General features: G+C 50.7%; 61 protein-coding genes and 1 pseudogene. 30 read left to right on the top strand and 32 right to left on the bottom strand.

The genetic code is table 11. The features are described from left to right. Positions 1-26 precede the first annotated feature (26 nt). Positions 27-755: an ImmA/IrrE family metallo-endopeptidase gene (locus tag GKG34_RS13135; RefSeq protein ID WP_008816141.1), complete on the bottom strand. Its 729-nt coding sequence runs from the start codon at positions 753-755 to the stop codon at positions 27-29. Then, entirely contained in the window at positions 752-1078 is a 327-nt protein-coding gene (locus GKG34_RS13130; RefSeq protein ID WP_148336701.1) for a hypothetical protein, read from the bottom strand. The genes GKG34_RS13135 and GKG34_RS13130 overlap by 4 nt, the downstream gene beginning before the upstream one ends. A gap of 203 nt (positions 1079-1281) precedes the next feature. On the opposite strand from GKG34_RS13130, the gene GKG34_RS13125 reads away from it, so the two are divergent. The 20 genes from GKG34_RS13125 (at position 1282) to GKG34_RS13030 (ending at position 16085) form a co-directional block, all read left to right on the top strand. Next, positions 1282-1710 carry a helix-turn-helix transcriptional regulator gene (locus tag GKG34_RS13125; protein ID WP_005934745.1) on the top strand — a complete coding sequence of 143 codons (429 nt, stop codon included), beginning with the start codon at positions 1282-1284 and terminating at the stop codon, positions 1708-1710. Positions 1711-1850: 140 nt separating this feature from the next. Further along, a complete protein-coding gene (locus tag GKG34_RS13120) occupies positions 1851-2315 on the top strand; it encodes an ImmA/IrrE family metallo-endopeptidase (protein ID WP_223385148.1) in 465 nt (154 codons plus the stop codon). A gap of 24 nt (positions 2316-2339) precedes the next feature. Further along, positions 2340-3164: a hypothetical protein gene (locus GKG34_RS13115; RefSeq protein WP_008816143.1), complete on the top strand. Its 825-nt coding sequence runs from the start codon at positions 2340-2342 to the stop codon at positions 3162-3164. 33 nt (positions 3165-3197) lie between these two features. Then, entirely contained in the window at positions 3198-3503 is a 306-nt protein-coding gene (locus tag GKG34_RS13110) for a carboxylate--amine ligase (RefSeq protein WP_148336293.1), read from the top strand. Beyond that, positions 3503-4189, top strand: coding sequence for a hypothetical protein (locus GKG34_RS13105; RefSeq protein WP_148336294.1), 687 nt, complete (start codon positions 3503-3505; stop codon positions 4187-4189). The genes GKG34_RS13110 and GKG34_RS13105 overlap by 1 nt, the downstream gene beginning before the upstream one ends. A gap of 6 nt (positions 4190-4195) precedes the next feature. Continuing rightward, a complete protein-coding gene (locus GKG34_RS13100) occupies positions 4196-4675 on the top strand; it encodes a flavodoxin (protein ID WP_015564528.1) in 480 nt (159 codons plus the stop codon). A 40-nt stretch (positions 4676-4715) separates the two neighbouring features. Continuing rightward, positions 4716-4946, top strand: a complete 231-nt coding sequence (locus GKG34_RS13095; protein WP_073261397.1) for a hypothetical protein — start codon at positions 4716-4718, stop codon at positions 4944-4946. A 37-nt stretch (positions 4947-4983) separates the two neighbouring features. Next, positions 4984-5193, top strand: coding sequence for a hypothetical protein (locus GKG34_RS13090; RefSeq protein ID WP_080908726.1), 210 nt, complete (start codon positions 4984-4986; stop codon positions 5191-5193). Between the two features lie 20 nt (positions 5194-5213). After that, positions 5214-5735 (top strand): hypothetical protein, encoded by a 522-nt coding sequence (locus GKG34_RS13085; RefSeq protein ID WP_080908727.1) that lies wholly within the window; start codon positions 5214-5216, stop codon positions 5733-5735. 20 nt (positions 5736-5755) lie between these two features. Then, positions 5756-6799 (top strand): O-acetyl-ADP-ribose deacetylase, encoded by a 1044-nt coding sequence (locus tag GKG34_RS13080; RefSeq protein WP_076917484.1) that lies wholly within the window; start codon positions 5756-5758, stop codon positions 6797-6799. Positions 6800-6804: 5 nt separating this feature from the next. Then, on the top strand, positions 6805-8337 hold the full coding sequence (locus GKG34_RS13075) for a sodium ion-translocating decarboxylase subunit beta (RefSeq protein ID WP_148336295.1): 1533 nt from the start codon (positions 6805-6807) through the stop codon (positions 8335-8337). Between the two features lie 22 nt (positions 8338-8359). Next, positions 8360-9868 (top strand): DNA methylase, encoded by a 1509-nt coding sequence (locus tag GKG34_RS13070; RefSeq protein WP_148336296.1) that lies wholly within the window; start codon positions 8360-8362, stop codon positions 9866-9868. Next, on the top strand, positions 9865-10287 hold the full coding sequence (locus GKG34_RS13065) for a hypothetical protein (protein WP_113999254.1): 423 nt from the start codon (positions 9865-9867) through the stop codon (positions 10285-10287). Before GKG34_RS13070 ends, GKG34_RS13065 begins: the two co-directional genes overlap by 4 nt. Further along, complete coding sequence (locus GKG34_RS13060; protein ID WP_173015259.1) at positions 10287-11045, top strand: hypothetical protein; 759 nt, start codon at positions 10287-10289, stop codon at positions 11043-11045. The genes GKG34_RS13065 and GKG34_RS13060 overlap by 1 nt, the downstream gene beginning before the upstream one ends. Then, the gene (locus GKG34_RS13055) at positions 11045-11704 is read left to right on the top strand and encodes an SIMPL domain-containing protein (RefSeq protein ID WP_148336298.1); all 660 of its coding nucleotides are present in this window, start codon (positions 11045-11047) and stop codon (positions 11702-11704) included. The genes GKG34_RS13060 and GKG34_RS13055 overlap by 1 nt, the downstream gene beginning before the upstream one ends. Before the next feature lie 236 nt (positions 11705-11940). After that, a complete protein-coding gene (gene mobC, locus GKG34_RS13050) occupies positions 11941-12270 on the top strand; it encodes a plasmid mobilization relaxosome protein MobC (protein ID WP_005934759.1) in 330 nt (109 codons plus the stop codon). Then, entirely contained in the window at positions 12231-13595 is a 1365-nt protein-coding gene (locus GKG34_RS13045; protein ID WP_035394651.1) for a relaxase/mobilization nuclease domain-containing protein, read from the top strand. The genes mobC and GKG34_RS13045 overlap by 40 nt, the downstream gene beginning before the upstream one ends. A gap of 176 nt (positions 13596-13771) precedes the next feature. After that, the gene (locus tag GKG34_RS13040) at positions 13772-13984 is read left to right on the top strand and encodes a helix-turn-helix transcriptional regulator (RefSeq protein ID WP_198403673.1); all 213 of its coding nucleotides are present in this window, start codon (positions 13772-13774) and stop codon (positions 13982-13984) included. 69 nt (positions 13985-14053) lie between these two features. After that, positions 14054-15556: a class I SAM-dependent DNA methyltransferase gene (locus GKG34_RS13035; RefSeq protein ID WP_148336299.1), complete on the top strand. Its 1503-nt coding sequence runs from the start codon at positions 14054-14056 to the stop codon at positions 15554-15556. After that, positions 15546-16085, top strand: coding sequence for a restriction endonuclease subunit S (locus GKG34_RS13030; protein WP_154256498.1), 540 nt, complete (start codon positions 15546-15548; stop codon positions 16083-16085). Before GKG34_RS13035 ends, GKG34_RS13030 begins: the two co-directional genes overlap by 11 nt. Here GKG34_RS13030 and GKG34_RS13025 read toward each other — a convergent pair. Beyond that, positions 16082-16771 (bottom strand): restriction endonuclease subunit S, encoded by a 690-nt coding sequence (locus GKG34_RS13025; protein WP_154256496.1) that lies wholly within the window; start codon positions 16769-16771, stop codon positions 16082-16084. The genes GKG34_RS13030 and GKG34_RS13025 overlap by 4 nt on opposite strands. 37 nt (positions 16772-16808) lie before the next feature. On the opposite strand from GKG34_RS13025, the gene xerA reads away from it, so the two are divergent. The 9 genes from xerA (at position 16809) to GKG34_RS12980 (ending at position 29044) form a co-directional block, all read left to right on the top strand. Beyond that, positions 16809-17792 carry a site-specific tyrosine recombinase/integron integrase gene (gene xerA, locus GKG34_RS13020; RefSeq protein WP_148336300.1) on the top strand — a complete coding sequence of 328 codons (984 nt, stop codon included), beginning with the start codon at positions 16809-16811 and terminating at the stop codon, positions 17790-17792. A gap of 13 nt (positions 17793-17805) precedes the next feature. Next, positions 17806-18966, top strand: coding sequence for a restriction endonuclease subunit S (locus tag GKG34_RS13015; RefSeq protein WP_154256494.1), 1161 nt, complete (start codon positions 17806-17808; stop codon positions 18964-18966). 37 nt (positions 18967-19003) lie between these two features. Continuing rightward, on the top strand, positions 19004-19519 hold the full coding sequence (locus tag GKG34_RS13010; RefSeq protein WP_148336303.1) for a DUF4365 domain-containing protein: 516 nt from the start codon (positions 19004-19006) through the stop codon (positions 19517-19519). Positions 19520-19549: 30 nt separating this feature from the next. Continuing rightward, entirely contained in the window at positions 19550-19909 is a 360-nt protein-coding gene (locus GKG34_RS13005) for a hypothetical protein (RefSeq protein WP_148336304.1), read from the top strand. Between the two features lie 23 nt (positions 19910-19932). Then, entirely contained in the window at positions 19933-21756 is a 1824-nt protein-coding gene (locus GKG34_RS13000) for a DUF262 domain-containing protein (protein WP_256284603.1), read from the top strand. Between the two features lie 17 nt (positions 21757-21773). Continuing rightward, the gene (locus GKG34_RS12995) at positions 21774-24863 is read left to right on the top strand and encodes a type I restriction endonuclease subunit R (RefSeq protein WP_148336305.1); all 3090 of its coding nucleotides are present in this window, start codon (positions 21774-21776) and stop codon (positions 24861-24863) included. A gap of 25 nt (positions 24864-24888) precedes the next feature. Next, positions 24889-26280: an NYN domain-containing protein gene (locus tag GKG34_RS12990; protein ID WP_154256492.1), complete on the top strand. Its 1392-nt coding sequence runs from the start codon at positions 24889-24891 to the stop codon at positions 26278-26280. Between the two features lie 29 nt (positions 26281-26309). Beyond that, positions 26310-28358: an ATP-dependent DNA helicase gene (locus GKG34_RS12985; protein ID WP_154256490.1), complete on the top strand. Its 2049-nt coding sequence runs from the start codon at positions 26310-26312 to the stop codon at positions 28356-28358. A 74-nt stretch (positions 28359-28432) separates the two neighbouring features. Continuing rightward, the gene (locus GKG34_RS12980) at positions 28433-29044 is read left to right on the top strand and encodes a hypothetical protein (RefSeq protein ID WP_148336306.1); all 612 of its coding nucleotides are present in this window, start codon (positions 28433-28435) and stop codon (positions 29042-29044) included. Between the two features lie 276 nt (positions 29045-29320). On the opposite strand, the gene GKG34_RS12975 is transcribed toward GKG34_RS12980, so the two are convergent. Then, positions 29321-29896 carry an SLOG family protein gene (locus GKG34_RS12975; RefSeq protein ID WP_148336307.1) on the bottom strand — a complete coding sequence of 192 codons (576 nt, stop codon included), beginning with the start codon at positions 29894-29896 and terminating at the stop codon, positions 29321-29323. A 151-nt stretch (positions 29897-30047) separates the two neighbouring features. On the opposite strand from GKG34_RS12975, the gene GKG34_RS12970 reads away from it, so the two are divergent. Continuing rightward, the gene (locus tag GKG34_RS12970; RefSeq protein ID WP_006573527.1) at positions 30048-30377 is read left to right on the top strand and encodes a helix-turn-helix transcriptional regulator; all 330 of its coding nucleotides are present in this window, start codon (positions 30048-30050) and stop codon (positions 30375-30377) included. A gap of 371 nt (positions 30378-30748) precedes the next feature. Here GKG34_RS12970 and GKG34_RS12965 read toward each other — a convergent pair. From GKG34_RS12965 to mobQ, 28 genes and pseudogenes are all read right to left on the bottom strand, one after another. After that, positions 30749-32547 (bottom strand): annotated as a pseudogene (locus GKG34_RS12965) (antirestriction protein ArdA). Further along, positions 32540-32755, bottom strand: coding sequence for a transposon-transfer assisting family protein (locus GKG34_RS12960; protein WP_148336309.1), 216 nt, complete (start codon positions 32753-32755; stop codon positions 32540-32542). Before GKG34_RS12960 ends, GKG34_RS12965 begins: the two are co-directional and overlap by 8 nt. A 1-nt stretch (position 32756) precedes the next feature. After that, complete coding sequence (locus GKG34_RS12955) at positions 32757-33950, bottom strand: DNA mismatch repair protein MutS (RefSeq protein ID WP_148336310.1); 1194 nt, start codon at positions 33948-33950, stop codon at positions 32757-32759. A 12-nt stretch (positions 33951-33962) separates the two neighbouring features. Continuing rightward, on the bottom strand, positions 33963-35852 hold the full coding sequence (locus GKG34_RS12950; RefSeq protein WP_148336311.1) for a DUF3849 domain-containing protein: 1890 nt from the start codon (positions 35850-35852) through the stop codon (positions 33963-33965). A gap of 1 nt (position 35853) precedes the next feature. Further along, complete coding sequence (locus GKG34_RS12945; protein WP_148336312.1) at positions 35854-36627, bottom strand: phosphoadenosine phosphosulfate reductase; 774 nt, start codon at positions 36625-36627, stop codon at positions 35854-35856. Next, positions 36624-38693 (bottom strand): DNA topoisomerase 3, encoded by a 2070-nt coding sequence (locus GKG34_RS12940; protein WP_148336313.1) that lies wholly within the window; start codon positions 38691-38693, stop codon positions 36624-36626. The genes GKG34_RS12945 and GKG34_RS12940 overlap by 4 nt, the downstream gene beginning before the upstream one ends. Further along, positions 38690-39469 (bottom strand): DUF4366 domain-containing protein, encoded by a 780-nt coding sequence (locus GKG34_RS12935; RefSeq protein ID WP_148336314.1) that lies wholly within the window; start codon positions 39467-39469, stop codon positions 38690-38692. The genes GKG34_RS12940 and GKG34_RS12935 overlap by 4 nt, the downstream gene beginning before the upstream one ends. Beyond that, positions 39462-39698 carry a DUF4315 family protein gene (locus tag GKG34_RS12930; protein WP_006573549.1) on the bottom strand — a complete coding sequence of 79 codons (237 nt, stop codon included), beginning with the start codon at positions 39696-39698 and terminating at the stop codon, positions 39462-39464. The genes GKG34_RS12935 and GKG34_RS12930 overlap by 8 nt, the downstream gene beginning before the upstream one ends. Positions 39699-39714: 16 nt before the next feature. Further along, on the bottom strand, positions 39715-41922 hold the full coding sequence (locus tag GKG34_RS12925) for a C40 family peptidase (protein ID WP_148336315.1): 2208 nt from the start codon (positions 41920-41922) through the stop codon (positions 39715-39717). Beyond that, the gene (locus tag GKG34_RS12920) at positions 41922-42752 is read right to left on the bottom strand and encodes a site-specific DNA-methyltransferase (protein ID WP_243139270.1); all 831 of its coding nucleotides are present in this window, start codon (positions 42750-42752) and stop codon (positions 41922-41924) included. The genes GKG34_RS12925 and GKG34_RS12920 overlap by 1 nt, the downstream gene beginning before the upstream one ends. Positions 42753-42904: 152 nt before the next feature. After that, entirely contained in the window at positions 42905-43498 is a 594-nt protein-coding gene (locus GKG34_RS12915; RefSeq protein WP_148336317.1) for a nitrogen fixation protein, read from the bottom strand. A 17-nt stretch (positions 43499-43515) separates the two neighbouring features. Then, a complete protein-coding gene (locus tag GKG34_RS12910; RefSeq protein WP_148336707.1) occupies positions 43516-45915 on the bottom strand; it encodes a VirB4-like conjugal transfer ATPase, CD1110 family in 2400 nt (799 codons plus the stop codon). A gap of 1 nt (position 45916) precedes the next feature. After that, positions 45917-46297: a PrgI family protein gene (locus GKG34_RS12905; protein WP_148336318.1), complete on the bottom strand. Its 381-nt coding sequence runs from the start codon at positions 46295-46297 to the stop codon at positions 45917-45919. Further along, positions 46266-46754 (bottom strand): XF1762 family protein, encoded by a 489-nt coding sequence (locus tag GKG34_RS12900; protein ID WP_148336319.1) that lies wholly within the window; start codon positions 46752-46754, stop codon positions 46266-46268. The genes GKG34_RS12905 and GKG34_RS12900 overlap by 32 nt, the downstream gene beginning before the upstream one ends. Continuing rightward, entirely contained in the window at positions 46742-47311 is a 570-nt protein-coding gene (locus tag GKG34_RS12895; RefSeq protein WP_007593032.1) for an MT-A70 family methyltransferase, read from the bottom strand. Before GKG34_RS12895 ends, GKG34_RS12900 begins: the two co-directional genes overlap by 13 nt. Before the next feature lie 13 nt (positions 47312-47324). Then, the gene (locus tag GKG34_RS12890) at positions 47325-48194 is read right to left on the bottom strand and encodes a VirB6/TrbL-like conjugal transfer protein, CD1112 family (protein ID WP_005934793.1); all 870 of its coding nucleotides are present in this window, start codon (positions 48192-48194) and stop codon (positions 47325-47327) included. Between the two features lie 39 nt (positions 48195-48233). Beyond that, positions 48234-48449, bottom strand: a complete 216-nt coding sequence (locus GKG34_RS12885) for a Maff2 family mobile element protein (RefSeq protein ID WP_005934794.1) — start codon at positions 48447-48449, stop codon at positions 48234-48236. Positions 48450-48541: 92 nt separating this feature from the next. Beyond that, entirely contained in the window at positions 48542-48757 is a 216-nt protein-coding gene (locus GKG34_RS12880) for a Maff2 family mobile element protein (protein WP_005934794.1), read from the bottom strand. 134 nt (positions 48758-48891) lie between these two features. After that, entirely contained in the window at positions 48892-50661 is a 1770-nt protein-coding gene (locus tag GKG34_RS12875) for a type IV secretory system conjugative DNA transfer family protein (RefSeq protein WP_347563463.1), read from the bottom strand. Beyond that, entirely contained in the window at positions 50658-51149 is a 492-nt protein-coding gene (locus GKG34_RS12870; protein WP_148336323.1) for a PcfB family protein, read from the bottom strand. Before GKG34_RS12870 ends, GKG34_RS12875 begins: the two co-directional genes overlap by 4 nt. A 140-nt stretch (positions 51150-51289) precedes the next feature. Further along, positions 51290-52138 (bottom strand): DUF6017 domain-containing protein, encoded by an 849-nt coding sequence (locus tag GKG34_RS12865; RefSeq protein WP_097839515.1) that lies wholly within the window; start codon positions 52136-52138, stop codon positions 51290-51292. 4 nt (positions 52139-52142) lie between these two features. Continuing rightward, complete coding sequence (locus GKG34_RS12860) at positions 52143-52904, bottom strand: phage antirepressor (protein WP_148336324.1); 762 nt, start codon at positions 52902-52904, stop codon at positions 52143-52145. Then, entirely contained in the window at positions 52897-53145 is a 249-nt protein-coding gene (locus tag GKG34_RS12855; protein WP_080906734.1) for a hypothetical protein, read from the bottom strand. The genes GKG34_RS12860 and GKG34_RS12855 overlap by 8 nt, the downstream gene beginning before the upstream one ends. 126 nt (positions 53146-53271) lie before the next feature. After that, complete coding sequence (locus GKG34_RS12850) at positions 53272-53580, bottom strand: DUF6050 family protein (protein WP_008816184.1); 309 nt, start codon at positions 53578-53580, stop codon at positions 53272-53274. 93 nt (positions 53581-53673) lie between these two features. Next, complete coding sequence (locus tag GKG34_RS12845; RefSeq protein ID WP_243139269.1) at positions 53674-53982, bottom strand: recombinase family protein; 309 nt, start codon at positions 53980-53982, stop codon at positions 53674-53676. A 93-nt stretch (positions 53983-54075) separates the two neighbouring features. Next, on the bottom strand, positions 54076-54258 hold the full coding sequence (locus GKG34_RS12840; RefSeq protein ID WP_005945116.1) for a hypothetical protein: 183 nt from the start codon (positions 54256-54258) through the stop codon (positions 54076-54078). A 223-nt stretch (positions 54259-54481) separates the two neighbouring features. Then, positions 54482-54823 (bottom strand): replication initiator protein A, encoded by a 342-nt coding sequence (locus GKG34_RS12835; RefSeq protein WP_082210870.1) that lies wholly within the window; start codon positions 54821-54823, stop codon positions 54482-54484. A 999-nt stretch (positions 54824-55822) separates the two neighbouring features. Continuing rightward, on the bottom strand, positions 55823-57406 hold the full coding sequence (mobQ, locus tag GKG34_RS12830) for a MobQ family relaxase (RefSeq protein ID WP_144038710.1): 1584 nt from the start codon (positions 57404-57406) through the stop codon (positions 55823-55825). Between the last annotated feature and the right edge of the window lie 265 nt (positions 57407-57671).

Here is a 57671-nt window from a genome sequence, read left to right as displayed (position 1 = left end):
CTGAACCCTAATGGATGCTCTCTTCATTACCACACCTCCAATGGGTCAACATACTCACTGAATGGACGATCTACCATGTAGCCGAGCTGACGAAGGCGGATAGACGCCGTTGTCTTGGAGACACCGAACAACCGGCAGAAAAGGCGCAGCGTTAAGTGATCACCATACGAATACCTCCCCTCGTAATTGATCAGCGGCGTTTCTGCAAACCGACGCATTGCCAGGTCAACCTCTTTTTGAGGAAGCAGGATCGCCGCGCCCAAGACATTTGCTTGCCACTCGTTCCAGTCCTCGCGGGTTTTCAGCTCTCGCGGCGTATAGGCTGTCCGTGCGGAATATTTCATTTCGCAGGACGCCTTTACCTCTTCCGATTCCAGTTGGAAGAGAATCTGATGGGCGCACTCGTGGGCAAGGGTAAATCTGCGCTTGGCGCAGAGCCGCTGCACATTTCCGGATCGAATGAAGCTCTCGTCCAAGATGACCTGATTACGCTTCAAAGCCAGTGTGCGCGTAATACCAAGTTCCGTGATCTTGTACTCAGTGTCGGCATAGGCAGTGACACCGCAGATGCTTCCGTCCGGCGAGAGACGGGCGAATGATACGCGAAGACCGAGATAGTTCTTTGCAAACTGATCAATGGGTGTTGGCAAAGCTGATCGGTCGGGCTTGTCCGCCTCATCCCCGAAAAAGAACCGGTTGAAGTCCTTCGTTGTTGAGGCTGCAATTTCTTCAAGTTGGCGCTGGGATAAAATCATGAGCAGTTGTCCTCCTTTGCTTCGACGAACCACTTGTCTCCTTCGTGGAAAAGAAATGACTCCTTTCCGCGAATCTGAACTGTGTAACGGATGCCTCCGCCCCAAACCTTTTTGGATGTGGCGCGGCATTTGTATAGAATCTGGTCGATTTGAAAGATTACACCGTTGTCCCACCAGATAAGGCGAGGAAGGATTGTCCCCTCCTTGTCCACATCCAGCGTAACCGGGACGTATGCTTTTCTGTACTGTGTAGCCATTTCCGTTTTTCTCACTCCTGTTCCCTCATACCGGTGTATGCCGGTATGGATGATCTTCGGCAGCATAAATGCCTGTCCATTTGAACTGCTCAAAAGATGTAACTTTTTCGTGTACAACTACTCATGCCCCTTGACAGGATGAGCAATTCAGGATATACTATGAGTAGTTGGATTGCTCAGTCATTATTATACGCACTTCAAGTGCCTTTGTCAATAGACTTGCGCAATTTGATGTCGCAAACTTTTTGTGAACAGGAGTGATTACCAAAATGACGTTTGGAGAGAAATTCAAGGCTGAACGGGAGAAGCGGAAGCTGACCCAGCAGGAAGTAGCCGATGCACTGGGGATCAACAGGCGTATGATTACCCGGTACGAGAACGGCATTTCCTTCCCCCGTACCAAGGACGCTTACAGAAAAATCGCGGAATACTTCAAGGTGGATGTGAACTATCTGCTGACCGAGGACGAAGAGTTTGTGGTTCAGGCATCCGAGCAGTACGGCTCCCGTGGCATGAAACAGGCAAAGGACCTGATTGAAGGGATGTCCGGCTTGTTTGCGGGCGGTACGCTGTCCGAGCAGGACAAGGATGCGGTGATGAAGGCGTTGCAGGATATATATTGGGAATCCAAAGCCCGGAATGTTGAGAAATACACGCCGAAGAAATACAAGAAGACCGGTACGGACGCAGAGGAATAACTGTCTGCGTCTCGGTTTCTTGACGGATTTACTTTGACTGTTTTCAACATGAAAGGGGTGAAGGTCCCGTGATAATTCGCTCCGAGGAAATATACAAAAAGGCGAACAGCATTGTCAAAAGCTGTGGAACAAGAGATACCTTGAAGATTGCCCGTGAGCTGGGCATTCATCTCCATTTTCTTGACAATCTGAACGATCTGCTCGGAATGTACACCTACCGCCATAAAGAGCGGCATATTCTTCTGAACTCCAACATGGAGTATCTGATCATGCAAATGGTTTGCGGTCACGAGATCGGGCATGATACCTTTCACCGTGATCTTGCCAAAGGAAACGAACCGCTCCCGGAGTTCGTGCTGTTCGATATGCGCACAAAACACGAATATGAGGCGAATGCGTTTGCCTCACACCTGATCATTGACGATGATGAGCTGATTGACCTGATGAAGCAGGACTACGATGTGGTGCAGCTCTCGGCTGCAATGGGAACAAACATCAACCTGATGCTGATCAAGCTCAACGAACTGAACCGCATGGGCTGGCAGCTCAACTTGCCTTATGTACCGCACTCTGACTTCCTGAAAAATGTCAGACCGGAGGGGTGAATGAGGATGAAGGATAGTAATTAGATGAACAACGACGACTATAAAGAAGCCCTTTTCTATGCCGCTTCCATCTTTAACGAACGCTTGGGGGCAGAGTTCAGTGAGGACAACCTTGTACTGCGCTGCTTTCAGACGGAAAACCAGCAGGAAGTCTTTGAGCAGTTCTGCAAGCAGTATTTCCCTGACCGGCTGGAAGACCGATATACAGAGGACGGCTATTTTGACTTTCACGCCTCTGCATTCGTCGGCACAGGAGATGGCGCGGACGGAATCCTTCTGCGCACAGACATAGCGCGTCATCCGGCAGAGTTGAAGCACATTCTTCTGCATGAGCTGGCGCATATCTTCTGCACCCGCAACGAGATTGACGGAGATAATTTCTTTGAGCGATACTGCATGGACGATACCATCAGCCGCAAAGAGGACGGAACCATTAACGCCGGTTATGCGGTCTGGCGGGAACTGATTGCGGAGCTGATTGCATTTGAGCTGGATGACAACTGCGATGTAGTTCCGCTTCGACGCAAGAAAGACCTACTCAGCTATTACGAAGGAGAACTCCTGACCGGCAACGGAAAAATGGGCGTCAGCATGATTCTCTGTGAGGCAATGACCAGTGCTGAGGGCGAAGCGTCTATGACATGGGACGCTGCCAAAAGCAAGTTTACGCGGTTCAAGCCCTTTGATGATCCGCTGTACAGGGACTTGCTGGAACTGGTTTTTACACACGTTAGAGAATACTTTATCGTGATCGACCGCGACTTTATCTATGAAATTGGAGTTTTGTATCTGAGCATTGCCGCACAAGCGATGATTGCGTCCCTAAAGAACAGATTTCAGGAAGAATAGGCAGACCGAAAGAGAGAAAGGACGGGCAACGATATGAAATATAAGCTGTTTCGCTCCCCCGGTAATCTGGACAAGGCAGTCCGGAAGCACGAACTGGTTGCCGTGGAGACCGGCAAGAACATTGATGATGTGGCAGAAGCGCTTATCCGTGATGTTCGGGATGATCTTGCGGAAATGCCGGAGTATGCGCACTGTGAAACCGCTGCGTATGCACCGGAACCAATTCAGGAGCATCGCCGCGTAGGACGTTATCAGTATGAGATGATGGGTGTTGTTTACCCGCAGTATGCGGAGAAGAACATCCTGATTGATTATGGCGTGATTGAAGAGGCGGAGTAATGTCAAAGAGATATGCCAGACAACTACATAGTGCAGATGGTTTGATTGCCGCCGTCGAACAATACGGCTTTCTGCCCTTCTTTCGGAACGAGATTCACGGCTTCTCCATCGAGGAACTTTGCCCACCTGAGTTATGGTTTGCGGATGATGTAGATGGTCCGTGGGAATGGAAAGGACCGGCTGCGCGGAGCGGCAAATGTCTTTACGGCAAACTTTTCAACAAGAAGGCTGGATTTGTGAGTCGGGAGTGGATTCCGGACTTTGCGAACTTCCGGCGTGACGGCTATGACTTTGACGCCCGTTGGGATGACGGCTTGGCGTCCTACAAGGACAAGGAGCTTTATGAAGCCATAGCCGGTGAAGGCAGGATGCTTTCCAAACGGCTGAAAGAGGCTCTGAACTACCGCAAGGGCGGCAACACCGGTTTTGAGACGTGCATCACGCGGCTGCAAATGCAGAGCTATGTCTGCATCGCAGATTTCGTCTATATGCAGGACAGATACGGAAAACCTTATGGATGGGGTGTCGCGGAGTATGCAACCCCGGAAGAACTTTTCGGGTACGACCTTATCACATCTGCCTATCAGCGAGACCCGCAGGAATCCAAAGAGCGCATGATGCAGCATCTTTCCTCTATCCTGCCGGATGCGTCCGCACAGCAGATTACGAAGATATTGAAAGGATAAAACACCATGAGCAAGAAACTTGTAGCGTATTTTTCTGCGTCCGGCGTGACCGCGAAGGTTGCCGAGACGCTGGCAGAGGCAATCGGCGCGGACATCTTTGAGATTGAGCCGAAGGTGCCTTACACAGAAGCTGATCTGAACTGGATGAACAAGAAAGCCCGCAGCACGATTGAGATGAGCGATCCTGCCTCCCGTCCTGAGATTGCCGTCAAGCGGGACAACATGAAGGACTATGATACCATCTTTGTGGGCTTCCCGATCTGGTGGTACGTCGCGCCGACGATTATCAATACGTTTCTTGAGAGCTATGATCTGACCGGCAAAACGATCATCCCGTTTGCAACCTCCGGCGGAAGCGACATTGGCAAGACGAACGAGCGCCTTGCGCCGAGCTGCAAAGGCGCAAAGCTGATGGACGGCAAGGTTTTCAAGGGCAATGTCGGGCATCAGGAGCTTGCGGCGTGGGTTGATGGACTTGGACTTTGAGAAGACTATAAATCGGGATTTGGCAAAGGAGTGTGATTGTATGAAAAAGAAATTCTTTGTGGTAATTGCAATTATAGTTGTTTTAGTAATCCTATTAACCCCTGTTCGTATGAACTTAAAAGACGGCGGAAGTGTTAGGTATAAAGCATTAGTGTATGAGGTTACAAAAATACACCGACTTGCACCAGAAGTAGATGGTGTAAAACCATATATTGATGGGTTCGAAATTAAAATACTCGGAATGACAGTTTATAGAGAAACAAACGAATAGACAAATTCCAGTTTAACGAACAGGAGATGATGATCGCGTGAAAATCCTATATGAACTATCTTGGCTATGGGAAACGCTGGGCATTGCACTTGTAGCGGCGGCTGTCTGCATGGCTTGCGCCGCTCTGATCTGCAAAGCAGCGAAGAAGAAACTCGGCAAAAAGGTGTTGGCAGTCATAGGGGCTGCTGCATTTGTGGGCGCGATTCTGGCGGTCATTCTGATTGCCCGGACGCCGATGCCGCTTTGACAGAATAGGAGAAACTGACAATGATTGTTCTTACAGAGCAGATAGAGATTCCGGCTTCCTATGACAAACTAAAGGCATGGACTGCTAACTTTGAGGAAGAGTTTGTGAAATGGAGTCCCTACCACATCGAATGCAATCTCTATAACGGAAACTATAACGCAGGAAGCAAGATCCGCTTCCGCGAGATCGTCATGGGGCTGGACTACGATGTGACCGGCACAATTACGGAATGCGAACAGGATGAAAACCACTTCCGCATTGTATTCCGGAGCGACAAGAAAACGGCGTTCATCACCTTTGAAGGGAAAAGAACCAAAACAGGATGCCATTTCTCTCACACCGAGGCTTTCGGCATGACCACGCCGGTAATTGGGGCGATCATGAACTTCCTGATCTTCAAGGTGTTTTTCAGGAAAAAGGCAAACTGGCAGCTTATCCGGGATGATATGATTCTGGATAACAGGTATTTATATGACATTCTGACCGAGGGAAAATACCCGGAAAGAATCCCGCTGGACAAGCTGCTGACCGGCGCGAAGTAACCGAATGGGAGGGCTTGATCATGCCGCTTCAAATCGTCAGAAATGACATCACGAAAATGAAGGTGGACGCCATCGTCAACGCTGCCAACGAGTCGCTGCTGGGTGGCGGCGGTGTGGACGGCTGCATTCATCGTGCTGCAGGACCGGAGCTGCTGACGGAATGTGAAACGCTCCACGGCTGCAAAACCGGGAGCGCAAAAATCACGAAGGGCTACAAGCTGCCCTGCAAATATATCATTCATGCTGTCGGTCCGCGCTGGTATGACGGACGGCATGGTGAGCGCGAACTACTGACATCCTGTTATCGGACATCGCTCATGCTGGCGAAGGAATACGGCTGCGAATCGGCTGCGTTCCCTCTGATTTCCTCCGGCATTTTCGGCTATCCGAAGGATCAGGCTCTCAAAGTGGCGATTGACACCATTAGCAGTTTCCTTCTCGAAAATGAAATGACGGTGTACATCGTCATTTTTGACCGCAAAGCCTATCAGATCAGCGGCAAGCTGTTTGCCGATATTGCAGCGTACATAGATGACCGCTATGTGGATGAGCATACTGATAATCGTTCCGAGCGTCTGCGCAGGATGAACGCCTTCCGGATGGAAGAACCCATGCCTTGCGAGGCATCCGTTTGTGAAGAGGCAATCGAACAGCTCATGCCTCCCGTCTCTGCGGCGGCTGCCCCCAAAAAGGCGGCAACCCTTGATGACGCGCTGGGACAGATCGACGAGAGTTTTTCCGAGATGCTTCTGCGAAAGATTGATGAGCGCGGCATGACGGACGCGCAGTGCTATAAGAAGGCGAATATTGACCGGAAGCTCTTCTCGAAGATCCGCTCGGACAAGTCTTATAAGCCTTCCAAGCCCACGGTCATTGCGTTTGCCATTGCCCTTGAGCTGCCGCTTGTTGAAATGAAGGATATGCTCATGAAGGCTGGCTTTGCGCTCTCCCACTCCAACAAGTTTGACATCATCGTGGAGTATTTCGTGGAGCATGGGAACTATAATGTCTTTGAGATCAACGAGGCTCTGTTTGCCTTCGACCAAAGTTTAATAGGAGCATAAGGTCTATGGATAAAGTGTTTCAGAAATTTTTGCGAAGTGGTATTGACCTTTCGCCCGTAGGGGTGGAGCGTCGTGAAGATAACAACCCATACTTTTGCACGCCAAAAGGTGCATCTATTTTTGGCTGGGCGGGTGTGGACGGCATCCACTTCTGCTTTGTTCGAGACTTTGGCGGTATGGTATTTTCCGTCAGTCCCATGAACTCGGCTCCGGATTTTGTTCATCCGCTGGCAAACGATTTTGAAGACTTTCTGAGGTTGCTCCTTGCTTGCAGTGATTCGGCAGCGCTGGAACAGGCGTGGATGTGGGATAAAGCCCAGTTTGAAGCCTTTTTGCAGGACAACCCTCCAACGCAGGATCAGCAAAGAACGCTATCAGAGCTTGCTGAGAAAATGAAATTGACGCCTATGGAACAGCCGTGGGTATACATCAAAAAGCTGCAAGCATCTTTTGATTATAGTAAGATCAAGTACACCGAGGACTATTATGATGTTGATATGAACCCAGAAGCAGAACCGACCATGCCTGAGTGGAAGGTCTACTTTGATGGAAACTTCTGGGGACATTCGGGAAAAGACCATGCCGGAACGGAAATCCGGTTGAATAAGCAATTTGACTGGGCGAGGCATCATTGGGTTATTCCTGCGGCGTATTCTTGCAGCAAGGGACTCGTCATGGACTTTTGTATGCGTACCCCGGAAGAAGACATTCGCAAGTTCATAACTAAATGGGATTTACACCCCGAAAACGACTCCTGCGAATACTTCACGCAGGAGCAGCAAATGCAGATAGATTTAGACAATCCACTTTGCCTTAACTTTATTCCTCGTTTGGAACTGAACGGGAAAACAATGCTGACCTCCCACGGCTGTTCCGTGGTCTTTAATCCATGTTTGCCAGACGGGGTGATCAATGAAGCGGAAGCAAAGTGGGCATTGGAACACTATGATTTGGATACATCCTATGGATGGATGATTTTTCGGGCAGCTTTTCCGTGGACAAGCAAACGCCGTCCTGAAATAAAAGCCCTCTCCCTTACAATGGAGCAGCAGTCGTGTCGTGTCCCGGGACCACATTTCAAGGCACACGCTCCCGGTGATTCGTTTTCTTTCCTCCATCCGGTCAGTGGAAAAAAATACACATTGACTGTACAGGAATTAGAGCAGCAGACAATTTCCGAAAAGCGTTACGGTTCTGACCGCTGGTTTTATCCTACGCATTTTACTGCTATGAGCTATACACTTTCTCCTGAACCTGACAGCGATGTTACGATCTGTGATTGCGCTGAGGGGGACAAGCCTTTGGAAATTGCGCCATGCTCTGACCGCTATGCACCAGAGGCACGAAACGATATTGCTTGTATCGGCATTATCGGCGGAGCGGACGGTCCAATCGCAATCGTGTGTGGAGACAGCTCAAAAGAAAAACTTCATGCAGTTTGTTCCTCTCTACACTTTGAGCCGGTGGAGGGTGATATTGAATGGCGTATCGTATTCAACATTAAAAGCTCCAATGAAATGTCATTAGGGCTGATCTAAGAAGAAAGCGGAGGCAAAGAAGGTGAAACAACACACTTACATCGCAATCGACCTGAAATCCTTCTACGCCTCCGTGGAGTGCCGGGAGCGCGGCTTAGATCCTCTGGACACTAACCTTGTTGTTGCGGATGAAAGCCGTACCGATAAGACCATCTGCCTTGCCGTCACGCCCTCCCTCAAGAGCTACGGTATCTCCGGACGCGGGCGGCTATTTGAAGTCAAACAGCGCGTGAAGGAAGCGAATGCCGGACGGCAGCACGACGCGCCGGGACACAGATTGGACGGCACATCACACTTCTACTCTGAGCTGCAAGCAAACCCGTATCTGGCGATTGACTTCATCATCGCGCCGCCTCGGATGGCGTACTACATGGAGTATAGCACCCGCATCTATCAGGTTTATCTCAAATATATTGCCCCGGAGGACATCGTGGTCTACTCCATCGACGAGGTGTTCATGGACGTGACGGACTACCTGAATACCTACAAGCTCTCGGCACATGATCTCGCCATGAAGATTATCCTCGACGTGCTTGAGACAACCGGCATCACGGCAACCGCTGGGATCGGGACGAACCTCTTTCTCTGCAAAGTGGCAATGGACATTGTAGCGAAGCACATCCCAGCCGACAAGAACGGCGTCCGAATAGCCGAACTGGATGAAATGAAGTTCCGGCGTGAGCTTTGGGCGCACCAGCCTCTCACGGATTTCTGGCGCGTGGGTCGAGGTATTGCGAAGAAACTTGAGCAGAATGGGATGTTCACAATGGGCGATGTTGCCCTTTGCTCGGAGCGGAATGAGGACTTGCTTTATAGGCTGTTCGGCAAGAACGCGGAATTGCTCATCGACCATGCGTGGGGCTGGGAGCCTACGACCATTGAGACAATCAAGGCATACCGTCCCAGCTCCAACAGCATCAGCTCCGGTCAGGTATTGCACTGTCCCTACGAGCCGCAGAAGGCGAAGCTGGTTGTCCGGGAAATGACGGACTTGCTTGTGCTGGACTTGGTGGACAAGGGACTTGTCACCGACCAGATGGTTCTCACCGTCGGCTATGACATTGAGAACCTTACCGATCCGGCACGACGGGCAAAGTATCACGGTGCAGTGGAGAAAGACCCCTACGGGCGGGAGATTCCCAAACAGGCGCACGGCTCTATCAACCTCGACGGTCACACATCATCTACCCGCAAAATAATGTGCGCTGTGTCAGAACTCTTCGACCGGATCGTGGACAAGAATCTGCTTGTCCGCCGTATGTATGTTGTAGCAAATCATGTCCTGCCGGAAGCGGACGCGCCGAAGAAAAATGACGGTGCTGTCCAGCTCGATCTCTTTACCGACTATGCCGCCGAAGAGAAAAAACAGAAAGCTGAGAATGCCGTCTTGGAGCGTGAGCGGAAAATACAAGCCGCCACGCTTGCAATCAAAAAGAAGTATGGAAAGAACGCCATCCTCAAGGCAATGAATCTTGAAGAAGGTGCAACCGCGAAAGACCGCAATGCGCAGATTGGAGGGCATAAGGCGTGAACAGAAAATACAACGAGATCATGGGGCTTCCTCACCACGTCTCCAAAACGCGATCACAAATGCCGATGTCAGATCGTGCAGCGCAGTTTGCGCCCTTTGCCGCCCTCACCGGCTATGATTCTGCAATCAAGGAAACCGGACGTCTGACCGACGAAAGGATTGAGCTTGATGAGGGAGCCTTGACCGCTTTGAACATGAGGTATCAGCTTCTCATGGATGCCCTTGATGAAGAGCCGGAGGTTGAAATAACCTACTTCAAACCTGATGAGCGCAAAGCTGGCGGTGAGTATGTAACTGCAACCGGCGCAGTCATAAAGGTTGATGACTTTGAGCGCCTGATTACCATGCAGGACGGCACGAAGATTCCGATGGATGACATCCTAAGCATTGACGGAGAGCTGTTCTTGTCCTTAGAATAATGTCGCTTGCCATGCGACCAAATGAAGTGAATACCGAAGTACAATATGACTGTAAGGTGAGACACCAAGCAGTCATTTTTTTATATACGGAGGTACAAAACATGAGAAAGAACATGACGGAGATCGTATTCATCCTTGATCGCAGCGGCTCTATGAGCGGACTGGAAACAGACACCATCGGAGGATTCAACTCCATGATTGAAAAGCAGAAAAAAGAGAATGGCGAGGCATTGATCTCTACCGTTCTCTTTGACAACGTGAGCGAGGTTATCCATGACCGTGTGCCGGTTCAGAAGGTGGAGCCGATGACCGACAGGGACTATTCCGTTCGCGGATGTACTGCCCTTCTGGATGCTATCGGCGGAGCAATTCATCACATTGGGAATGTCCACAAGTACGCAAGAAATGAGGATGTCCCTGAACATACGCTGTTCGTCATCACAACGGACGGCATGGAGAATGCAAGCCGCCGTTATGACAGCGAGACAGTTAAGAAAATGATCGAGCGGCAGAAGGAAAAGTACGGCTGGGAGTTTCTATTCCTCGGCGCAAATATTGACGCAGTTGAAACGGCAAAGCACTTCGGTATTGGAGCAGACCGAGCGGTCAATTATCACTCTGACCATAAGGGAACGCAGCTCAACTATGAGGTTCTGAGCGAAGCGGTTTCTGCTGTCCGTTGCAGCGTACCTCTGGGTACGAATTGGAAAAAGCGTATCGACGAGGACTTCAATTCCAGAAAGGACGGGAGAAAGTAATGAGAACAATCACCGTAAAAGGGACGGGCAGTGTCTCGGCAAGACCGGATTACATCATCCTATCCCTGAACATTGAAGTCTTATCTGAAACCTATGACCGCGCAATGTCGGAAGCTGCCGAGAGAATCGAAAGACTGCAAGGTGCCGCAGTCCGCGTTGGGTATCGCAAGGAAGACCTGAAGACCACGAGCTTTGATGTTCAGACAAGGTACGAGAATGTCAAGGATCGGCAAGGAAATTACAAGCGAGAGTTTGCCGGATATGCTTGCAGCTATCGCTTGAAACTTGCCTTTGACTTTGACAGCAAGCAGCTTGCAAAGGTCATTTCTGCGGTTGCGGATTGCGGTGCAAAGCCGGAACTCAGTATTGCATTCACTGTAAGAAACCCATCAGCGGTCAGCGAAAAGCTGCTGATCAGCGCGACGGAGAATGCCAGAGCGAAGGCGGAGATTCTTTGCAAAGCATCAGGCGGTACGCTTGGGCAGCTACTCAATATCGACTACAACTGGGGCGAACTCAATGTGTATTCCAGAACAAGCTATGAGGTCGAAGACTGTATTCAGCCTCTTATGGCGATGAGCAAGTGCGCCGCACCTGAGATTGAGCCGGTTGATATTGATGTGACAGACACAGTGGCTTTCACATGGGAAATCCAATGATTTTTTGACTTTTTTGAAATCCGGTACTCAACAAACGCCCTTTTTGTGTCCGTTGTAAAGTGAAGGGACATTTCACGGAGGAATCTTCGGGGAATACGATTTTGGGAGATTAGCAAGCAAATCCGGTGAGTACCCACCGGAGAAAAATCAGTTAAGGAGGCCCTGCCCTTAACATCAGATTTTTGCTTGTTGGGATAGTCCCAAACCCTTCTAATCTTTACGACGGAGGGCGCAGCATGGTACGAAGAACACGAGACATTCAGAAGAAGATTTGGCTGACACCACAGGAAGAACGGACGATTGCAAAGAAGATGGAGATGATCGGCACGGAGAACTTCGGTGCGTATGCAAGGAAGATGCTGATCGACGGCTACATCATCGTTGTGGACTACACGGAGCAGAAAAAGCTCGCCGCCGAAATCAACAAGATCGGTGTGAACATCAATACCGTCTGCCGCAGGATCAACTCGACGGGACGATTCTATCAGGACGATATTGACGAGCTGAAAGAAAAGATGGACGCGGTATGGCAGTTACTAAAATCAAAGCAATCCGAGGAACTTTGAGCAAGGCAATCGCGTACATTCTGAATCCCGAAAAGACAGACGAGAAGCTGCTGGTCTCGTCCTACGGCTGTGCCAGCGAGACCGCAGCGCGGGAATTTGAATGGACGCGGAAAATAGCTGAGCAAAAAGGGATGAATCCGGTCAGGATCATAGCCCGTCATGTGATCCAGTCCTTTGAAATCGGAGAGGTCACACCGGAGCTTGCCCACGAGATCGGCAAGCAGTTTGCAGATGAAATCCTCGGAGGAAAATATGAGTATGTGCTGACCACTCACATTGACAAAGACCATGTTCATAACCACCTGATTTTCAATGCGGTTGACTTCGTGGACTACCACGCATATAAGAGCTACAAGCGGATTTACTATGATATGCGCGAGGTCAGCGACCGGCTCTGTAAGGAAAACGGTCTCTCTGTTATCCCTCCCTCTCAGAACAAGGGCATGGGCTACAAGGAGTACACCGAAGCCAAACGCGGCACGAGCTGGAAGCAAAAGCTCAAGCAGACCATTGACCGACTCGTCATCACAGCGAAGGATTACGATGATTTTCTGCGGCTCATGCAGGAAGCTGGTTATGAAATCAAGACCGGCAAATATATCTCCTTTCGCGCTGAAGGTCAGGAGCGGTTTACTCGTTCTAAGACCATCGGAGAGAACTACACCGAGGAACGCATCAAGGAGCGGATTGCCGGACGGACGCCGCGCAGAAACCGGAGGCAGACCGTGCCGAAGGGCATCTCTCTCATCGGAGATATTCAGGAGCGGATCAGACTTATCGACAGCAAGGGCTATGAGTATAAAGCCAAGCTCACGATCCTCAAGGAAGCGGCGCGGACACTCAATTATCTCACGGAAAACAACTTGCTCCAATACGCCGATCTTGAAAAGAAGGTCGAGGACGTTCACAGCTCCTATGACCGCACCGGCAAGGAACTGAAAGGCGTCGAAGCGCGACTGCGGGAAGTCCAACCGCTTATCAAAAACATCTCCAACTACCAGCGGCTCAAGCCCGTATATGACGCATTCCAGAAGGCAAAAGATAAGCCGGGTTTCAAAGCAAAGCACGAAGCCGAGCTTGTGATCTTTGAGGCAGCGAGAAGCACATTACTTGCCATGCAGGGCGATGAAAAACTGCCGAGCTTGAAGACACTGCAAGCGCAACAGCAGCGACTTCTTGATGAGCAACAGCGGCTCTATGATGAACGTGCGAAGCTCAAAAAAGAAGTAAAGCAAATAGAGACGATCAAGTCTAATGTTGATACGTTTCTCGCTCCTTCTGCTGACCATGACCGTGATCATCTGCGCAGCACACAGCGCGAATAGTCCTTTCAAAAGCAGGGCATCTCCTGTTGACCGGAGATGCCCTGCATCCTTGAGAGAAGGTTCGAGAAATTGAAACTTTTTCTTTAATTTCTGCATCAACGGATTGCTTTTGAGAATGAAATCCAGTATAATATTATATGCGATGTTGAATGCAAGCAAGCGAAAGGATGGTTGCCGTGCGCATAAGCTATAAGAAACTATGGATGCTTCTTCTGGAACGCGACATAAAGAAGGCTTCTCTACGACATGAAGTAGGGCTGTCTGCCGGAACATGGACAAAACTGAATAAGGGGGAAGAAGTGTCCCTCTCTATTTTGCTGCGCGTTTGTGATTACTTGAACTGTGACATCGGAGATATATGTGAGGCTGTGCGAACGGACAAGAACTGAGTCCGGTTTTTCGTACAGCTCTTTTTGTAGAATAGTAAGTGTGAAACTATAACTTTGGAGGTTGCTGAAATGGCTGAGAATAACACAAGCAATATCGGCTTTGAAAAACAAATTTGGGACGCGGCTTGCGTCCTGCGCGGAAACATCGACGCATCCGAATACAAGTCCGTCGTTCTCGGATTGATTTTCTTGAAATACATTTCTGATCGCTTCGAGGCAAAGTACAAGGAACTGGTTGAAGAAGGCGATGGATTTGAAGAAGACCAGGACGAATACACTGCCGAAAACATCTTCTTTGTTCCTGAGAATGCACGATGGAGTGCGATTGCTGCTGCCGCTCACACGCCGGAAATTGGCACGGTGATTGATGATGCAATGCGCAGTATAGAGAAAGAAAACAAGCGTCTCAAAGATATTCTTCCTAAGAACTTCGCCCGTCCGGAACTGGACAAGCGGCGGCTTGGTGAAGTGGTTGATCTCTTCACCAACATTCAGATGATCGAGCATGGGAGCAGCAAGGATATTCTCGGTCGTACATACGAATATTGCCTCTCTAAGTTTGCTGAACAGGAAGGCAAACTTGCCGGTGAGTTCTATACTCCCTCTTGTGTCGTGCGTACCCTTGTTGAAGTATTGCAGCCGTTTAATGGACGTGTTTATGACCCGTGCTGCGGCTCTGGCGGTATGTTCGTTCAGTCCGCAAAGTTCATCGAAAATCACGGCGGCAACATCAACAAGATTTCCGTCTTTGGACAGGACTCCAACCCGACCACATGGAAGATGGCGCAGATGAATCTTGCCATTCGCGGTATTGAAGCCGACCTCGGCAAGTTTAATGCGGACACGTTCTTTAACGATTGCCACCCTCAGCTCAAGGCAGACTTCATTATGGCAAATCCGCCCTTCAATCTCTCCGGCTGGGGTGCGGATAAACTCGTTGATGATGTCCGTTGGCAGTATGGTACGCCTCCTGCTGGCAACGCCAACTTTGCATGGTTGCAGCACATGATCTGGCATCTCGCTCCGAATGGACGTATCGGCATGGTGCTTGCAAATGGTTCGCTTTCCTCACAGTCCGGCGGTGAAGGTGAAATCCGCAAGAACATTATCAATGCTGACCTTGTGGACTGTATCGTTGCAATGCCGACGCAGCTATTCTACACGACGCAGATCCCGGTATCGCTCTGGTTCCTTGCAAAGAACAAGAAGCAAAAAGGCAAAACGCTGTTCATCGACGCACGGAAACTCGGCACTATGGTTACGCGGAAGCTGCGCGAACTGACGGATGAAGACATCAAGAAAATTGCCGACACTTATAATGCCTTCGTTGATGGAACACTCGAAGATGAAAAGGGCTTCTGTGCTGTTGTCACTACACAGGACATTGCAAAGCAGGATTACATTCTCACTCCGGGACGCTATGTTGGTATTGAGGAACAGGAAGATGACGGCGAGCCGTTTGAAGAGAAAATGGGGCGTTTGACTTCTGAACTTTCTGAGCTTTTCGCAAAGTCCCATGAACTTGAGGCGCAGATCAAAGAACGACTGGGGGCGATTGGGTATGACATCTGAGTGGAGGACAATTCGCGCTGCCGACTTTATTGACTTTAATCCTCGCTTGAGCCTCAAAAAGGGTGACATTGCAACGAAGGTTGCAATGGACAAATTAAAGCCGTTCACGAAAAAGATTCCAGAGACGGAAAAAGCCGAGTTTAACGGCGGAGCTAAGTTTTGCAACGGGGACACCGTTATGGCAAGGATCACTCCATGCCTTGAAAACGGAAAAACCGCTTATGTTGATATGCTTGATGATGGCGAAATTGGCTTTGGCTCAACGGAGTTTATTGTGATGAGAGCAAAAACGGGAATCAGCGATCCGCAATTTGTTTATTACACAGCAATAAACCCGGTTTTCCGTAATGTAGCTATAAAGTCTATGGTTGGATCTTCTGGAAGGCAGCGAGTTCAACAAAGCGTTCTCGAAGAGCTTGAATTGTCAGTGCCAGACTTGGACGAGCAGAGACGCATCGGAGATTTCCTTGCAAGGATTGACGAAAAGATTGCGCTTAACGATAGGATAAACGATAATTTAGCGGCTTAGAGCTGGACAGCAGAGACGTCAATCTCGCCGGACATCAACTTTGGAAGAAGGGTATCTCTTAGTATGGACAGCCGTTTATTTTCCGCTCTATTAGAATAAATCTGCTCAAGAAGTGGTGAAGCAATGGTATTAAACCCGGCTAACTCTTCTTCCGATGGTAGAACAACAGGGTATGTCATAATCTGCTGCTTATCTCCACGGGGCATTTTCGTTCCTTTCGATCCAGCAACCATAAATGCGAAGAACTTGTCGGCATATAGGGTGCTGAATAGGTACGCCGAGTAACACGGCTGACTTGGCGTAAAGCAAAGAACATCGGTTGAGCAGCCACATTTGTCCTCACAGTAGACAATCTTCTTAAAGTAAGGACGAATGTTGGAAATCAACGTATCACCTTTATGGCAAGCGGTTGTCTGTGATGTAGTTGGTAGGCTTGTTGCCTCGGTTGAACCAGCTTTTCCCGACAGCATATTTTCCGTTGAGAAGTAGGTTCTGACGTTCAACTCAGAGACAGCTACTTTGTCTCTTGAATATGAGCAAATATCCGAGAGGACTCCCTGATTTACTGCCAAAATGTCATTGCCGAACCGCTCTTGATATATCGTTTGCAGGAGATCAGCTAAATTATCGTTTACCGTCTGAATAACTCTCACCAGTGGCGAGAGTTTTACAAAAGGGACTGCCACTGAATGTCGTTCTCTTACCTCGAAAGGAGACACGACAATGACAGAACAACTCATCACGGAGATACAGCGAAAAATGCTGCCGTATCTTAACAACGAACAGCTCATGCACCTTCGGGATGCAATGGCTGAGACATTGGAAGGGGCAACGATCACCTATGATAGTGGCTCAATTCCAGCAGAAGAAACAGATGCAGTCGAAGCATTTATCACAGCAAAACGGATCGAAGGCTGCTCAGAGAAAACCCTGAGCTACTACCGAAAGACGATTGAATCTCTGATTGCCGGAGTCGGAAAGGCAGTGCAACAGGTCGCCACAGATGATTTGCGCCGCTATCTAACCAACTATCAGGTTCAGCGAAGGTCGAGTAAAGTGACCATAGACAACATCCGCCGGATCCTGTCCAGTTTCTTCTCTTGGCTTGAGGATGAGGACTTCATCGTGAAAAGTCCGGTGCGACGGATTCATAAGGTGAAAACCGCAAAGGTTGTTAAGGACACCTACACCGATGAAGCGTTGGAGCTGATGCGCGACAACTGTACAACGGCGCGTGATTTGGCTATGGTTGATCTTCTGGCTTCGTCCGGAATGCGTGTTGGAGAACTGGTCACGCTAAACCGCGAAGACATCAACTTCAACGAACGCGAATGCGTGGTTATCGGCAAGGGCAATAAAGAACGATTGGTCTACTTCGACGCAAGGACGAAGATCCACCTTCAAAACTATCTTGAGGGCAGATCGGATGAAAACCCGGCTTTGTTTGTTTCCCTGAAAGCTCCCTTTGACCGATTGATGATCGGCGGAGTGGAGACACGCCTTCGGGAGCTGGGAAAGCGTCTGAATATCCCGAAGGTTCACCCTCACAAGTTCAGGCGCACACTGGCCACTACTGCCATAGACAAAGGAATGCCCATAGAGCAAGTCCAGCAGCTCTTAGGGCATCAGAAAATCGACACCACCATGCACTATGCGATGGTGAAGCAACAGAACGTGAAGCTGGCACACAGAAAATACATCGGATAGGATGGTGGGCATTATGTTATTTGCCAAACTAAATGACCTCTCCATAGGAGGAAAAGGATCGTATGGAATAGCTGCCTCCGCTGTCGAGCGAAAGGCAGACCTTCCTACTTACCTTAGAATTACAGATATTTTTGACGATGGAACATTAAACCTAAGTGAGCTAAAGAGCGTCGATGCTCCTAATTCAGACAAGTACATCCTTAAACCCAATGACATTGTTTTTGCACGAACCGGAGGAAGTACAGGTCGCAACTACTTTTACGACGGAAGTGACGGGGTGTTTGTATATGCTGGATTCTTGATTAAGTTCAGTATAGATCCGGAGAAAGTGAACCCTAAGTATGTGAAGTATTATTGCAGGTCGAAACAATACAATGACTGGGTTCAATCCTTCAACACTGGAAGTACACGAGGAAATATAAATGCACAGATATTTGGAAACATGGAAATCCCTCTGCCAGAAAGGAAACAGCAGGATTACCTTGTTTCGATACTCGAACCGATAGACGAGAAGATCAGGAATAACAAACAGGTAAACGATAATTTACTTGCTCAAGCACAAACGCTTTACAAACAGTTCTTCCCGTATGGCGTACAAGATGATCTTCCAGATGGCTGGCGCATAGGTACAGTTGGTGAGATCATCGAAATCCATGACTCGAAGCGTATCCCTCTCTCTGGTGCAGATAGAACGAAGATGGAGAAGAAGATTTATCCTTATTATGGTGCAGCCTCTCTCATGGATTTTGTGGATAACTACATCTTCGACGGTAAATATCTTCTTCTTGGAGAAGATGGTACTGTTGTTGACGATGCTGGCTACCCTATTCTGCAATATGTGTGGGGACAATTCTGGGTAAATAACCATGCCCACATTCTCACTGGAAGGCTTGGTTATGATGTTGAGAGCCTATATATGCTCTTTAAGCAGACTCCGGTAAAATCTATTGTTACCGGTGCTGTTCAGCCAAAGATCAGCCAAGCGAACTTGCGCTCTGTTCAAGTGGTTATTCCTCCTGAACATAATCTCAGAGAGTATAACGATCTGGTTGAGCCATTGTTCTCTTTATTTCGTGCCAACGAGGAAGAGTGTAAAACCTTTACAGCACTGCGAGACATGCTTCTACCAAAGCTCATGTCCGGCGAGATTGACGTCTCTGCTGTCCAGCTCTAAGCCGCTAAATTATCGTTTATCGGAGGTGAAATAGCTTTTGAGTAAATTACCTAAGGACTGTACTGCACGGATTATTGGAGCAGAAGCACGAAAGCTGGTTCATTTTCGATTTCCGTCAGAAAACTGGGAGTACCATGAAATGACTGGGCGGGATAATGGATTGGATTGCACAGTCGAATTAGTTGAGAACGAAGAGTGGACGAACAAGAAAATAGAAGGGCAAATTAAGGGAACTCGGTCGCCACGACAACTAAAAAATGGAGACGCATTTGCGCTTGAGATGGAAATTAAGACAATACGATATGGTTTGGGCAGCTCGTGTGCATTTGTCATATTCTATGTAGACGTAGAAGAGGAAACCGTTTACTATTTGCCCTTGCAGGACTATTTTATCAGCAAGCCCGAACTATTTGACAAATTGGACAACAACAAAAGCCAGATAACTGTCCATGTGCCATGCGACAACATTGTCTGCGAAAATGATTTTGATTTGCAGCAGATCGCAAAGAGCATCTACATAGATGGTCCGTCAAGAAAACTGAGAAAAGTATAGGATTCTGACATAGGAGGTTTAAGTTAAACCATGTTAAATAGAGTTCAGGAGAGCTTGAAAAGAAGCAAAGATGAGCGCCAGAAAAAGCGGCTTGAAAAGGAACGGCTTCGTCTTGAGAAAGCCGCAGCAGAAGCAGCTCGTGAGGAAGAGCGGCTTCAACAGGAGGCTCAAAAGATACAGACTGAAAAAGAACGCCTTCTCTCCCTTGATGACAAGGGGCTGATGGTAGAATTGATTCTGGCAGTGCGAGGTTTGTACTCACAAATAGAGTACATTCAAGGTCAGCAGGATTCTTTGTCCGAGCGGGTTGACAATATTGAGTCGGACATCTCTTCCATCCGCAGTGATATTTCAGATCTGGAAAGCAGACTGGGCTCGTCCGATCAGTAAAACTCAATGAAGGAGGCGCAGACGTGATTATTTCACCGCAATCTCTTGATACAAACCTAAGTCAGCTTTTAGCGGAGGTTAAGTTCGGCTCAATGCAGTTGCCGGAGTTTCAGCGCGACTGGACTTGGGATGATAACCGGATTAGAGGCATCATCGCCAGCTTATCACAGGGTTATCCTATGGGTGCCATCATGCGGCTGCAATACGGCAACCCGGATATTCAATTCAAGTACCGGACAATTACAGGCGTCAAGGGTGTCTCTGTAAAGCCGGAGCATTTGATTCTTGATGGTCAGCAGCGGCTTACTTCTATTTATCAGGCAACGTCCTCTAAAGAGCCGGTCTCGACCAAAACAGAAAAAGGCAAGGCTATTAAACGTTATTATTATCTCTCAATGGAGAAGTGCCTCGACGATGATGAGGATCGTTTTGATGCAGTCCTGTCCATCCCCGAAGATCGCAAAATTAAAGAGAATTTTGACCGTGATGTGAAGCTCGATCTCTCAACCAGAGAATATGAATACGAGAATAAGTTGTTTCCGGTCAATATTGTGTTCGATAGCAACGCCGTTATGGACTGGTTCATGGGCTACATGACGCACTATGGAATGAAGCCGGAGGCAATGGACGAGTTCAAGCGTTTTCAGGCGGATGTGCTGAATACAATTTCCGGGTATAAGCTGCCTGTGATTACGCTGGACAAGTCCACGCCGCGAGAGGCAGTGTGCAAGGTGTTTGAGAACGTCAATACCGGTGGTGTTCCTCTCACGGTGTTTGAGCTTGTTACCGCAACTTATGCCACAAGAGACTTTGACCTGAGAAAAGACTGGGTGCAGTGTCGAAATACAATTTGCGGTTTCGGTGACACGCTGAGAACAGACCTGTTCGATGGGATTGATGAGACTACCTTCCTGACAACGGTTTGTCTCTATACAAGCTATTTGAACAAGCAGTCTGGAAAGACAAACACAATCTCCTGCAAAAAGAAAGATGTTCTGGGACTTCCTTATGAATCGTACATAGCGAACCGGGATGCAGTGCTGTCTGGGTTCAAAATCGCAAAGGAGTTTCTTCTTCGGGATCAGTGCGTTTTCCGTCAAAGAGATTTGCCCTATACAACGCAGTTGATTCCACTTGCGGCAATCTGCGCTGTTCTCGGAAAATCCAAATGCAATGAGCCAAACACAATCAAAACTCTTTCTCGGTGGTATTGGTGCGGGATTTTGGGTGAGATGTATGGCGGTGCGAACGAAACCCGCTATGCCTATGACATTGAGGACATGGTTGAAGCGGTCAATGGACGTCCGAATGCAATGCACACGATTAACAGCGCAGTCTTTTCTTCTACGCGGCTGCTAACCCTTCAAACTCGCTTGAGCGCGGCATATAAAGGTATAATGGCTCTTCTTTACAAGGAGAAGTGTCGTGACTTTATGAACAACACGACGATTGACATTGTAAACAGTATGCTTGAGTCTCCGGATATTCACCATATATTCCCCGAAGCATATTGCGAGAAAATGGGCATCAAGCGCGAACGGTATAATTCCATCATTAACAAGACCCCGATTCTTCCAGCCACCAACCGCTCGATTGGCGGAAATGCGCCGAGTGAGTATCTGGGGGCAATTCTAAAAAAGGTTGATGGACTGACTGAGAATGAGTTGCAAGCACGGGTGGAATCGCACTTTATCAACTATGCGGAATTGAAGGCAGATAACTTCAATGGCTACTTCATTGACAGAGCAAAGAGTCTTCTCAATCTGATTGAAAAGGCAATGAATAAGCCTGTCACTGACAGAGATGCAGAAAATACGCTGGATCAGTTTGGGGCGAGTCTGGCGTAAAAGGGAGTGACAAAACTATGGCAGGATATTTTACAGAATCAAATTACGAGAACGCTGTCTTGCAGCTTCTCAATGAAGAACTGGGCTATAACTATATCTATGGACCGGACGTGGAGCGCGATTATCACTCGCCGCTTTATGAGGATGTTCTGCTACCTTCCTTGCAGCGGATCAACAAGAGCCTGCCTATGGACGCTCTGACGGAGGCAATCTACAAACTCAAGAACTTTGAAACCGGAACGCTCTTGCAGAAGAACATGGTCTTTATGGACTACCTCCAAAACGGGGTTCCGGTAAAATACTATGACAAGGGTGAAGAACGCTCTACCCTTGTTTACCTTGTAGACTTCAAAAATCCCGCCAGTAACGAGTTCACAGTTGCGAATCAGTGGACTTTCATTGAGAACTCCGAAAAAAGACCGGATGTGATCCTCTTTATCAATGGTCTCCCGCTCGTCATTGTGGAGTTGAAGTCTCCGTCCCGCGAAGAAACCGACGCTTCCGCAGCATACCGTCAGCTCCGGAACTATATGTATGAGATCCCCTCTATGTTCATTTATAATGCGGTATGTGTCATGAGCGACTTGACCACTTCAAAGGCTGGTACAATCACGTCCGGCGAAGACCGCTTTATGGAGTGGAAAACAACAGACGGCAGCTATGAGAATACGCAACACGCATCATTTGACACATTCTTTGTAGGACTGTTTGAGAAGACCCGCTTCCTTGACATCGTGAAAAACTTCATCTGCTTTAATGTGGATGGACAGAATACATTCAAGATACTCGCCGGGTATCATCAGTATTTCGCAGTCAAAAAGGCGATTGAGTCTACAAAACACGCAACCGTGACGGACGGTAAGGGTGGCGTCTTCTGGCATACACAGGGCAGCGGAAAATCGTTGTCTATGGTCTTCTATGCTCATTATCTGCAAGAAGCGTTAGAAAGCCCCACTATCGTTGTCATTACCGACCGTAACGATCTGGACGACCAGCTTTACGGACAATTCGCCCGCTGCAAGGACTTCCTCCGGCAAACGCCGCAGCACGCTGAGAGCCGCAAGAATCTGAAAGAACTGCTTGCAAACAGACAGGCAAACGGCATAATCTTCACGACCATGCAGAAGTTTGAAGAAAGCAACGAAGCTCTTTCGGAGCGTCGGAACATTATCGTGATGGCTGATGAAGCGCATCGTGGGCAATATGGTCTCAATGAGAAGGTTGTGGTCAAGCAGAAGGACAACGGCGAAGTCGAGGCGAAAACCGTTATCGGCACTGCCCGCATTATAAGAGACACGCTTCCTAATGCGACCTACATCGGATTCACCGGAACACCGATCTCCACAAAAGACCGCAGTACACGAGAGGTCTTCGGTGATTACATCGACATCTATGATATGACACAGGCAGTTGAAGATGGCGCGACCAGACCCGTCTACTACGAGAGCCGTGTGATTCACCTGAAACTCGACGAGAACACCCTCCATCTGATCGATAATGAGTATGACATTATGGCTGACAACGCCGATCCGTATGTCATTGAAAAGAGCAAAAAGGAACTCGGTCAGATGGAAGCAATCCTCGGTGCCGACCAGACGATCAATTCCTTGGTAAATGACATTCTTGATCATTACGAGAATTACCGTGAGAATATCCTGACCGGCAAGGCGATGATCGTTGCTTATTCGCGTCCCATAGCAATGAAGATTTATAAGCGCATTCTTGAGCTACGCCCAGCGTGGACGGAAAAGATTGCAGTGGTCATGACGCAAGGCAATAACGATCCCGAAGAATGGCGTGAGATTATCGGCAACAAAGCTCATAAGGACGATATGGCGCGGAAATTCAAAGACAACAACTCTCCGCTGAAAATCGCCATCGTCGTGGATATGTGGCTGACCGGTTTTGATGTTCCCTCCCTTGCTACGATGTATGTCTATAAGCCGATGGCTGGACACAACCTGATGCAAGCTATCGCCCGCGTCAATCGTGTCTTCAAAGATAAAGAAGGCGGTTTGGTTGTCGATTACGTCGGTATTGCGGCTGCACTGAAACAGGCAATGAACGACTATACTGCCAGAGACAAGAAGAACTATGGTGATACAGATGTAAGCAAGGCTGCATATCCGAAGTTCCTTGAAAAGCTCTCTATTTGCAGAGATTTGTTCCACGGATTCAGTTATGAGAAATTCATGACCGGAAGCGACCTCGACAGGGCGAAGCTCATCAGCGGCGGAGTGAACTTCATACTCGGCAAGAGTGTTGCAGAGTACGAGCTTCCCGACCATGAGAAGACACAGAATGTGTTTATCAAAGAAGCCCTGCTTCTCAAGCAGGCACTTTCGCTGTGCAGCAGCTTGGTAGACGAGCAAACTCGCATGGAGGCAGCTTTCTTCGAGTCCGTAAGAACAATGACCGTGCGCTTGGTTTCAGGCGGTACCGGAAAGAAGTTTACGCTTCCGGAAGTAAATGAGCGCATTAACGAGCTTTTGAAGCACAGCATCAAGAGCGAAGGTGTTATCAACCTCTTCTCCGATGTCCAGACTGAGTTTTCGTTGTTCGATCCGAAGTTTCTTGAAGAAGTGGCAAACATGAAGGAGAAGAATCTTGCAGTCGAACTCCTGAAAAAACTGATTTCCGAACAGGTCTCTGTTTACCGTCGAACAAATATTGTCAAGTCTGAAAAGTTCTCCGAAATCATTCAGAGCGCAATGAACCGCTATTTGAACGGAATGCTGACCAACGAGGAAGTCATTCAAGAATTACTCAAGCTGGCGAAAGACATTGCCGCTGCTGCCGCCGAGGGTGAAAAACTCGGATTGACAGCGGACGAGCTTGCTTTCTATGATGCCCTCACAAAACCGCAAGCAATCAAGGACTTTTACGAGCATGACGAGCTTATTGCTATCACGAAAGAACTGACAGATTTGCTTCGCAAAAACCAGACAATAGACTGGCAAAAGAAAGAGAGCGCAAGAGCTGGAATGCGCCGCCTGGTCAAAAGGTTGCTGAAAAAACACAAATATCCGCCAGAGGGTATGGATGATGCTGTCCAGACTGTCATGAGCCAGTGTGAGATGTGGACGGACAATGTAATGACCGCTTAACTCCCCTACGAGAAAGGAGTAGATCATGGGCAATTCAGTCATGTTGAATGGCATCGAATATGCCGGAGAACAGATTGCCTACAAAGACAGCACCTATGAGCTTGTGTCAAAGGTCGCTTACCTGATCGGCGTCCCGCTTCGTATTTTCCAAAATGAACACGAGCCGCCGAAGATAGAGATATACAACCGGCTTGAGCAGGATAAAAATGCCCGCATCATCCGAAATCTATGTATCATCCGCACCGCCATTGAGCGCAATTACCGGAAAATAAATGACATCATGCGGATGGAATACCGTGGGCTTCTTTCGATGCCTGAGATCCTTCCGATGTCCAGTATGCAGCAGCTTTCAAATGACGGAATCAGCTTTATCAAAAAGTCGAGTACAAAGCTATGCCACCACATTATCGAGATCAACCGGCTGATTTCAGACCGCATTAACAACTGCAAAAGCCTCTTTCCAATCTGGATTAACTGGACGTACATAAAAGAGCTGTTCATTATGCCAAACGGCTTGACAGAGGACGGAACGAAAGATGCTGCGGACATCTATTACGCAAGTCTCTCCTACTACCCCTATCAAATGTACATTAACTGGGTACCGATGGACGAGGGCAATGTCCTCTATAATGATAAGAAGTTTGCTACCCTGCTTTATCAATGGCATTGCGACGCCTTCACGGAATACAGTAAAGTCTCCGATGCAGGGGCTTTTGTAAAAAACAATATCTACGACTTCATAGATGACAGTGAGAAGACCGTATTGGTAGTGGACTGCGAAAACTCTGACCCGTACAAACTGTGCGCCACGCTCAAAAACCTTGATTATGAGGTCATGCAGAAAATTACGGCGATCATTCTCTTTGATGACGTACATACCGCTACGGCATGGCGGATTCTTGAAAACTACACCCGCATCCCCGTTGAGCATATCATGATTGAGCGGATCAAGCAGAACAAATCACTGGTAGACATCAAGCTCACCGCAAGAGCCTGTCAGGAACACTACCAGAAGCAAGTGGATTCCTTCGTCATCGTCTCAAGCGATTCCGACTACTGGGGGCTTATCTCTTCCTTGCCGGACGCCAGATTCCTTGTCATGATTGAGCGGGAAAAATGCGGACCGGATATGAAGTCGGCACTTGCAGAATCCGGGATATTCTACTGCTATCTGGATGACTTCTACTCCGGCAACAGCGAGGACATCAAGAAAAACGCACTATTCAAGGAGATGTACCGCTGGATTGACAACTCCGTTCACCTGAACGTCAACGATATGTTTGACGCTGCTCTGCGAAACACGAGGATCGAAATGTCTCCCGCAGAGCGGCGGCAGTTCTATGAGAAGCACATCAGACACATGACGCTGACCATCGACGAGAACGGAAACGTCAGCATTGAACTGAAACGCGGATAGCATGGGTTTCTATTCCGGGAGGAATGTGGATGGACAACAGATTCTATTTTGGATTCAATACATCGGAGGAACGGAAAAAGCGCAGAAAAGCAGAGCTGTACTCCATGAGTGAGCAAGTCAGCACCTTCTTTTGGGATGAAGCCCCGCAGCATGGTTTGGAAATGCGTGAGGGGCAGCAGGATATGTCCTTTGAGATTGTGGACGCCCTCATAAACGATCAGCATTTTGCGATTGAAGCTGGCGTGGGCATTGGAAAGTCCTTTGGCTATCTTGTGCCGGTGCTGCTGTACAGCAAACGCATGAACAAGCCGGTTATCATCGCAACCTCGACCATTGCGCTTCAAGAACAGCTCTGGCGCGATGTCCACGCGGTAATGCCCCTTCTTGGGCTGAACAGAGATGTCATCCTCGCAAAAGGACAGACCCATTATCTCTGCAACAAACGCGCAGATGAGTATATGTGTGACCCGAAGGCTGACCCACCGGACGCGCTCAAAGAAGGAATCCAGCAGGGGTATGAGGAACGCAAGGATTTCCCGGAGGTTTTGCCGCAAGGCGTCTGGGACAAGGTAAATGTGCAGCGGTTCAGCATGAAGAATTGCGGCTCCTGTGAAAAGAAGTGCAAGTATTACAAGGTCCGCGCAGCATTAAAGTTTACGGATGGAGTGGTACTGTGCAATCAGGATTTTCTAACCCAGCATCTCATGAAGCTCCGGCGCGGTCAGGAAGGGCTGATTAACGCCGCCGCTGATCTGCTTGTCGTGGACGAAGCGCACAACTTGGATGATAAAGTGCGTAGTGCCACAACGGAGCGTTTCGGACAGGGTATGCTCTTTGGAATGATTAAGAGCGCATTCTATGAGCTGCGATCCTTTGACCAGAGCAGTGTGTCAGGTGAAAAGCGAGAGGCAGAGAGCGCAATCATCGCCTTCTATAACTGCCTGAAAGCACAAGTCCAAAAGCAGATCAACGAGGCAGAGCAGGATATGCGCTACGCTGACCGCTTTTTCTTCGACAACAATGGCAGTGCGATTGAACTGCTTACCGAGATGAACGCCGCCATACACAACCTTTCGTCCAGCATTCAGATTTATTCCAGCATGGATTTCAGAAACAACCGTTCCTTTGCTGCCTCTGATGATCTGGATGCCGTCAGCGAGTCCCTTTCAGAGCTTCTTGACCGGATAGATGATATGTTGATCTGGATTGAGCAGCACGGCAGCAACACGGAACTCGTCTATTGCCCTAAAAACACAAAAGAAATTGTGAGCCGCCTATACTTCAATGGTGATGAAAGAACCATCTTGACCTCTGCCACGCTGACGAACGCCACGAGCGGGTCTCTGGAAGAACAGTATTCTTACTTTATCAGCAATACCGGCTTTCCCGCTGGTGACCGCGGCTGCTTATCCGAGCCAAAGCCTTCCCCATATCCATACGATGAACACGCCATGATCTACTATTGCGACGATCTCCCGCACCCGACCAGAGAACATGAAGCCTTCATTGAAAAGGGCGTGGAGCGACTGCTTGAGATACTGAGCATTTCCAACGGAAAGGCACTCGTGCTGTTTACGGCGAAGACCGACATGGAAGAGGTCTACTCCATTCTCAGCGAGAAAAATCTTCCGTACAAAATCCTGATGCAGCAGCCGGGATCGTCGCAGGACAAGGTGCTGAGTGAGTTTAAGGAAGATACGAACTCCGTGCTTCTGGGGACGGGTGCATATTGGGAAGGTATCAGCATTGAAGGAAAAAGCCTTTCCAATGTCATCATTTTCCGGCTTCCGTTCCCTGTCCCCGATCCAATTATCGAGTATAAGTGTTCCGTCGCAAAGGACGCTCTGATGGATGTCCGCGTTCCCGAAATGATTATCAAGCTCAAGCAAGGTATCGGGCGATTGATCCGCAATTTCACAGACACCGGCATTGTCTGCATTATCGACCGAAGACTTCGGGACGAGCCGCCGGAACGCTATCATGACATTACATGGGACTCCCTGCCTATCAAAAATCGGACAAGCAGTTTGGACGAACTGAGGAGGTTTTACGAAGGTCTGCCCTCAGCCAAGGAATGATGATAGAAACGGCATTCTCTTCGGAAACATAGAACAGCCCCCAAAAAACGACAATCAGAAAACGGAGGTGTATCATGTTGTACAATGAAAATCTGCACGAAGAAGAACGACATCTGATCCAGCAGATTGCCGAGCAAACAGAGAGAGGAAAAATCGACTGGGAACTGACAGAGTATAATCCGCTGTCATTTCTGAATGAGGACAAGATAGACAAAAACCCAGCAGTAATCTGTCAGTCTTTCTCCTTTGAGGCGATCATCGGTGGATCCCGTTACGAGCTTGATGTCATGGAGAATATTGATGTGCCGTCCGGTATGGGAGACTACACCATAACCTTGACACGGGATGAAACCGAAAATTATCTTAAAATTGAGGATGCACTTTCCTTTGACTGTGACCGCTATGAATGCACACCGGAGGAAGTCGCAGAGCGATTTGCGGACAGCCCCATTGTCCGTCTCTGCAACGCCATCATTCCCGCCACGCTTGGGCAGGAGGATTTAGAAGAGGTCTTCACATGGGCAAGGTTTTTCAACGAGACTGGCATTTCTGCAAAGCTAATGAATCATCCGCTGACCAAGCTCTGTGAAAAGCTGTTCGACGAACACCGTCTGATGGACTTCCATCGCTGCGTCTTGGATGTGGACTATCGAAAGTTGCTCCTAAATGAACTGGCTCATAACTAAGACACGAAAAAACGCCCCCGACACTGTGCCAGACGCACAGTGCCGGGGGCGTTCCCGTTTCCAGCGATTTATTTTTCCCTCGGCAATGGACTGTCCATAAGATGACACTTTCCGTTTTACGAAGCCGCGAAAATTCGATGTGTTCCGTGGAGATGTTCACTGGGCAGCATACGCCGTACACGTTTCCAATAATCACTGAGCAGTGCAATGTGTATTCGCTATCGGGAAATACTTCACAGTTTTCACAACGCTTGATTCAGAAGGAAATTTTTTGCCTTATTCCCGCGTGACATCAAGGGAAACCGGATTGATGACGATGATGGTCTTGCCCTTTTTGTGGGCATATCTCACGGTATTCCCAGTACCGCTGGGGCATCCATTCCATACTGCGAGAATATAATCGGCGTGATCTACCATGTACCGATTTCTCTTGTCCATGCAGTCCGGCGTGTACTCCCGTTGCAGCATGGTCTCCTTGTCACACTTTGCAGCAATATTGTAATACCTTTCCCGTGAAGCCACAGACCATTTGATCGCTTGTGTCTCACAGGGGATTGCGCTTTCCAGAGTAATGTGAGGGTATTTTGATTTCAAATCGAGTACAATTTCCGCAGCGTACATATCGACGCCAAGAGCCATGCCGGTAATAAAATGCGTGACGCCCTCGTTCTCGATGAGTGCTACAATCTGATCCCGCATAACAGATTTCAAAGAAGTACAACGCTTATCGGATTCATCAAAGCCGAACGGAAGACTCTGCGGTCTATGACCGGTAAACGCACAAGTCTTGCCTTGAACGGATTGCTTTTCAGCTTTTTGAGCAGACTTTCTAAACTCAATAATGCGCGACATGACACCCCTTCTTTCACTCTTTTGGTAGGTAACTCCATTCTATCACCCTCATCACGGACAGTCAACGCATTGTCGTTAGTAAAATTAACGACGTCGTGCCGTGGATAATGACACCGCCGTTAGGTACACTAAATGCAAAGGTGGTGAGGCTATGCGAGAGAAGAAGGACATCAATATTGAAATCGGCGGCAATATTCAAGTGGCAAGAGAACAGGCGGGCTATACGCAGGACACGCTCTCAGAAATGCTTGGCATGACGCCGAATCACCTGAGCGCTATTGAGCGTGGTGCTTCCGGTATTTCTCTTGAAGCCTTGCAGCGTCTTTGCCGTTTGCTGGGCGTCAGTGCGGACCGAATTATCTTTGGGACCGATGAGCCAGAAGCGGAAGCCCTTGCGCTTGCCAGACGTATTTCGGATATAAAGCCGGAATACCGGCAACAGGTTCAAGAGCTGCTGTCCGCTATTTTGAATATGTCATAATATGTCATAAAAAAAGAGCCTCTGCCGACACCCAAAACGGGCATCGACAGAGGCTTTTGATTCGTTTTCCGGGCATTCAAACAAGTGCCGAAATCGACACTTATTCTCGCTCTATTGCTGGAACTGTGCGGGGAATATAATCACACTGGGCGGTCATTCCTCGTCGCTCTGAGGCTTGCAATCACAGGCTTTTTCGACCCCTAACTGTCAACACCGCGATGCCTTGCGGGAGAAGTGCGGACAGGCGATGAGATCCGCACGGAAGCTCTGCTTGCAGCTATGGACGCAGCGGACGCAGAAGCGGTTATACTTCCGGCGTCCGCTATCTCCGATGAAGAACGACCACTCCTGCCGCCACTTCTGACTTCTGCTCACAGCTCAATCTCTCCTTTGTGCTTTTTGGGGGGGGGGGGCAGCATTCCATCTGCTTTTCAGCCTTTGCAGACTTGAGCCTGTCCATGATGGAGGACTTTTCGCCCCTTTCGGGGGCTTTGACCTCTGCGGTCTTGTCCTCCTTCGGACCGTTGTTGATGATCCCGTCAATCATGCCGTAGTCATCCTCCATCGACATCTCCGCTGCCTTGAGGTAATTTTCCTTCTCAAGAGCTGCCATCCAGCTTTCTTTGCTGATACCGAGCATTCCGCCCTTTGCCGCATGATCGGCAATCTCCTTGGCATCCACGCACAAGCCCTCTGTGTTATCGGAATAAAGACGGTAAACCTCGCAGCCCTTCTCCAAAGCCTTCTCAGCCGCCTCCTGACCGGCGGGAAGAACGCCAGCCCATGCGTAGCCGTAGTCCTTCATATCCTGAACGGAGAGCGTGGGATCGGGCATTTCCGGCACTTCCTTGACCTCAAGGTCAAGAAGTCGGAGCGTGTCATCGTCAAAGCCGTTGTAGACATCATCAAGGACGAGCTTGCCGCGCTCATCGACGATGATGCAAGCCGCTTCATCGCCGTAGGTGTCATGCTCCATCAGATAAAAGCTGTGACCGCCGACTTCGTGCTGGTCAATGGTGTGCCATGTCCCGATGTGACCGGCAACCGTCAGACCGGAGGTATCGGCGTTCATCTCGAAGTCCTTCTGCTCGATGCTCTCCTGCTTCTGCTGTTCCTTCGAGATCATGGGGATCGCCACAATCTTATCGCCCAGCTTGACAAACTGCTCCGGCACTTTGAAGTGGTCGGAGAACTTCTGCATCTGCTCTACGGTCAGAGAACCGAAGCTGTCATCCGTCAAGCCGACTACCATGAATGTTCCGGCAACAACGTCGTAGATGTCACCGTCCTCATCACGCAGAGCGCGGTTCAGGGGCAACCCTTCCAGCTTGCCTTCCTCATTACAGACTAAAGCAACAGGGTCTTCGTAGGGATAAATCGCCTCGATGCAGCCGCCGACCTCATGCTGCAAGGACTCCAGACCGGAGTCAATCTCCTTCACATAAGGCTCCTTTCCCGGCTCAACGACGAGAACGGCGATGGTGCTGTCACGCTCGGCGGCTTCCCCTGAGCCGGTAATCCGGTATTCATCGGGAATATCATCAAGCTCCCCGTTAAACTGCCTGTCCCAGCGTTCGCTTGCGACACGGACATAGCCCTCATCGGTGAATCGCCCCTGCTCATCCATCGCAATGTCGCGCCCATAGCGTTCATAGTCGATGTAATTTGCCAGAGGACCGAGATCCTTTTCAGAGTAGATACCGGCTTCGTGTGCGTAATAATAGCCGAGATCGGATTCGTCGTTGATACCGGGCATGATGTCGTAGCAGTCCAGATTGAACGTCAGGTTGATGAGATCGTCAATATCGCTGACCTCATCGCAGCCAGCCTCCATAACGGCAACGAGCTTTTCCTGATCGCTCAGGGAAAGCTCGTCAATCAAAGCGGCAAGGTAGTTGAGCTTATCAAGGTTCTCGTACTCGCCAAGCATCTTCTGGACGCCATAGATCGGGCATTCATAGTCGGTGATAAACCACTCTTCGTAGGGCTGACCGAACTCGTCCTGCTTGCCGATCCCAATACGCTCAAAGACCTTCTGCATCTCTTCCTCGGTGGTGGGCAGCTTCACCCACTCACCGACCAGCATACCCTCGTTGTACTTGCCAAGGTTTGTGACGAAGGCTTCAAAATTACCGTCTAATACGGGCATAGGCATCCTCCTTTCAGTCATCCACCATGCCGTCCGGCATGATATACAGTTCCTCAAACTCCGCGTCGGTCATGGCTTCGAGCTTCCGGACGGTCTTATACATCAGCTCTGCGATCTCGCTGTCCATGTCGTTCAGGGTGACGCTCTTCATATCGTCGATCAGCCGCTTCCGGCTGGACGTATTGAAGCAGCACATGAGGTTGAGTTCTTCTACGGTAAATTTTTTCATATCAGAGTACCATATCCTTTCCTTTCGATTTCTGCGGTTTCGGCGTGTGGGTCGGCTGTGCTTTCTGTGCGGATTTCAGCTTGTCGCGGATGGATTCACGGGCAGCGTGCTTCTTCGGGATGGTGTCGTATATGGCAGTCCCGGCATCCTCCACATAGGAGCGAACATACTGGATGCTTTCAGAAAAGCGGATGGGGCGGTTCTTGTCCTCGATGTTCGTCAGCCGGACTTCATCAGCGGCAAAATCAACCGCGTCAATTCTGCACTTGATGCCGTCCACATTCAGCGTCGCGCCGACAGGAATGTAATCTGCGGCTTTGAGTTCCTTAAAGGTCTCGCCGTCCTTGCTGAGAAAGACATCCGCGCCGGACTGCCAGAGCTTCTTTGAAGCTGCTACCCACGCAGCTTCACGGAAGCCCGTCACCGGCATAGAAGGCTTGCCGCGTACCTTCTTCTCAAGGAGCTTCGTGCCGAGCAAGGGCGCGGCTTTTTCCGCGTCCTTGCCGTACAGCTCAAAATAGCCGTTCTGGGCAAAGCAAACCAGCGCGTCCGGATGTGCCTTTTTGACCGCTTCGTACTTCCGAAGTTCTGCAACGGACAGAGGCGAAAGCGCCTCTGTCCTTTCTGCATCCGGCAGTCTGTCACGGCGGCTTTTCTGCTTGGACAGCACTTCCACCAGAGCATCCGCGTCCTTCGGGAGTGTCTGGTGGGCTTTGACGCCGCCATGCTCACCGACCAGAGCCATTGCTGCATCGAAGCTGCTGCGGCATGGGGCGTCCAGCACATAGCCATCTGCAAAGGTCAGCCGGTCATGATCCGGCGCAACCGAGTTCTGCGCCACATTTGCCGCCTGTTCCCGGTAGTTGATCTCAAAGACATCTCCGAAGACCTTGCCGCGCTTAACGGCTTTCGGGACAATGACACGAGCAATGCACTCGTCGTAGGTCTGTTCCGCGTAAAAACGGAAGGTGTTGTGATCTCGCGTTCCCTGAATGAAGACCTGATTTTCATTGAGGCAGTGCGTCCCATGCGGACGGCAGAACCACATCAGCGTCTTGTCTTCGGGATTCTGGCTTTCGGCGGCGCGGCGGATGATGCGCTTGTCGATGTCGAAGTCTTCCTTGTAGCTGTCTACATGACTGTCCACGAGCTTCTGCAGCTCCGCAACGATGTCAACATCTGTGTATTTCTTCATGCGTCTCCTTTCTCACAACTCCATGTCGTGCGTTTTGGATTTGACCGGAGACTTCTTCTCCGGCTGCTGTTTTGCGGCAGTCCTGAGCTGATCGCGGATGGAGGGCTTTTCCTGCTTCTGCTCCTGCTTGACGTATTCCAGCGTCGGCAGCAGCTCACGGTAACAGCCCTGTGTTTTCCGCGTCGCATGACGGCGATGGATTTTGAACAGCGGCTCACCGTTCTGCGTGACCGTGTTGCCCTCAATCCTGACGCTGTTCCGTGCCAGCAGATTGAAGGAGTGGTTAGAGGTGCGATAGGACGCCCGCATTCCGTCGTTGTTATAGGCAATCTGCCCCTTGAGCGTGTCCATGACGGCGGCTTTGATCTCCTTCTCTTCGGCAGTCAGGCGGTGCGCTTTCGGTGCTTTTGCCGCTTCCTCCGGCAAGGGGGCAAAGGGAGACTTGACCTCCACAGTTTTTACCTCAATAGAGGTAATCTCACCGTTCTCCCATGCAACGACCTCCGGGTCTCTTTTCTCTGCCTTCTCGGAAGTAGCTTCTTTCTGGGGTTCAGTCTGCTGATGGAACGCATCGACGAAAAGTGCCGTCAGTCCGGGATTGGGTTTATCCACAAGGAAGCGGGAGGCATTCTCTGGGCAGACATCAATGCTCTTTGCCCATTCCTTGAGGGGCTGCGGAATACGCCCGTCAAAGTCTTTCTGCTGAATGGTGTTTGCAAGGACATATCGGACACGCTCCGGAGAGAACTGCTCAAGGACGCTCTTCACGGCAGCATCCGCATCCAGCCGGTTATCTCCGTAGTTGGAGCTGATCGCCGCTTCAATCGCTTTGCGGCATTCCACGTTTGCGGCGAGAGAAGCACGATATGCGTCCATCTCATCGGCTTCATAGGCGTAATTCGCCGTCTCGCGGTAAATGGGGACTTCCGGCTTTTCCTCCGGAACAGCTTCCTTTACGGGAGCTTCGACTTCCATCTCTGCGGACTGTGCTTTCTCTGCCAGCAGCACCTTGAGCTTGGCGTCAATGCCCTCGATCATCTCAGCCGCCGTCTTGCGGATGGTGTCCAGAGAGCTTTTCAGTTCCTTGGTTTCCTTGCCGGATGACCAACCGGCGATGTAACCGAAGGAGTAGTCCGAGGTTTCAATGCCGTACCGTTGGCAGACGGTGTAGGCAACGCTTTCCGCTTCAACCTCCTTGGTGTGCCGATCCTTCTTATCTTCTGGCGCGGCTTTCTCATCCGGCTTGACGGCGTGGAGCTTTGCGTGGGCGATCTCGTGAATGGCGGTTTTGACCGTCTGGATTTCGCTCATGCCTTCCTGAATGGCAATGCGGCTTTCAACCGGCGAGAAGAATCCCTTTGCACCGCCCGGAATGTCCTCAAAGGAAATAGGGACGGGAGATTCCTGCCTGAGTGCGTCGAAGAACGCCTCGTAGTTTTCGACGGTGCCTTTCAGCTCATCGACGATAATGTCCGGAAGCTCCTTGCCGTCCGTCTGGGAAACATCAAAGACACTTACCACCTTGAAGGCAGGACGCAGGACCTCAACCGTTTCCGTGACAGCCTTCCCATCTGCGCCGATCACCGGCTTCTGGGTTACGGGGTCAACCTTTTCACGCTCTTCCTGCGTCTTGTACGGCGCGGGAGCAAGAATCTTGATGCCCTTTTCGCCCTTCATGACCTGACGGTCAAAGTTGCGCTGCCACGAGGTATAACCGGCAACATAGGTTGCCTCCGGCTTCTGCATCGCAATGAGCAGCGTGTTGTTGAAGGAATAGTTGTAGAACTTGGACATCGTGCGGAGATATTCCTTGAACCGCTCGGATTCAAAAAGCTCCTTGATGCCCTGTTCCAGCTTGTCCGTGATTTCGCGGACTTGCTGTGCATTTCTGTTTTCAGCCATATCAAACCTCCATTTCGTATTTGCTTCGGGGAGAAGAAAACCCCGTTTGGGATTTGCTCAGTAAACGAGCCTTTACCTCAGACGGGGTTTCTCTGCGCGTCATCCGACGATGGAAGATGTTATCCTCGTTCTCCCATTCAATCAGCCGGTCAAACATATCCGGGTGCTTTGTGATCATGTGCAGCAGCTCCGAGTCACTGGCGTTGGGACAGAACCAGCAGCCGTTTCTTCGGCAGTGAGCGTAGATTGGGGAAAGCAGCCCGTGTTCCTGACAGAGCTTGTAGGCGTCCGCCTCGGTCATACCGTATTTGGCAAGCAGACTGACCTTCTTCACGCCGTCCAGACGCGCAAGACGTTTGGGTTCATCCTCCGCGATGCCGACATAACTCACAGTGTCCGGAGAAAGCGCGGCATTGTACTTGCGGACAGGCGGGATTTTGCAGTCACGATTGACCGCGCACATCCCAGCCCACGCGAACCCGCGAACCTCGCCCTTATGAGGCCCGCGGGTGATGACATGATGAAATACGTCATCGTAGGTCTTGTCCGCATGGAGAATGGTGAACTTGATGCCCAACTCTTTTTCGCAGAAGGGCTTGAGCCGGTCATAAATGAAGTCCCGGTGTTCCGGGACTTCGCCGCTTGTGTCCTTATCAAACATGACCTCGCTGAAAACCGCCTCGTCCAGCGGCTCATTGTGCTGTGCAGCCAGCAGGAGCGTCGCTACGCTGTCTTTGCCTCCGCTGCAAGAGGCAACATACTTCGGGCGGCTCATCGGTCAAATTCCATCTTGAAGCTGACGTATTTGCCGCCGCTGTCATCCAGACGGATCACTGCGTCGTAGAGCTGGGGCTTCTTCGGCGTGTAAAGCCCGGTCACTCGGCACCAGCCCTTGTCCAGCAGCTCCTTTGCAATCTTCTTGGTCAGCTTCTTTTTCTTGCTGGAAAAGAACTTGTTGTCTTCCCACAGGCAGAAGGAGCATTCCTTGTTCGAGCAGTAGAAGTTGCCCTTGCCGACATAGACCGGAGAGCCGCAACGGGGGCATTTGCCGATTTCCTCTTTCCCCGTGCCGAAACGCTGGGCTTCGGCATCGGAGAGAAACGGGTAGGCTTTCACGAGATCCCCGGTCATCCGGACAATGCCGCTGAGAAATGCGCCTGCATCCGCATTGCCGCGCTCAATCTCCATGAGCGTGTTTTCCCATTCCGCAGTCATTGCGGGAGACGTGATCTGTTCTGGCAGAACACAGACGAGGTTGCAGCCGTCCTTTGTGGGAATGAGGGATTTGCCTTTGCGCTCTGCAAAGCCGGATTTCACCAGCTTTTCAATGATACCGGCGCGGGTCGCGGGTGTTCCGAGACCTTTCTTCTCGGTGTCATCGTCAAACTGATCGTTTCCGGCAGTCTCCATTGCAGACAGGAGCGTGTCTTCCGTGTACTGCTTCGGAGGCGTTGTGAAGTGTTCCGTAACGCTGGCGGACACATTATCCAGAACATCGCCCTCATGGACTTCGGGCAGGGACTTCATGGGATCGTCCTTTTCCTTCGTCTTGAGGGAAGCCTTGAACAGCTCTTCAATGGCTTTCCATCCGTTTTGAACGACGGTCTTCCCCTTGGTTTTGAACTCGTAGCCCTCGCAGGAGAGCGAGATCTGCGTTTCTGCGTAGGTGTGCTTCTCGCCGGTCGCACACAGAAGGCGCATCCCGACAAGATTGAGAATTTTCTGCTCCGACTGAGGGAGTGCGGAAACATCCTGCTTTTCAAGCTGGACGGTCGGGAGAATGGCATGGTGATCTGTGACCTTGCTGTTGTCGGTTACGCGGGCAATGTCCGGAGTAACCGAAACACCGGAGAAAAGCGGAAGCTGGCGGCAGACAATAGAAATGACCTGACGGGCGGTGTCCTCCATATCGTCCGTGATGAACTGGCTGTCCGTGCGCGGATAGGTCAGGAGCTTCTTTTCGTAGAGTGTTTGTACGAGATCGAGCGTCTGCTGGGCGGTGAAGCCGTAGTATCGGTTTGCCTCGCGCTGCAAGGTGGTCAGATCATAGAGCTTCGGAGGGTTGACGGTTTTCGTCTCCCGCTTGAGAGAAGAAACGACGGCTTGCTTTTTCTCGCAAGCCGCCGCAATCTTCTTTGCTTCCTCTTCGGTTTTGACCTTTTCCAGATCGGCGGTCAGATCGCCCTTGCCGACGTGGACGTTGAAATACTTCTCCTTATGGAACGTGGAGATTTTCCCGTCACGCTCCACCAGCATTGCAAGGGTCGGCGTCTGGACGCGCCCGACCACCAGCTTCTTGTGATAGAGCGTGGTGAACAGGCGGGTGCCGTTGATACCGACAATCCAGTCTGCCTTCGAGCGGCTGAGTGCCGCTTCATAGAGACGGTCAAATTCCTTGCCGTCCCGGAGATGATTGAAGCCTTCGCGGATGGCGGAGTCCTCCAACGAGCTGATCCACAGACGCTTGAAAGGCTTGGTGCATCCGGCTTTGTTGTAGACCAGTCGGAAAATCAGCTCACCCTCGCGCCCTGCATCGGTTGCGCAGACCAGCTCGGTAACGCGCTTGTCCTTCATAAGAGAGGACAGCACCTTGAACTGCTGGGCTTTGTCCTTTGTGACCTCGAACATCCAGCTTTCCGGAACAATGGGCAGATCGTCATACCGCCACTTGGCATACCGCTCATCGTAGGAGCTGGCGTCTGCCAGCTCCACCAAATGACCGAAGCACCACGAAACGATGTAATTGCCGCCCTCCATATAGCCGTCCTTGCGGGACGTCGCGCCCAATACCTTTGCGATGGACTGGGCAACGCTGGGCTTTTCAGCAATGACTAAGATCAATCTTCATCACCTTCCGTTTCGGCATCCTCCGCAATCTGCGGCTCTTCATCCTCGTTGATGTACGGCTCTTCCTCGTAGCCTTCATCATCAAAGAAGTCCATATCTTCATCCTTGGGCTTTCTGCCCTTGACGAACTTGATGTAGTAATAAGCTGCACCCGCAGCACCGGCAAGGGCAAAGATGACGAGGATCACGCCAACGTTGGATTTCTTTTCGGGTTTAGGGGCGGGGACATCGGTTTCCGCATCCTTGTCCGGCTCAGGTGTAGCGGGGGCTGTGCCGGTGCATTCGCTCATGTTGGTCTTGCAGACCGGGCAGTCGGTATTGACTTGACCGGCAACGCATTTTTCCTTGCAGTTACAGGTGGTCAGAGCCGCCGCAGTATCTTCATCCAGCAGCGCAAGCAGATCGCTCTCATCGACCATGTTCAGGAAGTACGTCTGGTACTGTTCCTCGTCCTCGTTGATGGGCGCATCGTAGTCAATGACGATATAGAAGGTGTTGCCGTTCTTCGTCTGGATGGTGATGAACTGCTTGTTGGTTGCCTTGTCATAGAGCAAGTCGCGGGTGTAGGCGTTGCCCTCATCGTCAATCGGCTCACCCTTCGGCTTTTCAGGGGCGGGAGTGACTGCGGGCTGCTGTTCCGGCTGGGTTGCCTCGGTGACGGGAAGGTTCTGCTCGGTATCGTCGGCGTAGGCAAACGCAGTCACCGAGAAGCAGGACAGAACCATAACGCAGACCGCAAGGACGGTCAGAAAACGAAACTTCTTACGCATTGTCGATTACCTCCGTATTTTCAGCGGGCTTGGTGCCGCCCTTCATGGAAGACAGGAACGCCATGATCTGATCCTTGTCCATCACCATAGAGCGCACGGTATTGATGATTTCAAGGTTTTCCAGCTCTGTCTTCTTGTCGTACAGCTCCTTGAGCTGTCCTTCGATTTCGGACTTCTTCTTTTCAGCCTTCTCAATGTCGGAGAGGACTTTCTGATACTTGGGATTCATGCAAAACTCCTTTCTTTTAATAGGCGGGTCTTCCGAAGGCGTAGAAATGCTGCTGCCAGTAGGAAGAATTGATGGATGTGTACTGAATGGGATCACCGCAGTGGATCATGACGCCACCACCGACGTAGATGCCGACGTGGGACACGCCGGGGGTGTCATACGTCCCGACAAAGAAGATAAGATCACCGGGCTGGGCGTTCGCTTTTGAAACCGGCGTGCAGACGTTGTAAAGCCCCTGTGCGCCCAGCCGTCCGGTATTCACAAGACCGCTGTTCGTGAGAACATAGCTGACAAAGCCGGAGCAGTCAAAGGATGTGTCGGGATTGGAGCCGCCCCACACATACGGATATCCGAGATACTTTTCCGCCTCGGTAATCAGCGTTGCAAACTTCTCGTCGTTCAGGTATTCCGGGTTGACATCGTAGTCGGCGGGAGGATTTGTGATGTACTTGTCCACATAGGGGGAGTTACCGAACAGATCCTCGCGGTTGCCCAGCACCGACATATACGTCGCGTACATGGAAAGCTGTTCCTGAGACATGATGTAGACCGGGACATGGGAGAGATTGAAGTTTTCGAGCTTCACGTTGCAGATGTAGTAGTCATACGGAACGCGATAGGTTTCCGTGTGCGTGTTGCCGTCTGCATCCGTCCATATGTCGGTCTCTGTGCGGTATCTCGTTTCGACGATGACCTCTTCGGTGAGGATGTACTGCTTTTCAAACAGCATTTGGAGCGTACCCTGCACCTCGTCCAGTGTGAACTCGCCCTCATGGAGAGCCGAGAGAATGGAGATCAGCACATAGGGGTCATGCTCAATATCATCCAGATCGAAGTGATACTCGTCGTAGTCATGGGTGCTTTCGTATGTGTCGAGATAGCGTTGCAGCTCTTGCTCCATTTGGCAATACTGCGTCTCCGCGGCCAGCATCGCGTCATCCTCGCTGAGATAAGAGGACGCAATAACCGACGAGCCGGTAGAGGTGAGCATCGAACACGAGCTGATACCGGCACCGAGCAAAACGAGAAGGGCAATTCCGACGCCGATCCAGATAAAGACCTTCTTGTTCTTCTCAAAGAACTCCTTAATCTTGTCGGATGCCTTCTCACCGAGCTTCTTGCCGGTATTCTTTGTGGCAGTCCCGGCAGTCTGAGAACCGGCATTTCGTGCAGCGGCATATTCCTTCTTGATGTTCTGCTTCTGGTAGTGCTTGTTCATGTTCTGCTTCTTCATCTCAGGATGCCCCTGCTGATTTCTCTCATATTGGAGCTTGGCGTCAGCTACATCCGCCTTGTGTTCCAGCTTGGAAACCTTCTCATAGGGCTTGTTGACGCTTTTTTCTCTGTGATGACTGAAATGCCTTGCGGCGGTCTCTGCGACAATCTCTGTTTTGTGCGCCCCCTCGACCGCCGAGTTTTCCTGCTCGACCTCATGGATTTTGCCGTGAATGCCGGAGGCGAGAGTGTCACCGACCTTGCGGACGGTTTTGTCTGCCTCGAATTGCAGCTTGCCCTTGCCCTTCGGCTTTTTCAGCTCATCTTCAAAATGAAGGCGGGTTTTGCCCTTGCCGGTTTCCTCATCAAAGACACGCTCTTTCTTGAGAACCTTGTGCGTGGGTAGCTTCTCGCGGGCAGCGTCCAGACGCTCATGCGCCTTTTCGGACTTCCTTTCGAGCTTCTGCATCCGCTTCGTGGTCGAGACGGCATCGTCCGAGACCGGCTTTGCAGAGGCAGTCTCCGCCGCTTGAGTGAGAATGGCATCTGCATCCACTGCTTCAACCGCAGAGGTCTTGCGCAGCTTGTGCGTGACAACCGTTTCGGCAATCACCGTGCCGCTATGAGAAGAAACACCGTGCTGCTCTAAGGTTGGAGGCTTGAACGGCGTTTCTGGCGAAGGCAGCGGTTCAGGTGCATTCTGGGGTGGATTTTCTGCCCTTTTCTCTTCTGTGACGGACGTTTCCGAGAGCGGCTGTGTGTCGTTATCCTCGGCGTGTTCCGCCTGAAACTGACGCTGCTGACGGCGCATCTGCACCTTTTTCTGTTCCTCCGCAGAAAGAGCTTCGGAAGGCGCGGCTGTCTCAGCGGGCTTCACCAGCTCTGCTTCTTCCAGCCGTTTTGACACACGCTGCTCGGTGCCAGCCGTCAGGTTTTCCTCAACCGCGCCTTCTCGCGTCATCCGCACGACTACCTTGTCGCGGGCTTTAAGCTCCGGTTCCTTGGACATCAGGTTTCACCTCCAATCCGCTTGTAGGCAAGCTCGGTGTACGCCGGATTCAGCTCGATGCCGACGAAATGACGCCCCATCTGCGAGGCAACCATGCCGGTTGTGCCGCTTCCCATGAACGGGTCAAGCACAATGCCGCCTTCTGGACAACCGGCGAGAAGACAGGTTTCAACCAGCTTTGGAGGGTAGGCGGCATAGTGACCGCCCTTGAAGGGGACGGTGTTGATCTTCCAGACATCGCGCTTGTTGCGGAGCGGATTGATGTCTGCGTCCTTGATCTCGCCATGCTCACGAGGGCGGTTGATGGACTGCGGCTGAGGCTGACCGGGAACGGGTTTGCCGTATTTGTTGCCGCCCTTCATGCCGCGCTTGAGACGTTCTGCCGTTGCGGGGGCAATCGGCTCGGAGATCGCCTTGTAGTCGAAGAAATACTTCTTGGACTTTGAGAACAGGAAAATATGCTCATAGCAGCGGGCGCAGCGGTCTTTGACGCTCTCCGGCATGGGGTTGTCCTTCATCCAGATGATGTCGTTGCGCAGATACCAGCCGGTATCGCGGAGGGCAAAAGCCAGCATCCACGGAATGCCGATCATGTCTTTCGGCTTGCAGCCCTCAACCTTGTTGTTGAGAGCCACAGCCTGACCGCTTCTGCCGTTGGGGTTCTTCGGGTCAACGAAATCGCCCTGATTGCCTTTCCCGGCGTAGGTGTCCGAGATGTTCAGCCAGAGCGTTCCATCCGGACGCAAAACGCGCCTGACTTCGGTAAACACTTCCGTCAGGCGCGAAATATATTCCTTCGGCGTTGTCTCTCTGCCGATCTGAGCCTCCATACCGTAATCACGGAGCGCGTAATACGGAGGGGACGTCACACAGCAATGAACGCTGTCATCGGGCAGGGCTTTCAGGATTTCAAGGCAATCGCCGGTATGAATGATGTCAAGCTCTATAAAAACCAGCTCCTTTCTTCGGATTTGAGCGCATATCAGTCGGAGTAATACTCGCCCGGCTCGTAGTCCTCGTCTTCCATGAAGTCCTCGTCGAGATCGTCAATCTCGTCCGCCCATCGGTCGAAGATTTCCTCGGCTTCCTTCGCCGCCTCACGATAGAGGCTCAGGCGGTTCGTCTCAAAGGCAGCGAAGGCGGGGATGAACTTGCCGAACTCACGGATTGCCTTCACATCCTGCGTGCGCATATCTGCGACGCACTGGATAATTTCGGACATGGTGAGCAGATCGTCGATCATCAGCTCATACTTGTCCTTGGGGATAGTTACGGCTTCATCATCCGCCGCGTCTACGAAAGGGGTATTCTCATCGCTGTTGCTGCTTTCGGGAACATCAACCTTGAAGTAGAAACCAATCATATCCACAGATACCTTGGTCATAATCTGACGTGCCTCCTTGACCTTTTCGTCGATGTCCTCCCTCACATGGAGGTAGGCGCGGTGATGCTTCTTGAGATCGCTTTCCAGTCGGATCAGATCGGTCAGCTCCCACAGAGCCTTAAACAGCGCGGAGGTGTTCTCTCCGTATTCGATAGCGTCCGCATAGGGAATGGTAATCATCTTGTTGTTCATATTCAAAAATCCTCCTATCAGTTCTGTACGGTTTCTTCTAAGCGGGTGGTCATGATGCGGTAAAGCTGGGTGTCCTTCGGGAAATCGTCCTTGAAGGGAACGATGGTCGAGCCATAGAAGATCAGCCCCTCACCGGCGTTGGAGTTGGTGATGTAGTTCTGCTGGCTGGGCGAGATGTTCAGCGCCTTCGAGAGAATCTGCCGGTCGCCGGATGCCTGATTCAGAAGGTAGACAAAATCCGAGTTTTCAAAAATGTTCTCCACCTCGCGGGAGGCAAGAAGATCCTTGACGTTCTGCGTGATTCCGGTCGGGATGCCGCCCCATTTTCTGAAACGCTTCCAGATTTCCACGCTGTACGCGGCGGTCTGTTCCTCTTTCAGCAAAAGGTGGAACTCGTCCATGTAGTAGCGCGTTGCCTTGTGCTGGGCGCGGTTGATGGTAACTCTGTTCCACACCTGATCCTGCACGATCAGCATACCGAGCTTTTTGAGCTGCTTGCCGAGTTCGCGGATGTCATAGCAGACAAAGCGGTTGTTGACATCCACATTCGTTCTGTGATTGAAGACGTTCAGAGAGCCGTGAACATAGATTTCAAGGGCAGTTGCGATGCGCTGTGCCTCCGGCTCCTTCTGATTTCTCAGAATGTTGTAGAGGTCTTCGAGGATCGGCATTTTCTCCGGCTTGGGGTCTGCAAGAAACTCCTGATAGACCATGCGGACGCTGCGGTCAATGATGGTCTTCTCAACCGGCTGCAAGCCGTCCTTGCCGCCGACAATCAGCTCGCACATGGAGAGAATGAAGTCGGATTTCAGCGTCAGCGGGTTTTCCTCTTCGGAGTAGTTCGTGTTGATGTCCAGCGGATTGATATAATCCGTGCTGACCGGCGAGATGCGGATGACCTGACCGCCGAGCTTCTGTACAAGGGGGAAATACTCGGCTTCGGGGTCGCAGACGATGATGTCATCCTCCGTGATGAGGAAGGCGTTCGTCATTTCGCGCTTGGCAGAGAAGGACTTACCGGAACCGGGTGTACCCAAGATCAGCCCGTTGGGGTTTTTGAGCTGCTTGCGGTCAACCATGATCATGTTGTTGGACAGCGCGTTCAGCCCGTAGTAGAGAGCTTCGCCGCCCTGAAAAAGCTCCTGCGTGGTGAACGGCACGAAAACCGCCGTGCTGGAAGTGGTCAGTCCGCGTTCGATCTCCACCTGATTGACGCCGATAGGCAGAGAGGACATCAGCCCTTCCTCCTGCTGAAAGTCAAGACGCTTGAGCGCACAGTTATACTTTTGGGCAATGGCGGCGGTCTGGAACACCGCATTTTCGAGCTTCTGGCGATTGGTTGCCGTATTCATGATGAGGATGGTCACGAGGAACAGTCTCTCGTTGCGGGTCTGGAGATCCTGCAACAGACGCTTTGCCTCGCCGCCGAAGGTAGCGAGATCGGACGGGATGATGTCCATGTCGTAGCCGGAGCGGACTGCTTTTTTCTGTTCCTCGATCTTCATTTTGTCGAGGTCGGTGATCTTCGACTTGATGCTCTTGATTGCCTTTGCCTGGTCAATCGTCCGGATATGAAAATTGACCGTGATGTTGCTGTCCATCTCAAGGAAGTCGGCAAGCATACGGTCATTGAGTTCCGGCGCGAGGATTTGCAGGAAGCTCACCGCGCCAATGGTTCTGCCCATCTTGAAGCACTTGCCTTCACGGAAGTCAAAGGAAGTGGGCGCGATGAAGTCCTTCGTGCTGAGTCCTGTCCGGGCAACCATATCGAAGGAAAAGCGGAACGGCTCATTGGTGTCCATGTTGAACACATCATGAAGCACTTTCAGCCGCTCGTAGCCGGACAGCGGCTCGGTTTTCACACCGAGGGTTTTGAAGTTGTTGAGAATATCGGTTTCAATGCGTTCGAGCTTCGGCTTTGCCGTGCGGAGGGAGTCTGCCTCAATGCCGAAGGTGATGTACTTCCTCTTGACCAGTCCGTTGTTGCCCTTGGTGAGCTGGCTTTGCAGCATACCGGAATACTCGGAGCGGATGTCGTTGAAGGCGTCCTCCTGTGCCGGAATGTTGATGCGCTTGCGGAACTCATTGAGGCTTGCCTTCTGATTGATGAAGGAGAGCTGGACGAAAATCGAGCTATCAAAGTAGTTCAGAAAGTCGCACCAGTTCTCAAAGATGGCAGTTTTGTCCTCGTTCTGCGCAAGCTGGTAGTTGATGTCCTCAAAGGCGATGGACTTCGTGTAGAGGCGGCTGTTCACCTTGCAGATACCGTCACGGCACATCTCCACATAGGGGATGGTCTGCTGGGCGGACTTGCGGACTTTCTTTGCCTTCCTGTCCTTTTTCTTCTGCATGACGATCCGCTTCTTTTCCTGAGCGGAAAGGGCATCGCCGTAAACGACGCCGTTTTTGACGGTCATCTTAGGCTTTGCCTTTGCTGTGCTGTTCTTCAAGCTGCAATTCCTCCTGTTCTTTGATTTTCTGCTGAATTTCAGCGTAGAGATTGTTTGTGCGATAGGGGCGCACCTTGTCCCGGATGAACATGGACTGTACGATGTGGTACAGATACTTTTCGGCGGGCTGACCGTCCTTCTCGTAAAGCGCGAAGAAGATAAACGGGAGCATGATAACCACCATCAGCATTGCCGCCGTAGACAAGTCGAGATGCGCCTTCGCCAGAAAGAAGATCGGGACGCCGACTGCCGCAGCGATGGAAAAGCAAATAAGCTGCCGCTTGGTCAGGTTGAACATGACCTTCGTTTTGACGCGGTTAAGATCCTTCGGGACCGGAACAAATGCCATTGACTGTTTCCTCCTTTCCAAGCTGCTTTTCGTAGCGCAGCTTCATTTGTGCGGGATATTGATCCTCCTTCGGTTGACGCTTGCCCGTCCAGCGAAGCCCACCCGCTTTGCCTTGACAGATCCAGCCGGAAGCCCGAAGGCTTGCACCGTTTTCGCTTTCCAGCGTGTATGTGATGATGCGCTTATAGCCCATAGCCGCAGCAGCTCTTGCCGCCGCACCGTAGAGAAAGCTGCAAGCGTTCTTCGCCCCGTTGGTGCATAGCCTTGTGACCTCCAATGTGAAGCCGTCATCCAGATACCGGCTGACGGGACGCCCGGCGATGATTACACCGACCAGCTCACCGTCTGCTTCACAGCCAATGGAAAACTTGTGACCGGCAACCGGCTTGTGATGTCGGTGATACTTCCGGACATACTCGTTGGCGTCACGAAGAGAGATGGGTTTTAGCCGCAGCATGGTGTTTCCTCCATAGGAAGATGAGCCGTGCATTCGACCTCGTTGCCCCAAACGTCCCAGCCTTCGGGAGACTGACGGGCAAAAAGCTCCACGCGGGGAAGGTCTCCCATGAGCCGAACAATGCGCTCCCGCGCTTCATCCGGCTTTTTGGAATGCTCTTCAATATGACTGAGAATGACCTGACGCACACCGGCGTCAACACGCTTCGGGTGTCCCTTTGTAGCAAGGATGCAGATTTCGGCATTCGCCCTTGTCCAGTAGCCCATGCCGGTAAAGAGATCGTCGTTCCTTCGGTTTTGCTTCACCCATACAAAAGCCACGGTCTTATAAGAAAATCCCCATGCCGTCAGCACTTCGAGTGCTTCACAGAGGCACGGGAACGTGATCCAGAGAAACAGAGCGCAGTCCTTAGCGGCAAGCTCACCGACCGGAAGTGCCTTGATGTCTTCAATGCACATCGTCGGGTAGTGGCTTTCCGCCGACCGTCCCTGTCCCTTCTTGGAGTAAGTCCGATACGCCCAAGGGGGATCGGCGTAGATGATGCTGTACTTCTTCATGCTGCCGACCTCCTTAGTGCGCATGGAAGATGGATTTTGCGAGGCTTCCGGTCTTGAACAGCGAGAAGCACAGAATGACCGTGTACGCTGCCACAGAGAACAGAGCCGAATGAATGTTGTCTGCGATGATCATGCCGTTGATCAGCACCGCATAGATGCCGACGCAGACCATGATGAGAAAGCCCTGAAATGCCAGAGCGAACAAGCCTTTCAGATAGTTCGTGCCGATGCTGCCCCATTCGCGGTTGCTCATGGTTGCGATGGGAATAGGCGCAATGCTCACGGTGCAGTAAATCTCAATCATGCGCCCGTAGAGAATAACCGTAATGAGGATCGCCATGATTTTGAGGCACAGGCTGATCAGAAGCGTTTCTATCGACAGTCCGAGCAGTTCTCCGACACCCATGTTCTCCATGCCGGTACGCATCTGCGCAATCGTCGCGTCAATGTCAATGCTGGTGTTGCCGTGGATTACTCCTGCTGCACCGGAAACCACGTTCTGCCCGATGTCGAATACTGCCATCACGATGTCAAACGTGTGTGTCACGAGATAAATCGCCACAGCCGCCTTGAAAAACCACTTGAAGAACATCCAAGTGTCCATGTCGTGAAGGTTGTTTTTCTCGGTGATCATGGAAATCAGCTCGTAGCACAAAACAAAGGTGATGATGATACCAGCGATGGGGACTATCACGTTTTCGGATAGTCCCCGGATCATCTGGTACACGCCGCCGTTCCAGCCGGACGGGGTTTGCCCGACCTCGGCGGCAATCGTTCCTACCTTCTCGTTGACATCGGTGAACATATTGGTCAGGTTGCTCTCGATCCATCCGATTAGCATATCCTTGAGAGCCTGTTCGATCTTTTCTAAAATGCTGCCCAATATTTCACCACCCTTCGGTTAAGCTGGGCTTGCCGTGGATTAGCCGAACAAACCGGAGAGCAGGGGGATGAGGGTCGTGCCGATCAGCACCACACCGCCGCCAGCCATGAGCTGCTTGATGCCCTGAGACTTGGCACCGGGGTTGTCGTTGCCGTAGCCTTCCATGAGGTTTACGACGCCCCACACCGCGAGACCAGCGCCGAGGGCGATAACGAGCGTCTGGAGAACCGTAACTGCCTGATTGATAAATGCCATACTTGAATTTCCTCCTTAAATCGTTGGTGAATTGTGAGGGGCGGGAGCTTTTTCGCACCCGCCCCGCTGGTTACTTCTGTGCGGCTGTCGGATTAACCGAACAGACCGGAGAGCAGAGGGATGAGGGTCGTGCCGATCAGCACCACACCACCGCCAGCCATGAGCTGCTTGATGCCCTGAGACTTGGCGCCGGGGTTGTCGTTGCCGTAGCCTTCCATGAGGTTGACAACACCCCACACCGCAAGACCGGCACCGAGGGCGATAACGAGCGTCTGAAGAACCGTGACAGCCTGATTGATGAAAGCCATAGATTTTCCTCCTTGAATCGATGAAAGTTGAGTGTGTATTTTTGAAAATGGGCATAAAAAAAGAAGCCCCGTCGCTGTTCTGCTTTGGGATGAGCCATCAGGCTTTACCCACTGCGCAGTGCAGCGACGGGGCTTTAATCTACTTCGACCTCGCCCATATCATAGAGGTCGAATGTGTCATCGGGCTTGACTACCAGCTTGTGCTGCCGGTACTTCTCGATGTCAAAGGCGTTCCGCTTATCGTAGTCGGAGAGCTGCCGGTATTTTGGATGCTTCGTAATGTCGTATTTGTTACTGAGAAAAGGTCTCACGCCTCGAAGCTGCAAAATACACTTTGCTCCGTCCATGACGGCGATCTCATCCTGAGACATCAGTTCCTTGCCGGTCTTCTGATAGTTCAAGCCATAGGAGTTGTTGTTGGAACGGGTTTCCGAGGTGTTGTAAAGGTCGATTGTCTCCTTGCCCAGCACCTCGCTGATTTCCTTGAGCGTGGATTTCTCCTTGCCGCCGAGGAAAAGTGTGCAGTCGCAGTTGCCCGTGATGGTGTCAGCCGCATCCTTGTAGATGGTTTTGAGCTGAGACTGGGACTGCAAGATGATTGACGCCGAGATTTCCCGGCTTCGGATGGTGGCAATGAGCTTATCAAACTTCGGGATTTGACCGATGTTCGCAAACTCATCCAGCAGACAGCGCACATGGACGGGAAGCCGTCCGTTGTAAACGTCATCTGCCTTGTCGCAGAGAAGGTTGAAGAGCTGGGAATACATGATCGCCACGACGAAATTGAAGGTATCGTCGGTATCGGAAATGATGACGAACAGCGCCGTCTTCCGGTCTCCGATGGTGTCAAGCTCCATCTCATCGTAGCTCATCAGCTCCCGCAGCTCTGCGATGTCGAAGGGCGCAAGCCTTGCACCGCAGGAAATCAGGATCGACTTGGCGGTTTTGCCCGCCGCCAGCTTGTATTTGCGGTATTGCTTAACCGCAAAGTGGTCAGGGTCGCGGGCTTCCAGCTCGTCGAACATGACATCCACGGGGTTCTTGAAGGTCTCATCGTCCTCTCTGGCTTCTGAGGCATTGATCATTTCGAGCAGGGTAGTAAAGTTTTTCTCGTGGTCAGGTGCCTCGTACCAGATGTAGCCGATGAGAGCTGTGTAGTAGAGTTTTTCCGCCTTGACCCAGAAATCTTCGCCGGACTTATCGCCATCTCCCTTGGTATTGAGAATGATGGTATTGACCAATTTGAGGATGTCCTTCTCACTGCGGATGTACGCGAATGGGTTGTAGTGCATGGATTTCCGGAAATTGATGGTGTTCAGCGACTTGATGACGTAGCCGCCCTTTTCAAGCATTTTGCCGCACTCCACCAGCACCGTCCCCTTCGGATCGGTCACAACATAGCTGCTGTGCATCTGCATCAGGTTTGGCTTCACGAAAAAGCGCGTCTTGCCTGATCCGGAACCGCCGATGACAAGGATGTTTTTATTTCTGGCATATTTCGGCTGCTTGGGACGGCTGTTCATGGTCAGAAACTCCGTCTGCGTCAGGATGACGTTGTTGGAGAACTCCGGGTCCATGTACGGCTTGATGTCCTCTGGCTTGCCCCAGCGGGCAGATCCGTATTCTTCGCCCTGCCGGAACTTCTTGCGGTTTTTGCCCTTGACGTAGACCGCCAGCTTGAGCAGCGCACCGGCAATCAGACCGACGAGCAGATCGACGGGATGAAAGCTGGGAAGCGGATTTGCAAAGGCAGTGCCGAATACAGCAAAGCCGTTTGTCAGCTTGTCGATGAACTCCGTGCCGGGAGCGAGACGAAACACGGCGGCGATCTTATCCGCAAAGTAGAAGGCGAAGACATACGGAAGGTTCAGAAGAATGAGCTTCTTCACATCGGGTTTGCTCACAGCTCCACACCCCGATCCTTGGTCTTGACCTTGACTTTCTCCTTGTGCTGCGCCTTGCTCTGGGCTTTCTCCTGATCCAGCTTGTGCCGGATGGACGGCTGTTCCTTCTGCTTGACAGTCTTGGCAGAGAACTCCTTGAAGGCGGCGGTCATGACATCAACGTCCCGTCCCTTGAAGAAGACAAGATAGCTGGGCGGATCTACGGAAACGTCCTTCTTGAGCGCAAAGTCCAGACCGTATTTGCTGGCAGTCCGCTCAAAGGACTTGATATTGCCATCCGTCACTTCGATGTTGGAGATGGCGGCATTCTGGCTCATCAGATGCTTGATGGACTGCTTGCCGCGATAGGTTTTTGGTTGCTGCATCTGCTTCTGCGCCTTCTCAATCTCCTGCACGAACTTGTCCAGTGCCTTTTTCAGCACCTCGGCTGAGATTTTGCCGCCCTTGATCATGATTGCAACAACTTTGGTGTTGACTTCATCCTGCAATGCAGTGATACCTCCTTTCCTTGGAATAATTGAGGGAATGCTGCCTCAGCTAAGGCGGCACACCCGGCAGATGAATGAATATGACCATGTAAAGCCCTCCTTTCAGGCATAAAAATAGCCGCCAGCGTTTCGCTTGCGGTTTACCAGCCGTTGAAATCATGATTGACCTTTGCGGAGTAGAAATTGTCCATCGTTGCCGGAGCGTTATAGAGTGTGGTCAGGAGATATGCCCTGATGTTCCGAATGTTGGACGGACATTCCTTCATTGCGTGGAAAACATACTCGATGTGGCTGCTGTCCAGCTTGAGAAAGCGGGACTTGACCACTTGCTGCGGCATATCTTCGCCATTGATGCGGATGGTAGGAGCAGTTGAGCAAACGGCATCCAGCATGATCTCGACAATTTCACCGAGGCGGTCTCCGTCAGGGCGGTCTTTCATAATCTCGTATTCGATGTTCTCTTCGATGATTTCTCTATATCGCTCTCGCTCATCCATCCAATCAGTCCCATCATTTCTGCGTCCTGTGCCTGAGTGATTGATAGATGGAGTATTGTTCAAGTGAGTATTTTCTTGGTGTGTAATTACTTGGTTCGTATTTATTTGCATTGGGTTTCCCGATGTCGGGACATCCGTTGCCGGTTTTACCGGTATCGGCTTTTCCGATGACGGTGAATCCAATGCCGGTTTTGACAACTCCGGTATTTCAAAGACAAGATACTCGCTTTGCGCCATTCTGCCGTTTTTGTCCCTACGCTGACGCCTGATGATATAACCGGCATCCTCCAATTCCTGCACAGCAGAGCGAACGCCGTCGATGCCGTCCGCGTTGAGCTTGGCAAGCCCCTTGAGGGAGTAGTCCCATTCATCCGGAAGGCTGAGGATTTTCGACATCAGCCCAACAGCCTTGAGGGAGAGCTTCTTGTTGCGAAGATGGTGATTGCTCATCATCGTGAAGTTCTCGATCTTGGGGACTCTGAAAACTGCCATAAAATCACCTTGCCATTTTGGGAAGCAGCTCTTCGCCGCACTTTTTCTGGAACTTCATTCGGATGACATCCTTGCCCTTCGGCGTGAAGTAGGTCTGAGAACCGGTGTAGCAGTACGTCACAAAATCGCGGACGATGAACAGTCCGGCATTGCTGTCCTTGTTGTAGGGAAGAAGCTGACCGGAGGGAGATCGGAACAGGTACTTCTCCCTGAGAAGAAACTGGACGAACTTGCGCTCCGGGATTTTCAGTTCCTTTGCCGTCGTTCGGATATTGGTGCAGTCATCCGGATTGATGAAGGCGTCGTAGTAATCGGCTTTGGGCTTTGCCGTGTTCAGCTCACACTCAAGAGCCTTTACGCGATTCTTTTCCAGAATCAACGCCTGAGCAAACTCCACAATGACCGCCGGTTCCTTCTGAATGCGTTCCAGAAGGGAGTCCGTCATGTAGCCGCCGGTCTTGCGAATGGTAGGAATGACCTCATCAAATACCCACAGTTCAAACTTTTCAGCCGCAGGAAGTTTGCTGCGAATAATTAGCCGATAAACGTCTCCTTCCGGGATGAAGTTGATACTCTGAACTTTCCCGCTGATAGGGGTAGAACGTTTCGTTATAGCCCTGCAATGGTCGTTGACCGCCTTGTTCGGGTTGGTGTAACCGAGTGCCTTTGCAACATCTGCCGCACAGAACAGAACTTTTTCTCCTTCGAGGATTGTTCTTACCTCACCAAACTGTTCATTCTTGAAGATTTCGATTTTGTTATCCATGACAGGTTTCCTTTCCGGCATCAGATGTGCCACTTTGATTTTTGAGTGTAGAAACGGGATTGCAGCAGTAGGGACACTCTGCAAACACGCAGGACTGATATTTCCAGTGAGGACGGTGAAAGCGGCAGCTTCGGCACTCAGGGAGAATGCCATCCGCGCCGCTGTCAAAATGCTCAAAGCCGGGTGTGGTCTGCATCAGCAATTCCAGTGCTTGCAGATTACCGGCTGTCATGCGTTTCATGCTTAAAAACTCCTTTCCTTAGCCGCATCGCCAGCAAATATTCCGGCTTTTGGGCAACAAAAAAAGAGGGTTTGCTTCTTACTCCAAATTGGAGAAGAAACAAACCCTCTTCGTTTACGATGTAGTTCAGATGATTTCTCGGATGGTATGAATGACACCGAGCAGTAGCCCGATGAAGAAGGCAAGTCCTCCGATAAGACCGCCTATGATTAAGTTCAATGAGAAGATGCCGACTGAGCCGGAGATACCGTAGCCGCTGGGAACGAGCCAGAGGCACATCCTCCGGATGCCGAATGGCAAGCCGACGCAGATCCACATAAGGAAGTAGTCACATACGCCGTCAGGCATATAGATCGGCTTGAGAAATGACGCGAGGCAGAACGCAAGCGCGATTGGAAGCAGAACCTCCTTCAAGAAGACTTTGATAGCACCCACTATATCCTCCTTCTGCCGGAAGTGTGCAGCAGCACCCTCCGGCTTGCTTGATTATTGTGAAAGTCCTTTGTTTTCGGTCAAAAAAAGAAGGGACTAAGCCAGAATGCCTTGATTTTCAAGGTCTTTCTGATTTAGTCCTATTATCGCACAATAATCTTTGGTAATGACTGTTGCCACCTTTCCTTCCCGGATATCATCCAGAAGTTCCTGAAAGGCAGGGCGGTCAGAGTTCGTACCGCTGTAACCATCATCAACATAGTACTGGCAATTCCCGAAACCGTTGCGTGTGGCATACTCCATAAGCATTGACTTTTGAGTGCGGATGCTCAGGCTTTCGCTGTTTGAACCGTCATCTTTTGACAGTCGGCAGTATAAAGCAGTTACTTTTTTGTCCTTTTCCATGTGTACCTCCATAATGGAAAAGAGACCTCATCAATCACATTGTAGCGGATGCTGCGTGACGATGCAAGCCCTTTTCCGCAGTAAAACGTCCAATTAGCCAGCGGCGAGATACGATTCGGCAGTTTTACGAATTTCTTCTTCCACAAGCCGCTGAAAAAGCGTATTCATCGGCACATTGCCGATATAATGGCGTTCCACGATCAGGCGCACGGACTTCGGACTTCTCGGCGCACGTTTGCGTGTGGTGGGCTTCTTCTCAGATTTTTCTTTGTTCAAGGGCAGACCTCCTCATTCATGTGGTGCAAATACGGAAAGGAATGGATGGATTCTATTCGTTTTTCTCTTTTTGTTTTATTACGTTGGTTAGGTGAAAGTTTTCTTCGATACAGTCTTAAAGGCTGCTATACTGCATAGGAAAAATATCTTTTGCAGATGCCATTAAGAATCTGCATCACAGAATCGTGATTTTGGCGGTTCTTGAATCGTGAAAAACGCAGAACTATTCAACATTTGGAATTTTCACAAAGATGTGATTGGGCGAAGAAAACCGCGTTCGTCTGCGCTCAATCAATCCCGCAGCGTCCAATTCCTTAAGCGCACTGGAAACACTGACAGTGCTGCGCCCTAGCTGCTCAGCCAAAGAGCAAATCGTAAAAATGACAAACACGAATCCACGTTCATCTATCCAGAGATTTTTCTGCGAGAGTGTGGCACGGTCGAGTAGCAACACATAAGTCATTTTTGCAGTCTGACTCAGGTCAAGTTCCAAAAGGAAGCATGGGTATGGGAGAAACGGCGGCAGCGGAGTTTGCGTGGTAAGATATTCTGAAATGTTGATCACCTCCAGCTGAAGCAGAAATCAGGAACAAAGAGTATGTAACGAGAATTGGAGGGTTCCAATTCTCCAGTCGCAGAAAAGCACGAAACAAGTGCTCAACTGCGTTAATAAGTTAAGGTCTCCCATATTGGTCCTCGACTTCCCTAGGAGTGGGGAATCGTCCGGCGGCGGGCTTGCACCGCACCATTGGCATTTCAGCCACCCCGTCTTCGTTATGACCGGGCTGCGAGTTACAGAAGTACCTTTTGTGAAGTACCGGACGATTGAACTATTCACTTGTCAAGGAACATATGGAAGATTTCTGGACTTTGACGGACGAAAAACATCCTTCTACTTGGTAGCCGATGAAAAAGGCCATTTCGTAGCATTGCAAGCAATTTTGTAAACAAAACGTCATAATAGTCCGAGAATGGTCTTGAAAAAGATGCCCTACACTTGGTAGGCATCGAGAACGCCTGTTTCGTAGCATTGGTGAGAAACTTGTAATTGAATTGTAATTCTTGAGACCAAATCTCCGCTTTTGAAAAAATCCTCTCAATAGGTAGGCAACGAAAACAGCCCAAAGACAACCATCTTTTTGAGAATTAACAAAAAGGTCACAAATGACCGGCTTTCAAAGAGGCGCTTCTACTATTAACAGAAAAAGTGGCCTAAAATGGGGGGTGTTGGAGAAAATTTCTGCCTTAAAAGTACGCCTCTACTCACTAGCCAGCGAGAATAGCCAAAAGCCAGCAAAAAAACAAATGAATTATGTATTTCTGCCACTGATTGCAACGGCATATCGGTGACAGAAAGATCGTTTAGAGCGATTCTTCGCGGTTTGGGGTGGTGGAAATCGTTTTGTNAGTGGCCTAAAATGGGGGGGTGTTGGAGAAAATTTCTGCCTTAAAAGTACGCCTCTACTCACTAGCCAGCGAGAATAGCCAAAAGTCGGCAAAAAAACAAATGAATTATGTACTTCTGCCACTGATTGCAACGGCATATCGGTGACAGAAAGATCGTTTAGAGCGATTCTTCGCGGTTTGGGGTGGTGGAAATCGTTTTGTAGTTAGACTTTTTCTGCTGAAGCTGCTCCAGCTTTTTCAGCACCGATTCCTTCTCCGGGGTCTTACCGCCCGGTGCGGAAAGCTGCTGCTTATTCAGCACCATGTCGATATACTTTCGCACATTTTTCAGTGCGGAGATATCCGGCTGCAAGGTTTCCAGTTGGGTGCGCAGCTCTGCACTGCTCGATTGCAGCGCAGAAAATTCGGCATCCAATGCCGAAAAATCCACCGCTGTGCTGCCGTTCAGCTTCATCAGGGTGCGGACGGCTTTATTGAATGCGTCCAGCTCGTCCTTGTGCTGGGCAGCGTAAGCGTCCTTGGTCAACTTGAAGTTCTTCTTGATAAAGGTGTCGTGGATGGGCTTCAGCTTGGCATGGGCGGCGGCAGCGTCCTTGATCTGGGCGATTGCCCGCATACGGTTTTCGTTCTGCTTCAACTGCTTGCGGAGAGGGGCGGCGGTCTGGTTCAGGTTAGAAATTGCAGTGTCCAAATCCTCGATGGTGTTCAGGGAATGGGCTTTCATATAGTCCACCGCCTGTTTGACTTCCTCAAAGTCCCGAATAGTGCATTTCAGTTTTGCCTTGCCAGACCAATCGCTGCGCTGCTCATTGCGGAGATTGAAGTAGTCCACCAGCAGGTCGGACAGCGTGGGTTCTTTCGCCTTTTCCAGAGCGTCCAGAAGAAGCTGCTTCTTTTCGTTCAGGTCTGCGATCCAGTGTTGCAGACCACGAATTGCACTGCGGATGGACTGCATCAGGCTGTTGGCGGCTCGAATATCTCGGTTCAGATTGCCGAGAAAGGTTTTCACCCCGCGCTTTTCCATCTGGTGTGCAGCGGGACCGAGATGCACGGTCGGTATCTGCTGGATGCCCTGCCGCTCAAAGGAGCGCAGGTCAACACGTTCTGGTCTGCCAGCGGCTTCCAGATAGCGGTTGGTAACAACTTCCCAGCTGTGCCGCCAAACCTCGGCATACTTCTGGTCGTTCCAGTCCACCGTGTTTTCCTTGTGACACTTCCAGTTGCCGGAAGCGAGCCGGATGCGCTCACCGTTCTCGTCAAGGTCGTACACCTTTCTGGCTTTCGGGAGCCACTTGCCGTGTTCATCCATTGCCCGGAGCGTCAGTAGAATGTGGGCGTGTGGGTTTCCATCTCCCTTGTCGTGAATGGCAAAATCAGCAATCATCCCTTTGGAAACAAACTGCTCCTGACAAAATTCTTTTATCATAGAAAGATACTGTTCCTTCGGCACCTCCACCGGGAACGCCAGCACAATGCGCCGGGCAAGCTGGGAGTTCCACTGGTTCTCCACGGCTTCCACGGCGTTCCAGAGAATCTGCCTGTCTGCAAATCCGGGCGGCGCATAGGACGGCAGCATGATCTCGGCATGGACAAGTTCTTTCTTCTTGTTGTAGAATTTCGTTTTCTGGTCGTACTCGCTGAACAGCCGTTCGCCGCTCTGATAAGCAGCCCCAGCAACAGCGGACTGCCCTTGGCTGCGCTTGACGATGGTGATTTTGAAATGCGGACACGGAATAGGCATCACCTCCAAACAAAAAGACCGCCCAGCAAGATTGCTCTTGATGAACGGTCTGGAATCGTATTCGGTTGTACTCGCCGCCTTGGAGCGGAGTGCTGTGCGCTTCGGTCTCAGGCGGGAGCCGCAAAAGGATAGCTGCAAAGCAGCGCAAGGAAAATGCAGTTTTCCTTGGGATGGAATCGGGCTGGCGCACAAACGCCAGCTTCGATTTCATCGAGCCGTCTGCAAGACCGCAATTTCACCGGAACGGTGTATAATTGCGCCCTAT

Origin of the sequence: Faecalibacterium sp. BIOML-A4, from assembly GCF_009679665.1 — a bacterium.
Taxonomy (GTDB): Bacteria; Bacillota; Clostridia; order Oscillospirales; family Ruminococcaceae; genus Faecalibacterium; species Faecalibacterium taiwanense.
This window is presented reverse-complemented; position numbering and strand designations above follow the sequence as displayed.

Coding starts and splice junctions, on each gene's coding strand:
- GKG34_RS13135 (WP_008816141.1), bottom strand. CDS start 755: ATGATTTTATCCCAGCGCCAACTTGAAGAAATTGCAGCCTCAACAACG.
- GKG34_RS13130 (WP_148336701.1), bottom strand. CDS start 1,078: ATGCTGCCGAAGATCATCCATACCGGCATACACCGGTATGAGGGAACA.
- GKG34_RS13125 (WP_005934745.1), top strand. CDS start 1,282: ATGACGTTTGGAGAGAAATTCAAGGCTGAACGGGAGAAGCGGAAGCTG.
- GKG34_RS13115 (WP_008816143.1), top strand. CDS start 2,340: ATGAACAACGACGACTATAAAGAAGCCCTTTTCTATGCCGCTTCCATC.
- GKG34_RS13110 (WP_148336293.1), top strand. CDS start 3,198: ATGAAATATAAGCTGTTTCGCTCCCCCGGTAATCTGGACAAGGCAGTC.
- GKG34_RS13105 (WP_148336294.1), top strand. CDS start 3,503: ATGTCAAAGAGATATGCCAGACAACTACATAGTGCAGATGGTTTGATT.
- GKG34_RS13100 (WP_015564528.1), top strand. CDS start 4,196: ATGAGCAAGAAACTTGTAGCGTATTTTTCTGCGTCCGGCGTGACCGCG.
- GKG34_RS13095 (WP_073261397.1), top strand. CDS start 4,716: ATGAAAAAGAAATTCTTTGTGGTAATTGCAATTATAGTTGTTTTAGTA.
- GKG34_RS13085 (WP_080908727.1), top strand. CDS start 5,214: ATGATTGTTCTTACAGAGCAGATAGAGATTCCGGCTTCCTATGACAAA.
- GKG34_RS13080 (WP_076917484.1), top strand. CDS start 5,756: ATGCCGCTTCAAATCGTCAGAAATGACATCACGAAAATGAAGGTGGAC.
- GKG34_RS13075 (WP_148336295.1), top strand. CDS start 6,805: ATGGATAAAGTGTTTCAGAAATTTTTGCGAAGTGGTATTGACCTTTCG.
- GKG34_RS13060 (WP_173015259.1), top strand. CDS start 10,287: ATGTCGCTTGCCATGCGACCAAATGAAGTGAATACCGAAGTACAATAT.
- GKG34_RS13055 (WP_148336298.1), top strand. CDS start 11,045: ATGAGAACAATCACCGTAAAAGGGACGGGCAGTGTCTCGGCAAGACCG.
- mobC (WP_005934759.1), top strand. CDS start 11,941: ATGGTACGAAGAACACGAGACATTCAGAAGAAGATTTGGCTGACACCA.
- GKG34_RS13045 (WP_035394651.1), top strand. CDS start 12,231: ATGGCAGTTACTAAAATCAAAGCAATCCGAGGAACTTTGAGCAAGGCA.
- GKG34_RS13035 (WP_148336299.1), top strand. CDS start 14,054: ATGGCTGAGAATAACACAAGCAATATCGGCTTTGAAAAACAAATTTGG.
- GKG34_RS13030 (WP_154256498.1), top strand. CDS start 15,546: ATGACATCTGAGTGGAGGACAATTCGCGCTGCCGACTTTATTGACTTT.
- xerA (WP_148336300.1), top strand. CDS start 16,809: ATGACAGAACAACTCATCACGGAGATACAGCGAAAAATGCTGCCGTAT.
- GKG34_RS13015 (WP_154256494.1), top strand. CDS start 17,806: ATGTTATTTGCCAAACTAAATGACCTCTCCATAGGAGGAAAAGGATCG.
- GKG34_RS13005 (WP_148336304.1), top strand. CDS start 19,550: ATGTTAAATAGAGTTCAGGAGAGCTTGAAAAGAAGCAAAGATGAGCGC.
- GKG34_RS12995 (WP_148336305.1), top strand. CDS start 21,774: ATGGCAGGATATTTTACAGAATCAAATTACGAGAACGCTGTCTTGCAG.
- GKG34_RS12990 (WP_154256492.1), top strand. CDS start 24,889: ATGGGCAATTCAGTCATGTTGAATGGCATCGAATATGCCGGAGAACAG.
- GKG34_RS12985 (WP_154256490.1), top strand. CDS start 26,310: ATGGACAACAGATTCTATTTTGGATTCAATACATCGGAGGAACGGAAA.
- GKG34_RS12980 (WP_148336306.1), top strand. CDS start 28,433: ATGTTGTACAATGAAAATCTGCACGAAGAAGAACGACATCTGATCCAG.
- GKG34_RS12975 (WP_148336307.1), bottom strand. CDS start 29,896: ATGTCGCGCATTATTGAGTTTAGAAAGTCTGCTCAAAAAGCTGAAAAG.
- GKG34_RS12970 (WP_006573527.1), top strand. CDS start 30,048: ATGCGAGAGAAGAAGGACATCAATATTGAAATCGGCGGCAATATTCAA.
- GKG34_RS12960 (WP_148336309.1), bottom strand. CDS start 32,755: ATGAAAAAATTTACCGTAGAAGAACTCAACCTCATGTGCTGCTTCAAT.
- GKG34_RS12955 (WP_148336310.1), bottom strand. CDS start 33,950: ATGAAGAAATACACAGATGTTGACATCGTTGCGGAGCTGCAGAAGCTC.
- GKG34_RS12950 (WP_148336311.1), bottom strand. CDS start 35,852: ATGGCTGAAAACAGAAATGCACAGCAAGTCCGCGAAATCACGGACAAG.
- GKG34_RS12945 (WP_148336312.1), bottom strand. CDS start 36,627: ATGAGCCGCCCGAAGTATGTTGCCTCTTGCAGCGGAGGCAAAGACAGC.
- GKG34_RS12935 (WP_148336314.1), bottom strand. CDS start 39,469: ATGCGTAAGAAGTTTCGTTTTCTGACCGTCCTTGCGGTCTGCGTTATG.
- GKG34_RS12930 (WP_006573549.1), bottom strand. CDS start 39,698: ATGAATCCCAAGTATCAGAAAGTCCTCTCCGACATTGAGAAGGCTGAA.
- GKG34_RS12925 (WP_148336315.1), bottom strand. CDS start 41,922: ATGTCCAAGGAACCGGAGCTTAAAGCCCGCGACAAGGTAGTCGTGCGG.
- GKG34_RS12920 (WP_243139270.1), bottom strand. CDS start 42,752: ATGGAGGCTCAGATCGGCAGAGAGACAACGCCGAAGGAATATATTTCG.
- GKG34_RS12915 (WP_148336317.1), bottom strand. CDS start 43,498: ATGAACAACAAGATGATTACCATTCCCTATGCGGACGCTATCGAATAC.
- GKG34_RS12910 (WP_148336707.1), bottom strand. CDS start 45,915: ATGACCGTCAAAAACGGCGTCGTTTACGGCGATGCCCTTTCCGCTCAG.
- GKG34_RS12905 (WP_148336318.1), bottom strand. CDS start 46,297: ATGGCATTTGTTCCGGTCCCGAAGGATCTTAACCGCGTCAAAACGAAG.
- GKG34_RS12900 (WP_148336319.1), bottom strand. CDS start 46,754: ATGCTGCGGCTAAAACCCATCTCTCTTCGTGACGCCAACGAGTATGTC.
- GKG34_RS12895 (WP_007593032.1), bottom strand. CDS start 47,311: ATGAAGAAGTACAGCATCATCTACGCCGATCCCCCTTGGGCGTATCGG.
- GKG34_RS12885 (WP_005934794.1), bottom strand. CDS start 48,449: ATGGCATTTATCAATCAGGCAGTTACGGTTCTCCAGACGCTCGTTATC.
- GKG34_RS12880 (WP_005934794.1), bottom strand. CDS start 48,757: ATGGCTTTCATCAATCAGGCTGTCACGGTTCTTCAGACGCTCGTTATC.
- GKG34_RS12865 (WP_097839515.1), bottom strand. CDS start 52,138: ATGGCAGTTTTCAGAGTCCCCAAGATCGAGAACTTCACGATGATGAGC.
- GKG34_RS12860 (WP_148336324.1), bottom strand. CDS start 52,904: ATGGATAACAAAATCGAAATCTTCAAGAATGAACAGTTTGGTGAGGTA.
- GKG34_RS12855 (WP_080906734.1), bottom strand. CDS start 53,145: ATGAAACGCATGACAGCCGGTAATCTGCAAGCACTGGAATTGCTGATG.
- GKG34_RS12845 (WP_243139269.1), bottom strand. CDS start 53,982: ATGGAAAAGGACAAAAAAGTAACTGCTTTATACTGCCGACTGTCAAAA.
- mobQ (WP_144038710.1), bottom strand. CDS start 57,406: ATGCCTATTCCGTGTCCGCATTTCAAAATCACCATCGTCAAGCGCAGC.